We start from the raw sequence: 57,671 nt of genomic DNA on the forward strand, positions 1-57,671 counted from the left end.
CTAATAAATCCCCCCCCCTTCTTAATAATTAAATTTGTAACGCGTGTGTACGCGCGCGAGAGGAAATCACATGCAAACGTATATAAAGCAAGCAAGCATCCGGAAGATATTTCCGAATGCTTGCTTACTTTTGAGCCTCTTGTCGGATTCGAACCAACGACCCCGAGATTACAAATCACGTGCTCTGGCCAACTGAGCTAAAGAGGCGGGTGGGTAAGCTTACTACATCGCGCCGCTACAACCGACTACCTTTGCTGCGATCAAGCCCTGGAGGATTTGAAGGGAGCTAGCCGTATAGGACTTACCCATTTTGCGGTTGCAAAGGTAGACATTTTTATCTATCCTGCAATAGCTAATGCTTACTTTTTTGTATCAATAAGAAGTAAGACTCTACATTTCAACTGATTAAAGTTTAAAAAAAAGATTCAGAATGTAATAAAAAACACTTTATTAACTTTAACTAAGAGATTTTCTATACGAATAGATATTATTTGTACCTTTGTGCTCTATTTATTAACAAAGATGACAGCAAACAGAAGCTATTTACAGAAATACGCGATGCACTTTGGCACGTACATGGGAGCCTATTGGATATTGAAGTTCATTTTATTTCCATTAGGATTTCACATACCTTTCTTTTCACTACTATTCGTAATACTCACGTTGGCTGTGCCCTTCATCGGGTATTATTACACAAAAATGTACCGCGATAAGATATGCGGAGGACGCATCCGTTTCTCACACGCTGTTGTCTTTTCCATATTCATGTATATGTTCGCTTCCCTGCTGGTCGCAGTAGCGCATTATGTGTACTTCCAATTCATCGATCATGGCTTTATCATCAATTCGTATATCACACTATGGAATGAGCTAATGACTACGACTCCCGCCCTGATGGAAAATAAAGAAATTATAAAAGAAACAATAGATACGGTTCGTTCACTCTCTGCAATCGACATTACCATGCAGATTTTGTCTTGGGATGTTTTTTGGGGAAGTATCTTATCCATACCTACCGCGCTGATGGTGATGAAAAACACCAAACCGGTGAGTAACAAACCGTCTCAGCCATAATTTATCATTCAACATTTCTATAAAAAAGATGAATATATCAGTAGTAGTCCCCTTGTTTAACGAAGAAGAATCACTCCCTGAATTATATGCGTGGATTGAGCGAGTAATGAACGCCCACCAACTTTCTTTTGAGGTAATCTTCGTTAACGACGGAAGCACAGACCATTCGTGGCAAGTTATCGAAAAGTTGAAAGCTCAATCACCCTATGTCAAAGGGATCAAGTTTCGCCGTAACTATGGCAAATCACCAGCTCTCTTCTGTGGATTCGAAGAAGCTCAAGGAGAGGTTGTCATCACCATGGATGCCGACTTACAGGACAGCCCGGAAGAAATCCCGGAACTCTATCAAATGATAACCGAAGAGGGATACGACCTGGTGTCGGGATGGAAACAGAAAAGATACGACCCGCTATCGAAAACTCTCCCCACCAAACTATTCAATGCAACAGCTCGTAAGGTGTCGGGCATAAAGAATCTGCACGACTTCAACTGCGGGCTCAAAGCCTATCGGCTGGAAGTGGTAAAAAATATCGAAGTATATGGTGAAATGCACCGATATATCCCCTACTTGGCCAAAAACGCCGGTTTCAAAAAGATTGGCGAGAAGATCGTCCAACATCAGGCACGCAAATATGGAACGACCAAATTTGGTCTGAGCCGTTTTTTCAACGGATACCTCGATCTATTGTCGCTCTGGTTCCTCTCACGCTTCGGCATTAAACCGATGCACTTCTTTGGCCTACTCGGATCATTGATGTTTATCCTAGGCTTAATCTCAGTTATTGTGGTAGGAGCGAACAAGATGTACGCCGTGTATAGCGGTCATACGTATCGGCTGGTTACGGAATCTCCCTATTTCTATTTATCACTGACAGCTATGATTATCGGTACGCAGTTATTTTTGGCCGGTTTTCTGGGCGAATTGATCTCGCGCAACGCTCCGGAACGTAATAATTACCAGATAGAAAAGAAAATCTGAGAGTTTGATAAATGTTTTAACTAAATTAATTATGAAGAATCTAGTTCGTTTATTCCTAATATTGCTCATTACGGGTGGTGCTATCAGCATCGGCAGTTCCTGTTCTGACGACAGCAATTGTTCGATGGCCGGACGCCCGATGATGTACTGCACAATCTCCACCATCGACCCGGACACAAGAGTAGTACGCAACGACACACTCGACTCGCTGACTATCACAGCCTTGGGAACAGACTCCATCATTCTGAACAATGAAAAGAAGGTACATAAACTGATGTTACCTCTGCGATACACCAGCGATTCTACAGTTTTGATATTCAAATATGATCCGGTACGCCAACCTAGACATACCGATACCTTGTACATCATTCATAAGAACACACCCTATTTCCAATCCATGGACTGTGGCTATTTGATGAAACAAAACATTGTAAAGACTCATATCGGTAAGCATGGCAGCAATTTACAGGCAGAAAAGCTGGATTCCATTTATATAAAAAATAAAGAAGCCAATAGTAATGAAATACAGAATTTGCAAATATTCTATGTATACCGCGACCGCACACCTGCTGAAGATTAGCAGCCTGCTCTTGCTTCTTTGCTTTGGACTTCCGCTGTTGGCGCAGCAAAAACGACCGGCGCCAACACCAAAGAGAGACCAGAAAAAGAAAGAAGCCGTTGTCGACACAATTCCTTTTTACAACGGAACGTATGTCGGCTTGGACCTGTATGGCATGGGGAGCAAGCTATTGGGAGGCGACTTCATGAGTACGGAAGTCAGCGTTGCCGTGAATCTGAAGAACCGTTTCATCCCAACGATCGAACTAGGTATGGGTGGCACGGATGAATGGAACGAGACGGGTGTACACTACAAGAGTAAAGCTGCTCCTTATTTCCGCATCGGTGTAGACTATAACACGATGGCCAAGAAAGTAGAAAAGAACAGTTATTTATATGTTGGTCTGCGCTATGGACTTACTTCTTTCAAATATGATGTGTCAACTATGCCGGCAGAAGACCCGCTTTGGGGAGACGGTATCGGCAATCCAAGTCTGGGAGATGATGTATGGGGAGGCAGCGTCCCTTTCAACCATCAGGGAATGAAAGGTTCCATGCAGTGGTTCGAACTTGTATTCGGAGTTAAAGTCCGCATCTACAAAAACTTCAACATGGGCTGGACCTTGCGAATGAAATACAAAACCAGCGCATCCATCGGAGAATATGGCGATCCTTGGTATGTACCGGGCTACGGTAAATATAAATCAAACAATATGGGGATTACGTATTCCCTAATCTATAAACTACCTCTGTAACAATGACAGGATTGGAGATTTGGCTTCTTGCAATAGGCTTAGCGATGGATTGCCTCGCTGTTTCCATTGCAAGTGGCATCATGCTGAAACGTATCGAGTGGAGATCCATGCTTACGATGGCTTTCGCTTTTGGTTTTTTCCAGGCGCTGATGCCTTTTGCCGGTTGGATGGGTGCAAATACCTTCAGCCACCTTATTGAAAGCGTAGACCACTGGATTGCTTTCGCCATTCTTTCTTTTTTAGGCGTACGAATGATTCTCGAAGCGTTTAAAGATGAAGAGTTCAAGAACGAATTTAATCCCTCCAGCCTCAAAGTTGTACTTGCCATGGCAGTAGCAACAAGCATAGACGCCCTAGCAGTAGGCGTCTCTTTTGCTTTTTTGGGGATCAAAAATTATGCTACTATCCTCTCTCCGATCGCAATCATCGGCCTAGTATCGTTTACAGTTTCCATACTGGGACTGATATTCGGTGCGCGTTGTGGATGCGGATGCGCCCGGAAGTTAAAAGTTGAGCTGTGGGGCGGAATTATTCTAATCATCATCGGAACAAAGATATTGATCGAACACCTATTTTTTCAACCATAAAGCAGTTTGCGTATGAAGTCAAAGAAAAGTTTTTTATGGCTCGCTTTTCTCTTGCTAGCAACCATCTGGATTTTAGCAAAAAGGAATAACCAACCGCCTTACCAACAAGCCAACGGATTGATTTTCGGAACGGTATATACCATAACTTACCAGCACAACGGTGACTTAAAGCCGGAAATCGAAGAAGAACTGAAACGATTTGACTTTTCGCTGTCGCCTTTCAACGACAGCTCGGTTATTAGCCGGGTAAACCGAAACGAAGTAATTGTAACAGATAGCTTCTTCCAACGATGTTTCAACCGCTCCATGGAAGTATCGAGAGAGACAGACGGAGCTTTCGACATCACGATTGCGCCTCTTGCCAATGCCTGGGGATTTGGATTCAAGAAAGGGGCTTTCCCCGACTCAAAGATGGTTGACAGTCTGCTTCAAATCACCGGATACGAAAAAGTCCGTATGGTGGATGGACAGGTTATCAAACAAGATCCCCGCATTATGCTTAGTTGCAGCGCTATAGCCAAGGGATATTCGGTGGACGTAATCGCTCACCTGCTGGAGCGTAAAGGTGTACAAAACTTCATGGTCAACATTGGAGGGGAGGTCGTGGTCAAAGGTAAAAATCCGGAAAAACAGTTATGGCATATCGGAGTCAACAAACCTGTTGACGACTCCCTGGCTCTAAAACAAGACTTACAAGCTATACTTACTTTATCGGATGTAGGGATGGCTACATCAGGCAATTACCGTAACTATTACTATAAAGATGGCAAGAAATATGCGCATACCATTGATCCGAAGACGGGTTATCCGGTACAGCACAGCATTCTCTCGGCAACAGTCATTGCCAAAGATTGCATGACGGCGGACGCATTCGCCACCGCCTTTATGGTGATGGGGCTAGAGAAAGCGGAAGTTTATTGCAAAGCGCATCCGACAATTGACGTATTCTTTATCTATAGCGACGAAAAAGGAGAACTTAAAACGTTTGCAACCGAAGGGGTACAAAAGCGTATGTTAAACCAATGATGGAATCTGTGCCAAAGTTCCGTCATTTCATAAATACAAAATAGACAGCGGCTATCAGGCAAACGAATGCAGCCAAATGATTCCAATGAAGCGATTCTCCTTTGAATAGTACAGTGCTGAACACTGTAAAAATCAACAAGGTGATAACTTCTTGGATTACTTTCAGTTGCATCAACGTAAAGGGGCCACCATTTCCCTGAAAGCCCATCCGATTGGCCGGCACCTGGCAGGCGTACTCGGCCAGAGCAATAAACCAGGAAAACAAAATAACGCCATAGAGAGGCCAGTTGTTTATCACCTTCATCTCCTGCAATTTGAGATGTCCGTACCAGGCAAAAGTCATAAAAACGTTGGATACGATCAATAAAAAGATAGTATAGGTTCCTTTCATAATACAACAAATAATTTTATTTGAATTCAGTTATCTGACTTGGCAACGATTCGGTCTGTACATTCGCCATACTTCCCCAAAGACTATAACGCGCTTCCGGATTCATCGACTCCAACTGACGCAAAACGCCCTTCATATCGCTACGGCTCGATTGCGATTCATAAGGGCAGTTCTTCACTTGTTTCCGATAGCCGCGTAGTGCAGCCAGCTCCAAAAGATCAGCCTCATGCACCAAACACATGGGGCGTATAATCACCATATCGAATTTATTCATGACCAACCGGGGCGGCATCGTACTAAAAGCTCCCTGATAGGTGATGTTCATCAGCAAAGTCTCCAGAATATCATCCATGTGATGACCCAAAGCAATCTTGTTACAGTCTTGTTCCTTAGCAACAGTGAACAGAGCCTTTCGCCGGTTCCACGAACAAAGAAAACAAGGCGACTTGCGGGTGTCGGTCGAAGACTCGAACGAGGTTTTGAATAGGACAAAGGGGATTCCAAATGCCTCGCAATGAGTACGCAAATAGTCGGTATCGCTCTGATAAGGTATGTTCTCCATCACGATATGCGCAGCCACTACTGTAAATCGAGGTTTATGCTGCTGCATTCGCCGACCCAGCAACTCAACCAATGCCAACGAATCTTTTCCTCCCGAAAGTCCGATCAGGATTCTATCTCCTTCTGCAATCAGTCCGTATTGCATTACTCCCTTACCAAACCGCTTCTGAATGCGGCGGGTACACTTCTCTTCTTCCTTATATTGTGCCATAAATTTAAAATCGGCTGCAAAAGTAAACGAAAAGATTGATTTAAAGAAGAATTAACATATATAGAAGTTGTGAAAAAGGGTTTATTTGCAATTAATTTGTATTTTTGAACAATAGAATTTGAATGTGCAAGTAAAGACATATATGAAGAAAAAGTATATTTTGTTTTTTTTATGTAGCTTTCTCCTATCGGGCTTTCTGCCCAAACACTGGAACAGGCTAGAACTATGTTTTCCAAAGGCCAATATCAAGAGGCCAAACCTATATTTAAAAAACAGGTTCAATCTCAACCCGGCAATGCGAATTATAGTTTCTGGTATGGGGTATGTTGCCAGCAGACAGGCGAATCGGATGAAGCGGTCAAGTATCTGGAAGTAGCGGTTAAGAAACGCGTAGCAGGCGCACAGCTTTACCTGGGACAAGCCTATAATGATACGTATCGTTATGAAGATGCAGTGGGTTGCTACGAGGAATACATAGCCGAACTCAGCCGGAGAAAGAGACCGACCGAGGAGGTTGAGAAGTTATTGGAAAAAAGTAAAGCTAACCTCCGGATGGTGAAAGGCGTGGAGGAAGTATGTGTAATAGACTCGTTCGTAGTCAATAAGAATGATTTTCTCAGTACTTACAAACTAAGCGAGGAATCGGGTAGCCTGTTTAGCTACAACGCCTATTTTCAAACCGAAGGTAAGCACCCCGGTTCGGTATATGAAACCGAAATTGGAAATAAAATCTATTACGGCGAAGCGAATGCAGGGGGAAAGTTGAGGATTATGTCCAGCAACAAACAACTGAATGAGTGGAGTGCAGGACGCCCTTTACCGGAGAACATCAATGCAGCGGGCAATGTCAACTATCCGTATGTATTGACGGATGGAGTCACCATTTACTACGCTACAGACAGTGAAGGCTTGGGTGGATATGATATTTTCGTAACCCGTTACAATACAAATACCGATACGTATCTTACGCCGGAGAATGTAGGAATGCCATTTAACTCGCCTTTCAATGACTATATGTATGTAATCGACGAGTATAACAATTTAGGATGGTTCGCTTCCGATCGCTATCAACCGAAGGGAAAGTATGTGTTTACGTATTTATCCCGAACAGTTCGAAGCAAACTTATAACTATGAAGCCATCGATCCGCAGAAAATGATTCGATTAGCTAAATTGCATGCCCTGCGGGAGACTTGGAAGAATAAGAATGAGGTGGCCGAAGCTCAACAGCGTTTGGCGGAAGCTATCAATCACAAACCGCAAGAGCGTAAGAGTGTAGACTTTGAATTTGTGATTGACGATCGTACCACTTACAACTTCTTACAAGACTTCAAATCCAAGGAAGCTAGACTATTATTCCAGAAATACCAACAGAACCGGAAAGACTTTGAACAACAAAAAGACCGACTGGAAGAGTTACGCAACTCATACATCAAGGCCAATAAAGCCGAAAAAGACCGAATCGCTCCTACTATCTTAGAAATCGAAAAACAGATGCTACAAATGAATGAGAATCTGGATACTCTCGAAATAAATGTACGTAACTTAGAGAAAACAAATTCAAAATAACCAAACGATTATGGATATATTGATTATCACAGTACTGATCATTGCCGCTGTTATCCTCTTTCTGGTGGAACTCTTCATCATTCCGGGTATTAGCCTGGCAGGTATCTCAGCACTAGCTTGCATTATATATGCTAATTATTATGCCTTTGCCAACTTGGGAACAGGTGCCGGTTTTATCACACTGACCATATCGGTAGTCACATGTATAGGCTCGCTCGTCTGGTTTATGCGTTCAAAGATGTTGGACGATCTTGCCCTGAAAAAGAATCTAGAATCCACGGTAGACAACAGTGCCGAAAGGCGAGTGAAAGTAGGCGATACTGGCATCAGCACCACACGTCTGGCACAAATAGGATATGCCGAAATAGATGGCAACATTGTGGAGGTGAGGTCAATTGAAGGCTTTCTCGACGAGAAAACTCCGATTATCGTTACCCGCATCAGCAACGGAACAATCCTCGTAGAAAAAATAAAACAATAATATTTACTTAATATAAACTATAAATGGATATATCTATGTATTTACCTATTATTCTGATAGTTGGAGGTATTATCTTCTTGATATTATTCTTCCATTACGTGCCGTTCTTCCTATGGTTGTCGGCCAAAGTATCAGGAGTGAACATCTCACTGGTGCAGTTATTTCTGATGCGCATCCGTAATGTGCCTCCCTACATCATCGTTCCGGGCTTGATCGAAGCTCATAAAGCTGGCTTGAAAGATGTCAACCGTGATGAAATGGAAGCTCACTATCTGGCTGGAGGACATGTAGAACGAGTGGTGCACGCACTGGTATCAGCATCTAAGGCAAATATCGAACTGTCATTCCAGATGGCTACAGCTATCGACTTGGCGGGACGTGATGTATTTGAAGCTGTCCAAATGTCTGTTAACCCGAAGGTTATCGACACACCTCCGGTTACCGCCGTAGCTAAAGATGGTATTCAGTTAATCGCCAAGGCTCGTGTAACTGTACGTGCCAGCATCCGCCAATTAGTGGGTGGTGCAGGCGAAGACACTATTCTGGCTCGTGTAGGCGAAGGTATCGTATCTTCCATCGGTTCTTCAGTGAATCATAAGTCTGTACTCGAGAATCCGGATTCCATCTCTAAACTGGTACTTCGCAAAGGATTGGATGCCGGAACAGCTTTTGAAATTCTATCCATCGATATCGCTGATATTGATATAGGTAAGAATATCGGTGCTACCTTGCAGATCGATCAGGCAAATGCGGATAAGAACATTGCTCAGGCTAAGGCTGAAGAGCGTCGTGCGATGGCCGTTGCTACCGAGCAGGAAATGAAAGCGAAGGCACAGGAAGCTCGCGCCAAAGTAATCGAAGCGGAAGCAGAAGTTCCTAAAGCGATGGCTGAAGCATTCCGTAACGGTAATTTAGGTATCATGGACTATTATCGGATGAAGAATATAGAAGCTGATACTTCCATGCGCGAAACAATTGCTAAACCTGCCGGTAATACAAGCAATCAGCCGCTAAGCAAATAAAGCCTCTCGCATAAAGGGACAAAGTTACGCTTGCTAACGAAAAACTTTTGAAGGGTTTTATTTGTTAGCATAGAAGATAACTTTAATAAAAACATAAATCAAAGTCCTCTTCACGCCCCTCTCCTAGCGAGAGGGTTGGGAAGAGGCTAAACATTAACATGAAAAAATATTTCCCATCCTCAGAACTTATTATCAATGAAGACGGATCGGTGTTTCATCTTCATGTAAAACCCGAGTGGCTTGCCGATAAAGTAATTCTTGTAGGCGACCCCGGACGTGTGGCACTTGTAGCTTCTCATTTCGAAAACAAAGAGTGCGAAGTGGAAAGCCGTGAGTTTAAAACCATTACCGGCACATACAAGGGAAAGCGAATCACAGTCGTTTCTACCGGAATAGGTTGCGATAACATCGATATTGTGATGAATGAGTTGGATGCTCTGGCCAATATCGACTTCAACACCCGTGAAGAGAAAGAAGAGTTCCGCCAACTGGAACTGGTACGTATCGGTACTTGCGGTGGTCTCCAACCCAATACGCCTGTTGGTACATTCGTTTGCTCACAGAAGTCCATGGGCTTCGATGGCTTATTGAATTTCTATGCCGGACGTAATTCGGTCTGCGACCTACCTTTCGAACGGGCTTTCCTTAACCACATGGGATGGTCGGGCAATATGTGTGCCCCTGCTCCCTACGTTATTGATGCCAGCGAGGAACTGATCGACCGCATTGCCCAAAAGGACATGGTACGTGGTGTTACGATTGCCGCAGGTGGTTTCTTCGGACCGCAAGGCCGGGAACTTCGTGTTCCGTTAGCCGATCCCAAACAAAATGAAAAGATTGAAGCATTCGAGTACAATGGTCACCGAATAACCAACTTTGAAATGGAAAGTTCGGCACTCGCAGGCCTTAGCCGACTCATGGGACACAAAGCAATGACAGTTTGTATGGTCATAGCCAACCGACTCATTAAAGAGGCGAATACCGGATATAAGAACACCATCGACACACTTATCAAAACAGTGCTCGATCGGATCTAAGCTTATGCTCCTGTTAAAATAATCAATAGGCTCCTGTCAGCACAATCTGCGACAGGGGCTTTTATTTTGTAGAAAGATATGTGAATAAAACAAACTACCTGTCCGCACGTTTCTCTTTTTCGACAGGAAAGCGTTATCTTTGCCAATCAAAAAGAACATCAAGATGAATCAAGATACAATTTGTGCCATTGCAACAGCCCAGGGCGGTGCTATCGGAACCATTCGTGTTTCCGGTCCGGAAGCTATATCCATAACCTCTCGCATCTTCAAACCCGCTCGGGAAAGCAAGTCACTCAGCGAGCAAAAGCCCTACACACTAACGTTCGGCCGTATCTATGACGAAGAAGAAATCATCGACGAAGTATTGGTAAGCCTCTTTCGGGCTCCGCACTCCTATACCGGAGAAGACAGCACGGAAATCGCTTGTCACGGCTCATCTTACATCCTTCAGCAAGTGATGCAACTACTCATCAAGCATGGTTGTCGCATGGCACAACCAGGTGAGTACACCCAACGCGCCTTTTTAAACGGCAAGATGGATCTAAGTCAGGCAGAAGCCGTTGCCGACCTCATTGCCTCAACTTCTGCCGCTACTCATCGATTAGCAATAAGTCAGATGCGTGGAGGTTTCAGCAAAGAGCTGACCGAGTTACGCAACAAACTCCTAAACTTTACATCCATGATCGAGCTGGAGCTTGACTTCAGCGAAGAAGATGTCGAGTTTGCCGACCGTTCCGCCTTACGCAAGCTAGCTGATGAAATAGAGCGAGTTATTTCCCGCCTTGTCCATTCATTTAGTATAGGCAATGCCATTAAGAACGGAGTACCCGTAGCCATCATCGGTGAAACCAACGCAGGCAAATCCACCCTTCTAAACGTGCTATTAAACGAAGATAAAGCTATTGTCAGCGACATACACGGCACAACGCGTGATGTAATCGAAGATACGATCAACCTAGGCGGCATCACCTTCCGTTTCATTGATACGGCAGGCATCAGGGAGACCGACGACACCATCGAGAGCCTCGGTATCGAACGTACCTTCCAGAAACTAGATCAGGCAGAGATTGTACTTTGGATGATCGATGCTTCCGAAGCCTCTTCCCAAGTCTCTCAACTTGCCGGTAAGATACTCCCCCGTTGTGTAGGCAAACACCTGATCGCCGTATTCAATAAGTCCGACCTCATAGAAACGTCCCAATGTCAATCAATTGAACATCTTTTTGCACAAGAGTTTCCTCAGGAGCATACCGATCTAATCTTCATCTCAGCCAAGCAAAAGGTACAAACCGACGAGCTAGAGCAAAAGTTGATCAGTGCCGCTCATCTTCCCACAGTGACTCAGAACGACATCATCGTTACCAACGTACGTCATTACGAAGCACTCACCAAAGCGCTCGAAGCCATACACCGTGTACAGTCCGGACTCGACTCCCATATATCCGGTGATTTCCTTTCACAAGATATTCGCGAATGTATCTTCTTCATCTCCGATATTGCCGGCGAAGTAACGAACGATATGGTGCTTCAAAATATCTTCGAGCATTTTTGCATCGGGAAATAATGGCTTAGAATTAACAGTAAACAACTGTAATCAATTAGCAAGAAGTCTCTCATTTTGAGGGACTTTCTTTGTTTTAACACTTACCCATCACTTTTTGTTAGTACCCGTTTTTCATCCTATTTTCGTACCGTATTTCTACCGCGAAACAATTTTGCGGTGAAGCCAAATGTCACAATGACGCATTAGTTGACATGTGTTGACAATGGTCTACGTAGGTTGACAAAAAGGAGGCGAAATTAAAACGAATAATAGTATGGAAGTGAAGCGAACTTGTAAATGGTGTGGCAAAGTATTTATTGCCCAAAAGACGACTACCCAATATTGTAGTCTTCAATGCGCACAACGTGGATATAAACAACGTGTCCGCGAGAAAAGAGATGAACTAAAAAAGAGTCAAGAACTCTTACGTCCTACTGCTTCCCTAGAGGGTCAAGACTACTTAACCTTTTCCAAAGTAGCAAGTTTGATGGGAACCAGTAGGCAATACATCTACAAATTGGTAAAGCAAGGCAAACTGCGCGCATCCAGATTGAGTGAAAGGATGTCTTTCATTCGCAGGGCGGACATTGAGCTAATGCTAAAATCTAAGCCATACGAGCGCATTATGCCTAAAGAAGAGATAAACATTGCTGAATACTACACAGCCGAGGAGATTTCAGAAAAGTATAAAGTCAATGCTAAATGGGTCTGGACTTTTACCAGACAGAACAAGATACCAAAAATGCGTATTCGGAAGTTAAATTACTACAGCAAGAAGCATATTGATACAGCTTTTGCAAAATACGAAGTTGATACAGAACTATCTGAATGGTATACTCCGGAAGAGATTGTTGAAAAATATGGTATGGCCCGCATTGCTATTCGAAGCCAAGTTTACCGGAATAATATTCCCTCCAAAAAAGAACATGGGAAGATATTCTATTCTAAATACCATTTCGATTTATCTAAATCGGAAGGTCTACGGAAAGAGGTATATTACTATACCGTCCAAGAGGCTATGGCAAAATTTCATTTGACAAGAGATGCCGTTTATGGAACTCTACGTTTCCATGGCATTGAGAGAGTAAAAATCGGGAAGTTCGTTAAGTTTCTCAAAGTTGATTTTGACAAGATCATGGGCGAAGTTCAAAAGAGATAAAGCCTATTTGAAATGATATAGAACTTACTTCCAAATGACTATTTTCAGCAAAACATCATTCAAAACCTTTGCAATAACTATCAAGTACTAACTATAAAAATCAAGAAATCATGTTCGAATGTAAAACCGTAACACTTAGAACTCGTCCCATCAAACATGGGCAATTGTCTTTCTATCTGGACTATTATCCAGGCTACAGAGATAAGGAAACAATGAAAGTAATCCGTCATGAATCTTTAGGCATTTACATCTATGAGAAACCGAAGAATCGCAGGGAACGTGAATTTAACGAACAAATGACCGAAAAGGCAGAGGCTATTCGTTGTCGCCGATTCGATGCAATAGTCAACGAGCGATATGACTTTCTCGACAAGAGTAAACTTAAAGGTGACTTTTTAGAATACTATCGTCACCAGCTACGTAAGCATGACCAGAAGTGGAAATTTGTCTATACCCACTTCAGTAATTTTGTGGGTGGTAAATGTATCTTTGAGGAAATAGACATCGACCTTTGCAATAAATTCCGAGAATACCTGCTTACCGCCAAAAAGCTGAAGAGCAACAAAGATAGGATTTCCCAAAATTCCGCTGCCGGTTATTGGTCCACATTTCGGGGATTTCTACAAGACTTGTATCGTGCCAAACTGATACGCAATAACATTAACGACTTCTTGGATAAAATAGAAACAGAAGATATTGACAAGGATTTCCTTACCCAACAAGAATTATGCAAATTGGCTGAAACGCCATGCGATATACCCGTTTTAAAAACCGCTTCGCTATTTGCGTGTCTTACCAGTCTGCGTATCAGTGATATTTTGGCTTTACGATGGGAAAATATTCAGGACTACTATGATGGTGGCAAGTTTGTGAAGCTTATCACGCAGAAAACGAAATCCATTGATACTATCCCTATCAGCAAGGAAGCATTGGAACTAATCGGTAACACTGGTGAAGGGATTATTTTCAAAGGACTTAAACGTAGTATGACACAAGCGCCAATGAAGAAATGGATAAAGTCTGCTGGAATTACCAAAAACATTACGTTCCATAGCTACCGTAGAACTTTTGCGACTTTACAAGCAGCAGCCGGAACGGATATTATCACCATAGCCAGTATTATGACACACAAAAGTATTTCTACCACGCAACTTTATACAAAAACCGTTGATGCCAACAAGCGTAAAGCCTCTTCGAAGATTACGCTCAAACGAAAAGAAGAGTAGTGAATATTAAACAGCTTTAATAGGTGTTTTGAGTATGATTTAAGGTCTGATTTATAGGAAATCTTTTAATTAGTATAAAGATTCTGTTGTTATCGAGAAGTAATAAGCAATAATTGGAAGTATGCAGATAATTTTGTCTGACCATTTTACAATCCAGTTACTTACAATTATGAATATTAAGACAATAGAGCTCGTACTACTCTGGCTCATGCCGGGCATTATATTTTTAGCGATCGCTTCTTTAGTAGCTTATCAAATAGGCACTGATTTCAACAATCATTGGATAGTGGAATCAGTTGCCTTTTTTGTTGTGTTCGTACTGCTACAGACTCTTTATGGACTGTTACAAGCCATATTGTTAGAGATTTTCTTTTCGAAAGCAAACCATTTGTCTATTCCTGTCGACAATATTACATCTAACGTAACCTTACCTACCAATAGCACTGTCAGTACCTGTCTAGATAAATCAACCTTAATACAAAATGAAAAACGAAAGAAAGCAGAATTGGATAAACAACGAAGAACCCAGATTCTTGTGGAATATGCCAATGTCGTTTTAAGTTATCACATGAATAAAAATCATTTGGAAACCATTCTGAAAAATGTCGAGCTATTTACCACATCACCCGAAGTTGATTTTACTTCTGCTGAGACCGATGGCTCTCTTGGAACTGCCGATCTTCGGCACTTTGCATGGAACATTGGTAAGAGATTGGGCTATGACCGGATGACACAAGCCAAATTCATCAAACAATGTTTTCCAAAGGAATTTATGAACTGCGAACTGCCTACTATCATCCGTAACCTGTCGGATGAGGTCACATCCATTATAAAAATAGACAAACCGGACAAAGGAAGCTATGACTTTCATTGGAAAGCAATAGGACTTGTCAATCCGTTGGACATAACATCTAAAAACCTTTCAAAGGAGGCTGTCTGAACTTACTTGGAAATGATTCCATACTTATTCTAATCCTCTGAAATCAGCATAAGGTCATTGGATTCCTTTGCAGCGCTTACAAAAAATAAAATTTATGAAGAACGAATTAACATTCAACGACCTTCCAATGGTTGTAAAGGAACTCTGCAACAAGGTTGAGAGTCTAGAAGAGACGCTACTAAAACAAGTAACAAGCCGACCTGTTCCTGTGTATGAAAATTACCACACTCCAATGACTTCAGAAGAAGCTCGCGAGTATTTAAAGATGCCGAAATCTACTTTTTACTTCAAAGTAGGTAATGGTGAAATACCAGCCATCAAGCAAGGTAAACGCTACTACCTCTACAAAGACGAACTGGATCATTGGCTGGAAACCGGAAGAAAGAATGCTCCTGCACTCTCTGTCGAAGAGATGAATGCCGCAATCTTGGCTTCTCACAAACGGAAACCTAACTCTACAAACTATTGATGTGTATGGAATACGGAAGAGAGAGGAGCCCGATAAAACGAGAAGAGGCCTGGCAGCTGTGGCAACAGTCCATTCTTAGCATTACGGGTAATTATGAAAAGGCTCCCGAAGTATTCAAGATTGACGATACAGTAATCGGCACATTAGGTAATTTCAGTGCATCTATTGGCAAAGCTAAAAGCAAAAAGACATTCAATGTATCAGCAATTGTAGCTGCCGCCTTAAAAAATGGTAAGGTACTGAATTATTCAGCCTCGTTTCCTTCCGACAAATCGACTATCATCTATATAGATACAGAGCAAAGCCCCTATCACTGCCTGAAAGTGATGAAACGAATATTTCAATTGGCAGGGCTCTCTACAGAAGCCAACCATCCCTGTTTTAAGTTTCTAGCATTACGCAAAAACACACCGGAAGAACGAATAGCCATCATAAATGAAGCAATTTATGGAACAGATAATGTAGGTTTAGTTGTCATAGACGGCATTAGAGATTTAGTTTACGACATAAACGGTCCAAGCGAATCAACCTACATTATTTCCAAGCTCATGCAATGGACTGATGAAAAACAGATTCATCTTCATACCATCCTCCATCAGAATAAAGGAGATGAGAATGCACGAGGGCATATTGGCACGGAACTAAGCAACAAGGCGGAAACCATTCTCCAAGTAGAGAAAGACAAGGCGGACTCAAACATCAGTAAAGTCGAAGCAGTTCACATTCGAGCAATGGATTTCAAACCGTTTGCTTTCCGCATCAACGAGCAGGCGTTACCTGAAATTGTAGAGGACTATGTAGTGGAGGAATCGAAACCTGGTCGTCCGCCCAAAGAACCATTCGACCCATATAAGGAGATTAAGGTAGAGCAGCATGAGAAGGCTTTAAGGTTTGTATTTGCGAAGAAGGGAGTTTATGGCTATGAAGAATTACAAGAAGCTTTGGTTGAAGCATACAATGAAGTGGGCTGCCCTATCGGTCGTAATAAAGTCACCAAGGTTATCACATTCCTCAGGAATAAGCGAATGATTCTACAAGAAAATGGTAAGAAGTATTCACTCAATCCAGACAGGCATTACTAATGCTCAATCACTTTACTTTATTCTCAATGCCTATATATTGAGATTATTTAAAACACTATCTTTAAATATGGATGGAGTTCTCAATTTGGGAACTTCATCCATAGGCTTTTTAAGCTAACTATATACACAGCTTGCTGCCACTTTAGTGCCTTTTCCCATTGCAAATTTTGCAAATGGGGTATTAGGCTACCCCACTGATAAATCAGTGTGCCATTGGGCAAGCCCAATATGTTTCACTTGACCGTCTGAAATGTCATTCCCCATTACACTACTTAATATGATAATTGTACCTTAACGCCATATTTACAAAGGATGTATTAATAAAATTCTAAAAACAAAAATAATATGATCTACGGGTACATTAGAGTAAGCAGCGACAAACAAACTGTCGAGAATCAACGCTTTGAGATTAACAACTTCTGCGAACGTGAAAATATGAATATTGATGGCTGGATAGAAGAAACTATCAGTGGTACTAAATCGTATAATAAACGAGAACTCGGCAAACTGCTTAACAAAGTACAGAAGGACGACCTTATCATTTGTGCCGAACTTTCACGCCTTGGGCGTAATCTTTTCATGATTATGGAAATTCTTAATATTTGCATGACCAAAGAGTGCCGTGTGTGGACCATAAAAGATAACTATCGATTGGGAGAAGACATTCAAAGTAAAGTTTTAGCTTTTGCTTTTGGCCTATCGGCAGAAATAGAACGTAATCTTATCAGTCAAAGAACTAAAGAAGCTTTGGCAAGAAAAAAAGCCAATGGTATTGTATTAGGAAGGCCAAAAGGGAAAAGAACTTCACCTGAAAAACATAAACTATTCCCCAAAAAGACACTCATTATCGGACTGCTTAAAGAAAAAATATCCAAGCGGCAAATTGCTAAAATTTGTAAGGTAAACAGAAACACGCTAGCACGTTATATCGCAGAAGTAATTGAAGTCGAAAAATGAGCCGTTTTAGTACGCTCGTCCTCCGATTGACAGTTGGCAAGAATCTCATCACGCTTTTCTGTGGAAATTATGAATGCTTCATTATAACCCGTGAGCACTCCGCGATAGATGTTTATATCCCAATCTTTAAGTGGAGTTCCAACCGCTTCAATCTTCTGCTTGATGCTCTGTTCAATGGGAGACAATATCACCCACGGGGCAGAGCCTGCAAAATCGCACTCCACGCCTTGTTGCTGCACGAAAACGCTCAAATTCTTTATGCTATTTTTAGCCTGCTTATTTGTGACTGCGCAAATTGTTTTGTACTCATTTTTTGATTTGCTAAACAATAATATATTGCTATCTACAGTTGCATTCTCGAAAATTTTCACACCAGAAAAATCTATCAGTAATTTTGGATCTGTCTTTTTAGCAAAGAAAGCTCGAGTTTTTTCTCCATACCCAGCACGCATCCATTTATTAGAAGTAATATAACACAAATGACCATTCGGTTTCAGCAATTGCCAACCACGTTCGTAAAAAAGACAATAAATGTCACCAGTACGAGCAAATACCTCGAAGTTGCTGTTTTCATAAAGAGCTGCAATCTCGCCTCCATTATTCTGTAACTGTATATATGGCGGATTGCCAATGACAATATCAAAACCATTGCAATCATTCGGTTGATTGAAAACATCACTAAAATAAGTATGCCAAAGGAAGAACTTATCATTAGGTATATTAAGATTATCAACAGCTTCAACAACAGATGGAATATAGCCTGAGCAAATTTTGATATGCTCTTTTACAGCATATTCAATATTCTTCCTAATCTTTGCTTTTGCAGAATGATCGCTTTCACTAAAATATTGCTTTAAGTAAAGTTGAATATTTCTCTTTGTATCAGTTTCGTCAAACATTAGTGATACTTGTCCTCTATTTTTCTTCGCTATGGTTTGCGCACTTTCTGTCAATGTAGAAAGGTCGTACCCCATAAAGCTTTCAAGCAAAGAATTCCCCTGCATAATCTTATAATCCAGATTTGGCAATGAGTGTGGGATTTCTTCTTCGACTATCAGCGACAGCCAAAAGCGTAGACGCGCAATGTCTACCGCACCTCGCTCTATATCTACACCGTATATATTGTGTTGAATGATATGACGTTTTATGTCTGCCGCATCACCAAAACATTCTATTGCACCACGACACAAGAACAGCTCTTTGAGCAAGCCCATGGGGAACGCACCTGAACCAATGGCCGGGTCGCATATCTTCACATTTTTCAACCTATTATCCAGCATCATAGCTAGTTCAGAATCAGCTCCACCAATTTCTGCTACATCGTATGTATTCACAAATTTGTCGATAGCAGTCTTAGTTTGTTCATCCGTTATATCTGTTTGCAGATAAGCAGTGAGCGATTGACGACACATATACTGTACAATCTCTTTCGGCGTGTAGAAGGCTCCTTTATCTTTGTTATCCTCCAACAAGTTCTCAAAGATACGTCCCAGCATCTCTGGGTCTACACCCACTTGTGCGTCATTAGGGTCATTTTCGTCTATAGTAAAATTATACTGATAGAAAAACTCAAATAAATCTGCAAAATACTTTGCTGGGAATTGTGATGTAGGCTCATCAAGCAAATCACGTTCGAACAGACCGCCATTGAGATAAGGGATCTTCACCACTGAACCATATTCAAAAGAGACACCTGTATCAAACAAGTATTTGTTGTCTTTGCGATCACTGTCAAGCGCATCAGTAAAGAGAGGCTCTAATACTTCGTCAAGAAAGTTTGCTTTTTGTTCATTACTTGACTTTTCAAACAGATGTTTCATGAAGTTAGTATCTCCCTCACCCCATTGTTTGTTTTTAGGTACTCCCATCCAACCTTTCTTTTGCAAGAAATGCAAGAACACTATGCGCCCCAGTAGTTTCTTTACATAGTCACGGATAGGCTTTTCCTCACGATCTCTGATTATCTCGTCAGCCATTCCGCTTTTGTCGAAAGAAGTATCAATAAAGTCCTGGCGCATTCCGTTTGAATCGTCACACATATAGTCTACAAAACGCTGGTAATGTTGCTTGTATTTTCCAAAGAATTCCTTAGACAGAGCTTCCACATCAAATGCAGCCTCTATATCTTTCAATTCTATGTCGCCATGCTTTTGCAGAAGTTTTCCAAAATTCTCTGACGCAGTGCGACATGATTGATTAGGACCAAGCAAGAACGTATAACGTTTAGAATCGGTAGTTTCATCGTTGCTTCCACGTTTACTGCAAAATGTAAAACGCCAGTCCCAACTCAGTGTATCCTCATAATGGAATATCATAAATGCACTAGAATAAGTATTCATTATACGTCGTACCAACTGCTGAATAGCTACGCGATTACGCACCATCTGCACATGACCAGTAACAGTTATATCATAAATGTCTATAGGGTTAAACTCCACCTGTATAGTACCTACACGGCATACTGACGTTATACCCGTACTCGCTGCTACAGCTGCCAGTTCTGAATTCTCTTCGAGCAACGAAGCATTGAAGCCGTCATCGAAGTTGTCTTGCCCAAAAATAGGAAACACCACTTCTTGCAGAAATGATTCGCCACCCTGATATGGCTTCTGAAAATATTCTTTGAATTCCATAGTTGATATTGTTTTTTGTTATTTACTCAGTGCCATATATGTTATGGCTTTACCATAACGCATCTGTACATTAGCTACTATTTTTTGTATTTCTTGATTCAACACATTGTCAAATTCTTCTTGGCTAAATTCAAAGAGTGTGCCACCGCTTTGAGTACGAAGATCATCAAGTGCAATTATCTTTTTGATGATGTCATAATTGCCTTTATTCACTAACATGAATGCAGATGATAAAAGGCTACGCGACTCCTTAGACATCGTGATAGTGTCTTTCATTTTAATGATTATCTCTTTGGCTTTTGTAGCCTTTTGCGAATTCTTTGCATGAATATTCATCTTAGCCAGTGCTTGATTTACGGATAATTCGGCTTTTGATTTACGTTGTTCCCAGTCTGCTGGAAGACTGACTGATGGCACATCATCATCGGTACGGAATGCTTTGTAAGCGTCGATACCGGAAAGAATACTACTTTTAAGTTCAGCATCCACTTTTACAAATAGTCCGGAAGTCTGCTTATTGCGAACAAGGAAATAGCTACTTCCATCTGTTGGTGCAATTGCTAATTCCAGTCCATCTCCCATTGCCGCTATTTGTTCAAAGCGTTCAGGATGAGTACGTTTATATTCTTTCAGTTCAAATACGTATTTTTCCATTGGAGACTCCTCGCCATTTATCTGCTTATTTAAATCATAATGCATTACTTCCTCATTCCCAGTGAATATCTGACTGTCTTCACCAAACAAAGTATGGAATGATTGTAGCTTGGTATAAGCCTTTTGTACGAGCCTTATTTGTTCATCACCTTGCAAACTCGGCATAAAATTATAGACATACACATGTGATGCAATGGAACCAATGCGGTTCACGCGCCCTATACGCTGCATCAGCCGAGTGGAATTCCAAGGAGTATCATAGTTCAGTACACAATTAGCACGATGTAAATTTACACCTTCTGCCAAAACCTCAGTAGTCACGATTACCTGATAATCATTACTCCATTCACCCTTATAATTGGCATCAAAGTTCTCAGCAATAATCTTTTCGTTCTCATCTCTGTTTTTTGCAGTTATTACAAGTACCTTCAGAGAGTTATCAGTGGTTTCTATAGCAAGTTTTATAGCCTTCACTGTATCTATCGCCTCACTAAATATAACCAATTTTTGTGCTATATTGCGTTGTTTATCAAAGAGTGTACTTCGTAACTGCTTTTTGAATTCTTCCAGTTTCGGATCGTTACTGTAAGCATTCCATCGTTTACAGAGAAATTCTATTAGCTGTAAATCTTTACGCAACAATTCTATATACTCTTGCATAAAATCATCACGAGTAAGTTCACGGTTACGTTCCTTCTCATTTTTACCTTTTTTATTAAGTTTCTCTATACGGGAGCGTATATCATTGGCGCATTCGGAAAATGAATACAACTTGCCAGTACGTTCATAGTCCTTTTCTCGATCAAGTTCCTCATTTACGTTAATGTCAGGACACACAAAAATGGTATTATGTTCCCACATATCGATCATATTTTGAGTATAGCGACGCAAATTCTCAAGTGAAGATTTGAATGCAGAGAAACTGCTTTCTATTCTTTTCACCAAATTAATCTGCATAATTTTAGCCAACTGTTGTGAGAAACGGTCTGCATCCATATTTTTCCCCTTATACAGAGCCTTCACTTCGGGAGACTTGATGAATTCTATAGCACGATAACGGTAGTAGCATAGATAATTACTGTTATCGAAGCGAAAATCTTCGGTAGGTGCAATCAGATTCATTGTATCAGCAAAAAGTTTTGCTAATCCACTCTCCATCTGATATTCAATGGAGTGAGGGCCACTAATCTTTGGAAAAATGATTCCTTGTTTACCGATGTCATCCTTATAATATTTCTGCACATCAGTACGTGTACGGCGCACCAAAACATCTTGAAGCACACAGTCACGTATCTCACCTGATAAACGTTTAAGTTCCGCTCTGCATTCTTCGGGAGTCATATCATCGTTAGGCATATCACCATCATTCATTTGTCCAGATGATTTTATCACTTGTACGAATCGACGGTTAATGTCGGAAAAGAAACCTTCAAGGTTTCCACCATTAGCCTTTTTCAAGGTGCTATCGGCGTGGTTTCGCTCAAACAAATATATCTGGTTTTGTATATCAGATGGACGATTGTTTTGTGGTGTAGCTGAGAGCAATCCTATATATGGATAAGCACCTGTACTAGCTCCTATCTGTGTTATCAAATCATCCAGTGCTTTATACATTGCAGTACTACTATTGCGAAACTTGTGACTTTCATCTATGATGATTAAACCATAATCTTTATACTCGAAAGCAGAAGAAAAATCACTGGAATCAATATCGTCAAAATCAACTTCATCCATATAATCAACAAGCTTGCCTATACTTCCTGTTGTAATGTAATCGATAGCCGAATCCATTTTATCTGCTTTGTCTGCGTCAAACAGTTTTACAGTTTCTTTCCATCCTGACTGAATGGCAGGAGGAGTTATAATGAGTACCTTACGCTCACGACCATCATCATCAGGCATTCCCAGAAAATGTTTTATTATAAGCGTACCTACAATGGTCTTACCTAATCCCACAACATCTGCCAACATAAAACCACCGTGTTCTTTCATGATGAAGAAACACTGTTTCACCGCTTCTATCTGATAAGCCAACGGATCAAAGCTTTTGGGAAGATAGCTCTCTATCAACTGCTGCTGGTTCATATCAACAATGCTACCGAACTTATATTGTAGGAGCTTAATGTACAATTCATAAGGTGTCAACTTTACGACCTCTTTCGCAGCCTCTTCTGCTTTCATTGTTACAGGTGAGCCTCTCAATATTTCTTCAAGGAATGTTTTATTCCAAGGCATTGATAAATTCCATTTCTCATCAAACCAACATTTATGTCCCTTTGTATATGAATACTCATTCGGTACGGCTGTGACTCGACTCGTATCAGTTTCCAAATAATTCAATTCCGAATTGCCTTCTAACCCCTTTTGAGTAAAATTACTACTGCCAATAATGCCTACAGCATAATTCTGTCCGCAAAAAACATAACATTTTGCATGAAAGAATTGAGCATCACCATCTTCATTCTTTTTGTAAATACGGATTTGAAATCTGCTTTCATCCTCCTTTTCCTTACAATATTTTTGAAGCAAGCACACAACCTCTACATATTTGTCAATCACTTCAAGTTGTTGTATATCCCTCTTGATATAATCTTGTGGAAATTTCGCATCTTTACAAATAGGATTAGCCAATTGATTTTGACGCACAATTGGATCAGCCCCTATCAATAGCTGAAAAGTTGCCCCCTCTTTTTCTAGAAAATCTTTCAACTCACTATAAATCAAAAAAGTGCCAGGAATATCCCAATATCCTGTTGCTATTTTTATAGCCTTACAATTGGCATTGGTTATACACTCTTTGATAGTGTTGACTAACCTCAAGCATTCATCTGAATTATCAATAAGAGTATTTGTCATAACATTTTCGCTTCGTTAGGTTTTACATATTCACTAAGAATGAAACATTCTTTCAAGTTCCTTCATTTGTGCTATGAGAGATTCAAACGTAGGAGCTTCTCCATAAATCATCGTAAGACGCATATCGTTATAGTCTTGTTCCCAAATATCCACCAAAGATTTGTTTGGAATAAGACAGATACGTCTACGGATGTCAGGGGTATAATCAACACCATTCACATGAGTAAAGCATTCACGATGATGGTGAATGGTCGCCCATAATTCATCATTAGAAACAGCATTTAATGCTATTTCAGTTTTCATCATCATTGCCAAGTCATAAAGATGACGCGACTTTCTATTGGCATCACTCATGGAGGTTGCGAGAATAACTCATGTAACAAGAAAGCCTTTTCCAAAAATGTCTTTTCAGCAAGAGCTGTCGGTATTGCTACCGACTGAATGATTGTTTCAATCGGAAGATATTGCTCTACAATACTCTTTACTTCTACTTTAGAGGTCGGTTCTAATAAAGAACGGGAGCCAATTTCCAACTTGACTTCTGAATGTAAGTATGGTAGTTCGGTTTCGAATAAAGAATAGTAACGAATATGTATGACACGTGGTTCTGGGTGGGTATTGTCACCCTCCCCGTCAGGATCAACTTCTATCGATAACCATTTATCCAAACCTTTTTCCATGATTGCTGATTTCAAAGATTGGCACAATTCATCACGAACAAATATGGATGAACACTTCCTGAGACGTTTGATTTGCTTCTTTGTCAAATCACCTTTAAATCCCCAGATAGACGGATCTATAGCCAAATCTATATCTTCGGAAAAGCGTTGAATAACGTTCCACACTTTACTCAAGGAAGTACCGCCTTTAAACACCAAATGTTCTGCCATGGGCAAAGAGAATATAATTTGAAGCATCGCTGTTACCCACAGGTCTTTTTCGATGGCTTGCACTGGAAGCCCAGTTCTATTGGCAGCTTGCGTAATGACCATTATTTGTTGGTCAGTGGTAAGCGAAAAGTAGTTATTCATAGGCATTTTTTATGATAGTTCTTATCCAAGCAGGCATCAATGATGCATCCGCCATCACTTTTTCTTTTGATTCTTTCGCTAATATCTGTTTAAGTTGGGTTATCTGCGGCTCTGTTATCTTACCTTGCCCCAGTTCTTTTAAGGCAAAGGTAACAAGCATCGCCAATTTATTCGTAAAAGCTAAATTCTTGGGCGATGTAAATCGGAATTGAATGGATTTGCCATTTCCAATATTTATCTTCCGCCTTGTTCCATCAGTCAGATAAACAAAATTCATGGGTATTTGAGTGGAAAGCCCCAACTTATTGAGCGCATGAATTCCCGTAGGTACTATTCTCGCCTTATCACGCCGAGCAATACTATCGGCTATTTCTTCGATGGAAGGATAAAGTACCCCCAATCCCATTATTTTATCTTGCTTAGGATAATAATAGATACCTCTTGCCAAACGAAGAATCAGGCCTTTTTCAGTCAATCGTTCTAAGGCTTTGCCTATGCTCTTGGGTTCGCCAAAGTCAATAAAATCATTTGGGAAAAAGATATATCCTTCTCCTTCGATTCCTATCACTTCCATAATTTTATCCTCGATACTTACCATACTACTCGTTTTGTCGCAAAAATATGTTATTTTTACGACTTACAATTATTTCTTGAAGTATTTTTGCTACTAATCTAAATTATTAGTCATTCTACTCTATATTGTGACCTCAGATTCCCCATTCTAATAAAATCGGCTCTACTTTATTGTCGTACTCTATATATGAAGAACAGAAGGGGGATTTGTGATTGTAACATTCAAGAGGCCCGCAAAGGATTCAAGTACAGCGCAAGTTGAAGTTAACTTTTCACCAGCTTTTCACTAACTTATCATACCAAATTAAAGTGTTGATAATGTAATTCAAAAAACACAGAAAAAGCTATTTCTGGACTTCAAAAAACGATTAACTTGTCACCAAAGAGCAGGCGCTTATTCAAGGAACAATATATTGATCAAGCATTGGAACAAGGACTGATTACAATGACGCATCCCGAATCTCCACGTCACCCTCAACAAAAATATAAGTTGACGGAGAAAGGAATTATCGTCTTAAACACTATATCTGAAGAGAGTGTCTAACTCATTCATTTTGTCGCAAAAGTAACACATTTTTTTCGACTAACACAAAAAAAGCATGTTCACTTTACTTTATTGTCGTATTCTATGAATACGTTATAATAAAGTAAAGGTAGGGAAGAAAGACAAAGAATTGTTTCTTTCCCCTACCTTTAAAACCAAAGTCTTTCGAAGCATAAATATATGCGTGATAACATCGACTACCTAAGCGATATTAGTGGAGAGATACCAATCCATTAATGAAAGATAAAAACGTTAAAAGTGAACGTTTTAACACACTGGAACAAGGGCATTTTCTAACTTCCTATCTTTTAAAGGCTAAATCAGTGAGTACTAATTGTCTATGCATGCTGCATCGGGAAATAAAGGAGTCCATAGCGATGTAACAACATCAACCATCCAACATCAGCGAAGTCGGTCTTGTGACCGGGTAGTTTTTGAGAGGACCGGTACTTTATCGGGGGCTTACATTTAATAAGGATATCCAGTAAACAAAAGAAGGATTTCCACTGCAAATTATAACATCTTTGAATACACAAATTAATTCATAGAACTATAGTGTTTCTTTCATGGGACTATAGTTCTTTGAAAGAAACACTATAGTCAATCTTTCGTAGGACTATAGTCCTACGAATAAATTCAGGCAAAGCAGCCCATTGTTTTTTGAATAACTAGAAAATAACTATAACATGAGTATCCATTACGATTATCACAACAGAAGTAATCCACTCAAGAGAGAAAAGCAACAGCCGCTTCACGCCCGCATCATTCCATTAGGGATTATTGTCACCAAGGAATTTATCATAAGCATTCGGAAAAAAATCTTCGCAACTAAATGGGGCAATTCAGCAATATAAAAATCATCCCAACTAGAACCAACAATTGCTTTCAGTGGGTTCGATTTTTACAAAAGTTACCAGAAAAGCTTCCAAATTAGCGAACAGGGGAAACTCTACCAAGCCATTCTATCTACTTCCCTGGCTCACTTTCTTGGTTTGAAAGAGGCGAAGAAAGGCCGTGCATCCTACTTTGGGTTATTCAGTAAATAGAATAAAATAAGAGATGCCTTTCTGAGACATCTTTTACTATTAAATGATATTAATTTTTATCCCAAAGGAAAGCTTGAATTATTATTATGGGACTATCCCATATTTTGTGTAAACGTTAAAACTTACAGGTAATCGGATTAGGGTTTATACCTTAATTCGATTTTCAAATATAGTCAAAAACTGGTTAAATATCATTCCCCAGTTCCAAATTGGTTTATACCATTTCTTCTCAATCTCTGCTATAGCTAGGTAGACTGACTTCTTCAACGCATCATCATTAGGGAAAGAAAGTTTGTTTTTGGTGTATTTTCTAATTTTACCATTCAGATTTTCAATCAAATTGGTGGTATAAATTATCTTCCTGATTTCTACAGGAAAATCATAAAAGGAGGTTAATTCGTCCCAATTGTTTCTCCATGACCGGATAGCATAAGGATATTTAGCTCCCCATTTTTTCTCGAAGAGGTCAAGTTCTGCACCAGCAGCTTCTTTAGTGGGAGCATTGTAGATATTCTTCAGATCTGCAGAGAACTCCTTTTTTTCCTTCCATACCACATAGCGACAAGAGTTCCTGATTTGATGAACTACACAAATTTGTGTAGTAGACTCAGGGAAGACGCTTTTTATAGTATCCGTAAATCCGTTCAGATTATCGGTTACAGTTATGAGAATATCTTCTACTCCACGAGCTCTTAAATCTGTTAGAACACCCATCCAGAAGGAAGCACTTTCGGCTTTACCAACCCACATACCCAGAACTTCTTTCAAACCGTCCTTATTTAAACCCACACATAGGTAAACTGTTTTATTAATCACTTTACCATTCTCACGGACTTTGAAAACAATCCCGTCCATCCAGACAATCATATAAAGACTCTCTAAAGGACGATTTTGCCATTCTAAAGCAGCCTGAGAAACCTTGCTCGTAATCACAGAGATGGCAGAAGTAGAGAGGCTAATCTTATAAATCTCAGCCATCTCAGACTCAATGTCAGACACACTCATACCCTTGGCGTATAAGGAGATAACCAGTCGCTCAATTGACATGCCACGACTTTGGTGTTTAGGTATAATCACAGGGGCAAAGCTACCTTCACGATCACGGGGAATATCAATCACAGACTCACCGTGTTCCCTCTGGATCTTCTTGGGATATTTACCGTTACGGGAATTACCACTATTATTACCAGAAGCAGCATGCTTCTCATAGCCCAGGTGAACATCAAGCTCACCTTCAAGCATTTGTTCGTACAAACGGGAATGAAGGTCACGAAGGAAACCATCAACATCGTCAGCGTTCTTGAACTGACTAACGAATTCTTTACTTAAAAATTCTTTGGGAATGTCCATAATAAAACTTTTATCAAAGTTATACATAAATAAAAAACTGCAAATCATATAACCTGCAGTTTTACATTTACACAATATTATGGACAGTGCCAAAAGTTAGTTCGAAAATTTTCCGGCTCTAACCTTTTTGTGATTTATGTTAAAAAGGTATTTCTGTTAAGTTCTGAAAGTCTTGTCCATTTCTGAGAATTTGAGTTATTTTCCCGTTGCTTCCCTTTATTAATATATTACGAGGAGTTATTCTTATTAACTCTCCAAGTTCTACATGTTCGCTGTTTCTATCTATATATAAGACGTCTCCAACATCAACATTCTCGCCATTAGGAAGACGAATAGAAGTATACTTGGTATTATTTGATATAAGTTCAAATTTATTACTCAACTCTTCTATTGCATTTAATATCATACTTGAATCTTGTGATAAAGTAACTTTTTCAGGGAGAGTAGCAGGTTTTTCAATAGACAATAACTGTAACAACGAATTTACATCTTTATCATCAGCTTCAAATGTTTCAGTTATACATTTGGCTATTTCAGGGACAGTTTTCTTTACTTCATCAATTCTTAAATTTTCATTGTAAGTTAAAGTTCTGATACCAGATATATCAAATGGCATAGTCGTTTTTATATCTTTAATAAGAATTGTTTTCTTGTTAAAAGCCTGCCTAAATCCTAACTCATAAAATACATTTGGATTTCTCGAACTCAAGTCACATATAGCCATATCACATTCAAGTATCTTTTGAAGGATATCAACCATTATCATGTTTGCCTTTGATGTATCATCTGCACGGATAGGTTCAAACCCTGCTTGTTCACATCCTGGTTTTATTAAATGTTCATATACTCTATTGAAGTGTCCTTTATCGTATCCTTCTGTATCACTAATAGGCATAATAACAAAACACTTTTTCCTTTCCTGTTCCATAACGTTGAACCATTTTATTTATTGGCAAATATAGCTGTTTTAGAAAACAAAGCCAATATATACAGCTATTAATTCATAAGATAGATACAGATTATCCACTATCACGTTATATATTCAATATTAATCATTAAAATTACTGAGTATGAAATTAGATGAAAATATTTTGAGGACTTGTAATGAACTGTAATTGTACGGCTCTCATTCTTAGCATTATGGAGAGTGCCTTATATTCCTCGTGAATGATGTACACCTTAAAACTCGTGAATGTCGATTTAACAAAGTATGTGATACACAGAACATCACCATTCTTTTATTGAATGTCAGTCAAAATTTTGCTTATGGTATGACAAGACAAACCCTACTTGAACGTACCCAATCTATCCAAAAGGAGGATTTCAAATTTGGGATTGACGATTATATGTAGATTACAAAAGTGGATTTAAACAGATGAGATTATGGAAAGAGACAAAATTCCATTCACAAATAGTTGCTAATAATGAAATTAAAAACTATCGCAAACAGCATAAAATTTCAGAGAAAGAAGCCTTATTGAAGAATCCACCAAAGTTTCATAAAAAAAGCGATCAAAACTATTCATCAGATTTTTCATTCTTAGAATTTAAAATCTGAGGTTTTGGTATTTCTTGCAAATATATTACAAATTTTCCTTTGCATTTAGAGCATTGAACATACGTACCTATTAATTGGATGACTTCTTGTTCCTTTTGACATATTGGACAATACCAATATAAAGGTTTCTTTTCTTCTTCCATAATATAAATCTTTTAAAATTGGCTCTAAGATAGGGGAATAATTATATTTGCGAAAGCCTTTCAGCCAAAACATTGTTGAAAATTTAAGGAAGTGCCTTATACTCGTTGAAATCGCCAAATTATCAAAGAAGTATATACAAGGCGCAGAAGATAACTCATATCAAGTGGAGTGCCTTCTGTGCGCATATACAGGTATTTGGCGATATCTAACAAGTATTCACAGGAAGAGCAGCCCACTTTTTTATAACGTAATTTGCACATCACTTCGCATAGAGAAAAAGTTATATCTATTGCAGTCATAATTCAAAATACACTTTCCACAGAATACTCTCAATGCAAGCAAACGGCATATTTCGCACAATACCTTTCCAAGAAACAGACAATACGATAAATAAGGTCTTAAGTCAGGGACAGAGATTTCTTTATGTAAACAAAGTACTCTATTATTCTTACGAAATAAACAGATGCTTTTCTGAGACACCTCTTACTATTAAATGATATTATTTTTCTTATCCAGAAAGAAGGATTCGAGCTATTTATTTTCGTTATCCTTTTCTTTATTGTATTTCTCTCTTTCTATTTTCAAAAGTTCTTCAAATAGCTTCACGGCTTGATCCATTGAAAAATGATTGATATTCTCTAGGTTCGAAATAGTGCCGATATTGGTAGCAGTAGCATTTGAGTTTTCGTAAAAGTTATTTGTATAATATAAAACATTATCCTCGGTAAACTTCTTCAGTCCCTCTTCTGTAACTCCAAGAGCATCAGCGACCTTCACAATACGATCATCCTCAAGCTTTTCTATTTGCTCCATTTTAGAAACTGCTTGTTTTGTTATACCTAACAAATTACCTAAGTCAGTTTGAGTCATTCCTCGCAAACGCCGTATTCTCTCTATCTTTCGCCCCATGTGCAGAGCATTGGTATAAGTTTCAGGTTTCATAATAATGGTTTTCTGTTAAATTACATCTATTCTGTTTTATTCGCATTTTTCAAAATTTCAACTTTTTCCCTTTCGCTCTGCAATAGACGCTCATACAGCTCTACAATTTTATCAATAGGATTAATTTGTTGTGTGCCAGCATATACAGTTGTTGTTGCTCCTGGAGAAATCGTAGCATCTTTATAACTATTGATATTATAAATAGCCCTCTCCACATCAAAGTCTTTAATGACTTCAGCTGATACGCCTAAGACAGTAGCAATCTGCGTTAGCAGTCCATCTTCTATCTCGTCTTGCCTCTCTATCTTTGAAATCTCTTGCTGACTAACACCTAGATCTGTTGCTAGTGCTTCTTGCTTCATACCTAAATAAACACGAATCTTCTGCAAATTGCGCCCGACGTGCCTACGGTTTGTCTTCTCTTTTATTTCAACATCCATATCATTGTTTTTATGTGGTACGTTTGACAAAGATAGTAAGAATCAACTTAATTCAAATAAAAGTCAACTTTATTTTTTTCCGTACAAAAGACGTGTTGTCTATTTTTGTCTAATCAATTCAATTGAGCTGATTATCGATCGCGACGTCACATTAAATACAACAGTAAACATTTGATTACTCAGTTAACAAGTAATCACCTTCAACCCATAAAAACCTACACAGCCTATGAGATAAAAGATAGTTATCAAAATCAATACATAGTTTTATGTAACTATTCAAGAAGTTTATTAATAACCTTATTATTTAAACCAACAACATGAATTCATATTCAGATAAAAACAACATGGGGCGGAATGCTGCCCTTAAAACAATTTATGCGCTGAGATTTTGCCTCTGCTTATTAATTGCAGGCACTATCTCGGCATTCAGCACCACACAGGCTTACAGCCAACAAGCTAAGAGTATCTCGGGCGTGGTAAGAAATACTCAAGGAGAGTCGATTATTGGAGCCAATATTATTGAGAAAGGGACAAAGAACGGAGCGATTACGGATCTAGACGGAACGTTCAAGCTGAATGTATCACCAAAAGCTGTCGTCTTGGTATCTTATATAGGATATGTGGAGCAGGAAATCAGCATAGGAAATAAGAACAGGCTGGAAATCATATTGGCAGAAGATACTAAACTGATTGACGAAGTGGTGGTAATAGGTTACGGATCAGTGAAAAAGCGAGACTTGACGGGAGCTGTAACTTCAATTAAAAGTGCAGATGTACTGGCCGCTCCAACCAATAATGTGATGGAAGCTCTGCAAGGAAAGATTCCCGGTATGGATATCACGAAAACATCGGGACAAGTAGGTGGGGATGTTAGCATCTTGTTACGCGGCTCGCGATCCATATACGGAAGTAATGAACCTCTATTCATTATAGACGGAATTCCCGGTAGTTATAACCAAATCAGCCCGTCCGACATTGAAAGCGTTGACGTATTGAAAGATGCCTCGTCTACTGCTATCTACGGTTCGGCAGGTGCGAATGGTGTCGTAATCATCACAACGAAAAGAGGGAAAGAGGGCAAAGCTACTGTCAACTTTGACGCATATTACGGATTCAGTGGCTCACCGAATTATAAACATGGAATGACCGGTGATGAATGGGTTACCTACCAGAAAGAAGCGTATCGTTATAAAAATGGCGATTACCCTTCGGACATCTCAGCATTATTGGGTAATCAGGACTTTACTGATGCATACAATGCCGGCAAGTGGATTGACTGGGTAGACCAAGTATCGGGGCAGACAGCTACAACCCAGAAGTATAGCCTTTCGGTCAGCAGTGGAACCGAAAAGACAAAAGTGTTTGCTTCTACATCTTATAATCGCGAAGAAGGACTACTCAGCAATGAGAAGTTAGATAAATACTCGCTACGGCTTAATCTCGATCAGCAGCTTTCTCCATGGGCTAAGTTAGGCTTTACATCCAATCTGGTCTATCAGGACCTGGATGCCGGAGTGAAGAATACATTTACTCGCGCCCTCTCTTCTTTTCCATTGGGAGATGCTTATGCAAAAGACGGAACTGTTAACCATGAATACATCACGGGGCAATATTCACCAATGGGTGATTTCATAAAAGACCAATATGTAGATAATCGACGATCCACTTACTTAAATGTAAACGGTTACATCGAGCTGACTCCTATTAAAGATATTACTTTTACTAGCCGGATCAATGGGACATTAAACCACTCCCGCCAAGGTCAATACTGGGGAGACCAATGCAATGCCAACCGTCCAAGTTACGCCGGTTCGCCTCATGCTTCTATTACAAACAACAATAGTTGGAGTTATACGTGGGAAAACATTCTGGCATACAACACAACGATAGCCAAGGCGCATAATCTGGGAGGTTCGTTAATTACATCATGGAATAAGAATCAATCCGAGAGTAGTATGGCCGCCGCTAGCGGACAAATGGTGGATCGCTGGTCATTCTGGCGACTGGCTTCGGGAACTTCACAGCACGTAGAATCGGATTTCGCACAAACACAAAAGATGTCTTTTGCTTTCCGCCTCAACTATTCGTACAAAGGCAAGTATCTATTCAATTTCTCCAACCGTTGGGATGGTGTTTCGCAATTCTCTACCGGCCACCAATGGGATTCTTTTCCGGCGGGAGCTTGGCATGGAGAATATCCGATGAACCGTTTATGGAGAACGCTCAAAGTTGGCTGGATAATTTAAAACTAAGAATCAGCTACGGGATTACAGGTAATGCCGGAGGGACGAGTGCGTATAGCACAACTACACAAGCCTATGTATATACGGCAAACGGAATCTCTATAAATGGGAAGATTGTTCCATTCACACAATACACAGGAACTTACGGTAGTTCGGATCTTGGATGGGAAAAGTCGTATAACTGGAATATAGGTTTGGATTTCGGGATACTGAACAATCGGATCGATGGGTCGATAGAATGGTTCAAAACGAAGACAGACGGTTTGTTGTTTAAACGCATATTACCAATCAGCAGTGGATTAACCGGATGGGGATCACCTTTATCAATCTGGCAGAATATAGCCGAAACAAGCAATCAAGGTGTAGAAGCAATCTTCAACTCACGCAACATACAACGGAAGGATTTTACATGGAGCACTACCCTATCTGTCACCTGGAGTAAAGAAAAGATAGAAAGTCTGCCCGATGGCGATTTAATATCCGAGAATCTCTTCGTCGGACAACCGATCAATGCTATTTACGGATATAAGTATCAGGGACTCTGGGGAAGTGACACTCCACAGGAGACGTTGGATGCCTATGGGGTAAGTCCCGGATTTATCAAGATTGAAACATTGGATAAAAATGGGGATGGCGGAGTACATAAATACAACACGGATGACAGACAGATTCTGGGACATACAAATCCGGATTGGATTATCGGTTTGAACAACAGCTTTACGTATAAGAATCTGGATTTATCGGTGTTTGCCATGGCACGCTACGGACAAACAATCAATAGTGACCTGATCGGTTATTATACCGCTGAACAGAGTGTAACCAAAAATCAGTTGGCAGGAATCGATTACTGGACAGAGAATAATCAGGGAGCCTACTTCCCACGCCCGGGAACAGGTACAGAACAAGGCACTGTATATCCATCACTGAGAGTGCGCGACGGGTCTTTTATTAAAATAAAGAACATAACGCTGGGGTATACTCTCCCCACTAAGATATCTCGCAAAGCGTTGATGGAGAAATGTCGCATTTATGCCACCGCGTACAATCCCTTCATCTATGTAAAAGACAAACAGCTGAAAGGTACCGACCCGGAAATGAACGGTTCCGATGCTTTTCCCACTTACAAACAGTTTGTGTTTGGTGTTAATCTGACATTTTAATTTAAAAGAAACAGAATGAAAAGTTTATATAAGAAAATAGCCTGTTGCTTTCTCCTATCAGCCGCATTGCTTATGCAATCTTGCTCGCTGGAAGAAAGCAATCCCGCCGGTTTTAACAAAGAAAATCTGGCGACTTCTACCGAAGGATATGAAACGTTGATCAATCAGTGTTATTTTGCTTTGGAAAGATACTTCTATGGTGCCTCTGACTGGATGTCTTTGACGGAAGGAGATACAGATCTCTGGACATACAAAGCCAATCAATCGACAAGTTACACGGAATGGTTCTGGTTTTTTGCCGGTACATCGCCAAACACTACTTATACGAATAACTGGTGGAATGGAACGTATGACGGAATCGGCTCGTGCAATGAAGCAATTGCGTTGGGAGATCTTCCACCCTATCCGACAGAGGAGGAACGGAACTCTCGAATAGCCGAAGCACGCTTTCTGAGAGCTATTTATTATTTCAATGCCGTAGAGCAATTCGGAGGAGTAACTATGCTTACCAAACCTGAAACGACAGTTAATTTCTCTCCCACACGTACCGATCCGATGACCATTTATAAAGAAGTGATTTTACCGGATTTGAGATTCGCCGCCGAATGGTTGACGGTAGGGACACATGCAACAACCACTACACCCACTAAAAAAGCTGCTCTCGGTTTTCTGGCAAAGGCTTGTCTGCAAACTTATGAGTATGAAAGTACCGAATACCTGCAAGAGGCATTGGACACGGCTCTCAAACTTATAACCGATAGCGAATCGGGAGGAGGAAAGTACAACACCTATATGTATCCTTCGTATAGCGAAGTGTTCGAGGAAAGTAATAATTGGGAAAACAAAGAGGCTCTCTGGAAACACCGTTGGTATGCGGGAACAGACGGACATGGATCGAGTAACGGCAATTATAAACTGAACCGGAATGATGAATGCTTCCTCTGTGATATCAATAAATTCGGAGCTCGAGAAGATAATCAGGAAACACGCCTTACTTGGGAGGGCTGTGTTAGCGGCAACTTCATGCCTACGCAACATTTATTGAGTTTGTATGTACAGAATGACGGGACATTAGATCCTCGCTTTCATCAGTCTTTCACAACACAGTGGGATGCGAACAAGAACTACAGTTGGGACGAAAGTGCCGTGCATATGTACGACAAGCATGAATCGGTAATAGGTAAGGCCGTGAATAAGGGTGATTTGGCTATCCGATTCATAATGCCTCAGGACGAAGATTATGAATCGGAGAAGCAAAACGAGCACAACTCCGGTTATCTGTTGGTTGATTATAAACAAGTATACAATAACGAAAAGAAGCACGTAAGCATGAACTACTCATATACAAATACCGTTGGGAATTATAAAGACGATGGCACAAACGAGAACCTGTTCCGTTACTATTATCCGGCATTAAATAAGCATAACAGCAGTCGATATTATGTAGCGAATGCTTCTAAGAAAAGGAATGGTAATTTGAATGCCACGTTTATGATGCGCATGTCGGAAGTGTATCTGATTGCCGCAGAAGCCGACATCTACGTGAATGGAGGAGCTAATGCACTAAAGTATATCAATAAGGTTCGCACCCGCGCGGAGGCAAATCCACTAACAGGTAGCGTAACCATCCGCGACGTATTGGATGAGAGAGGGCGTGAGTTATGCGGTGAGTATTGTCGTTTCTATGATTTAAAACGAACCGGAATGTTTAAGAACTCCGACTATCTAACGAATACGCATCCTGACTTAGCACGTTTTTTCAATCCTAATTATGCCTTGCGCCCCATATCGACAACCTTCACAGCCACTATTATTAACGGCAGTGAATATCAGAATCCGGGCTACTAAATAATAAACTAGTTGCTGTCCAGGAGGATCGGACAGCAACTAGTTGTTATAGCTGTTGCTTACTGCGTCAAATCACAGCAAGGTATGCAATTCCATATCTGAGCTAATCTAATTATTTCTATACTCTTTCGGCGAGACACCAACCAATCTCTTGAAGTATTTGCCGAAGAAGGACTGATTCGCAAAATTAAATTCGTCGCCGATTTGCTGAATTGTCATGTTAGTAGATTTCAAAAGAGCTTTCGCCTCCAATATAATGTACCGGTCAATCCACTCTCCTGCCGATATGCCACTAGCTTGTTTAACAACCGAAGACATATATTTCGGTGTAAGGCATAGTTTATCTGCATAAAAGTCCAGCCCACGTTGCTCTTTGTAGTTAGTCCTGACAAGCTTAAGAAAGTCTTCCAAAAGCATCTCGCTCCTATTGGTCGGTTTTTCAGATAGATTGTGCAAAGAAGGACCAATACCGTAGAAGAATGCTATTGTCAGATGCTTGGCTATTTCAAACCGATTTATATTAGACACAGCTCTTATGACACGCTGCAACATTGTATAATAGCTTAACATCGCATCCATTTCTCTTTCGTTAAGCGGAGTGTAGGGCTGTTTTGTCACAGAGAGGTAAGCCGAGAAGTTCTCTTTGATTTCCAGACTGGAAAGAAATTGTTTGGACATAACAATTACATAACCATCAAAATCTTCGCTGACATATTCATATTCGAGAATCTGTTCGGGCAGCATAAGGATCATACAAGGAGCTTCGGCCGTATACGGTTTTAGATTTATCTTGCCTCTTGTCACCCCCTTCGTACAAATAAGGGCAGAAAGCACATTGATCTTAAAAGGGTAATTCGGCAGCGGAGATAAGAAAGGCTTATCTAAAAGGAAGACATCATCTCCGATATGGTCCACGCCGGCTAACTCTTCCACTTGCTTTTTCCAATCGAACTTCTTAATAACATTTGCCATACTGAACATATTTATCCAACAAATATAGATCAATAAGTCCTATTATTAAAGCCCAATAAGAGTAAACGGCTAAGATTTTATCCGTTTGACCTTTTTTAGCCCTAATGAGGCCAATACCTTTGCGCCATCATAAACAGAAGAATTAAAAGATGAAAAAGATCACATTTCTATTGATAATCGTATGGATGAGTCAGGCATCAACCCTGATAGCTCAAGTATCAAAACCTGATACACTCGTTCAGGAAATTAGAAGTTATGTAGCCCGCAACTTCTCCCAAGCCCGTACATTCAATTTATATTGGGAAACAGGTCCTTCTCACGATTATACGCTCAAACGGAACGGGCAGGAGATCGAAAACGGAAAGATGCGAGATATGCACACGATCAAGTTTAGTGTGAATGTTCCGATACTCTTACTCAAGAATTTTTCGCTATACACAAACGGGCAAGCTAACTTTTACAAGTTTGAAGCACGTAATAACGCCACAGGAGAAATCTCGTCCTTATATTCTGAAAATGAGGGAGCCTACAATTACTATAAAGGAGGACTAAGCGCAACCTATCGCACGAAAATTGCAGGGAAACCACTTATTCTAAACGCAAACATATCGGGTGACGGATGGAATGAAGGCTTTGAGAAAATAGAAGGATCATTCTCGGCCATCGTAATGTTAAAGAACACGTCGACAAGCCGCTTCAGCATCGGACTATATGGTATGACTCTCTACAATCAAGTACCTGCACTACCAATTATTTCTTATTGGCACCAATTCAACCCTCAACTGAGTGTCGACATTACTTTGCCAAGCCAAGTGCATTTGCGCTACCAGTTCAACAGCAATCACCGCCTTTCTTTAGGCGCACAAATGGAAAGCGAACGTTTCTACATAAAGCCAGCTATAGAAGACTTATCGCAAACGTATCTCCACAGTACAGCAACCATCAAACCGGAAATAGTCTATGAATTTATCATCAACAAACATTTCTACCTGATTGCCCGTGGAGGAGGATCAGCCTTACTTCAAAGCGGCTTATATAAAACCAATCGAAAAGGTATAGATGGCGACCCTTTAGTCGAGTTTAACCGCTCCATACAACCGTTCTTCAATCTAGGATTCTCATACAATCTGTTCAAATGATCAATTAGCTTCAATAGTGTATGAGAGAGTTCTCTAAATAGTAGAAAGACCAAAGGCTTACCGAAACGATGCATAAGCACAGTCTGAACTGCGCCCTTGCTAAAATAATTATTATGAAATTTGGCGATATTGATTAGTTCTATTATCTTGCGTCGGATTTCAGAATCACGTGCATAATCGTAATGAAGTCTTTTATAACATAATACTAAATCAAAGAAGTATGTCTTTAATTAGAGTTCTTCTCTCTATCATCTTCCCTCCCCTTGCCGTATTTGACAAAGGTTGCGGTTCAATAATCATCGTGCTTATTCTCACGTTAGCCGGATGGATTCCGGGTGTAATCGCCGCATTAATTATATTGAATAACACGAACAAGTAACTCGTCATCCCAATGGCTCTCTATAATGTTCGTTTCATAAACTGAAACCATCGGAAGAGTAATAAGCTATCGCAGAAATCACTATATTTGCAGCATGAAACATTTATCTCTCATATTAGCTATGGGCGTATTACTACTATCAGTAATGCCTTGTTGCCTTGAAGATAAATGTCTGTCTACCCACATAAGCGCTTTGAGTACGGGAGACGACGACGCATGTAATAGTTGTGATGACTGTGCCGATAACGGCTACGATTGCTGTTCGCCCTTTCTGCATTGCAATACGTGCACCGGATTTCCGGAAGCTCGTTTCTATAATCCCATAACAGTAATAGTAGGTTCAGTATCTGATTGCATTACAGCCTATGTAGTGAAAGGTAATCTCCCTGCTTTCATCTCTTCAATCTGGCAGCCGCCACAAGCATAAACACCTATTCCTTTACAGACCAAACAGGATCTGTATTTTGTTACGATGATGCATGCTTTGCATTGTCGCAACCTTTATGCTATTTCTTATGGAAGATTTAAAACATTGATCAGAATGAAAATGAAATATATACTGACGCTATTCTTAGCCTTCAGCGGCTCTGTTATTCTTGCACAAAACACGCTGAGAGTCAAATTAATAGATTGCGAGACAGGAGAGCCGCTAATCGGTGCGAATGTGGTACTGCAAAATACCTCAAACGGAACATCCTCTAATACGGAAGGTTTAGCGATACTTGCTAATATGCCCAATGGCAAACAGAAAGTTCAAATTACTTATACGGGGTATGAGAAGACAATTAAGCAGTTCGTATTCCCGCTGGAATCGGATGAGCCTATTGTTATCAAAGTCGAGCCTAACGAAGAGGCATTGCAGGAAGTAGTGATAGCTTCCACACGAGGTACCCGGACCTTTAAAGATATTCCAAGCCGTATTGAGTTTATAAATGACGAAGAGTTAGGCGAGAAGGGAGTCATGAAACCCGGCGATATCCGCATGCTTCTCAATGAAAGCACAGGTATTATGACGCAACAGACATCAGCGATATCGGGCAACTCGTCCATTCGTATTCAGGGTTTGGACGGTAGATATACCCAGATTTTAAAAGACGGTTTCCCCGTATTCTCGGGTGCGGCAAGCGGATTAGGCTTGTTGCAGACTCCACCTCTCGACTTAAAGCAAGTTGAAATAATAAAAGGCTCATCTTCCACGTTATACGGTGGAGGTGCCATTGCGGGGCTGGTAAACCTTATTTCGAAAACGCCCGAAGAAAAGAGGGACTTTTCGATACATCTGAATGGTACCACCGGCAAGGGACTTGACGTGAACAGTTTCTTCGGTCAGAAGTTCCAGAAGATAGGTACTACCGTGTTTGCATCTTACAACCGGAATTGGGCATACGACCCGTCGGATGTGGGCTTTACCGCAATTCCTAAGTTCGATCGGTTTGTACTCAATCCGAAGTTATTCGTATACCTGTCCGACCAGACCGATTTTAATATCGGTATAAACTCGATGATCGAAAACCGTCTGGGTGGTGATATGAAGTATGTAGAAGGTAAAGCTGACGAGGCGCATTCGTATTTTGAGCGCAATAAGACACAGAGACATTCAAGCCAAATGACATTTGAACATCGCTTTGATGAACATAACAAATTGGATGTGAAGAACAGTCTAACTTACTTCAGCCGTAAGATCGAGATTCCCGAATTCAAGTTTGACGGCAAACAGTTCTCGTCTTTCTCGGAAGTATCGTATACACATACGCAAGAGCGAACAGAATGGGTAACGGGTGCGAATGTCTGGACAGATAAGTTTACCGAAAAGAAGCTGACCGATTTCCCGCTTCGTAACTACAACATGACCACGCTCGGGCTGTTTGTACAAAACAACACTAAAGTAACCGATTGGATGAATCTCGAAAGTGGATTGCGAACCGACTACATCATCGATTATGGGGTAGCAGTATTACCCCGCATATCGTCTCTCTTCAAGATAACAGATCAATTCTCGTCTCGCGTCGGTGGCGGATTCGGTTATAAAGCGCCTACCATCTTCTCGGAGGATAGCGAACGCAGACAGTTCCAAAACGTGTTACCCATTAATGACAACCAGAACAAGCTGGAGAAAAGCTATGGAGCGAATATCGACTTCACCTACAAAACCGGTTTGTTCAACGATCAGATCTTCCTGAGCATAAACCAATTGTTCTTTTATACCTACCTGAAAAACCCGCTTGAGCTGCAAGCTGCGGATAACGACCGTTGGCAGTTTACTAACATCGACGGTCATGTGGACAGTAAAGGCGCTGAGACGAATATGAAGTTAACCTACAAGGACTTCGGCTTCTTCCTCGGATACACCTATACAGACGCAAAGGTTACGGACAATGGTAAAACTTATCAGAAGACACTAACCCCGAAGCACAAGATCAATTCAGTCTTGATGTATGAGGTAGAAGACAAATGGAAGATCGGACTGGAAGCCTATTACACGGCGAAGCAGAACTTGAATGATGGGCAGACAGGCAAGAGTTATCTTATTTGCGGACTAATGGTGCAGCGGATTTGGGAGAAGTTCTCTCTATACACAAACTTCGAGAACTTTACCGACCGAAGACAAACCCGGTTCGATACCATTCATACGGGATCGATGACCAAACCCGAGTTTCGGGATATTTACGCGCCACTGGACGGCTTTGTACTAAATGCCGGTATCATCATCAAACTGTAGAAAGAGAATGATCTCTTTTAATGTATAAAACAGATCGTTTCATCCGGGTGAGGGATTCGCCTCATCCGGACGAAACGATTTATCACTCTTCTCCTTTATGTTTCCGTTTACGGGTATAAAGTTTCTTCGACTGATGCACACGGCTAACGGAATGAAATCCCGGGCCAAGCAGTTCTTGCTCACCAAGTCGGTTACCCTTTCTGGCAGCCTTTATATAATCATCCATCGACAGGCTTTTCTGGTTTTGTTTCTTACGTACTTTCATCGTTCTTCTTTCTAATCGGATATCCAAATACTCTCTTTTATTTTGCCTAGCAAAGATAATAGAAGAATAGATAACAGACAAGTTTCTCACCACACGGTCTATCTTTCGAGCGTTGGGGTAAGCAAGCGATAACAAAGCATGCAACAGCAATCAGGCTGCCACACTAGGCAAGTTGCAACATCGTACGCACCTTTTCTCTTTCGCCTACCACCCAGACCAAATCATTCAGTTCGAAGGTTGTGTCCTTACTTAAAGAGATTAATTCATCATTACGTTCGATGGCTACCACCAGACTGTTGAATTTCTCACCAATCTGCGAAGCAATGACTGTTTTTCCCAGGAAGGGGAAACTATCATCCACCGTAAACGAATGGAGATCGACCTCTTTAGACGATTCTGTCTTTTGCTGTCCGGCAGGAACCACTTCCATTTGTTCACGGAACCGGGCCAACTGATCGTCCGTACCCACAGCCACCACTTGATCTTGCGGATAGAAGCATTCGTCCCCGCTCGGTATCTGAATCTTCACATCTCCACGGATGATCTTGACAATGTTAATCCCAAACTTCTCACGCAGAGCAAGTGTAGACAACGGTTTGCCGACCAATTGCGAATAAGGTGAAACCTCAATGGGAAGCAGGTGAATATCTTTTTCACTAAACTCATCGTGGAAACTCGACTTTAACGGCGAACGTTTTCTCATGGCCGTCTCCCGTTCATTCAGGTTAGTCAGGAAATGAGATTCAATCTTAGAGTACTGATTCAGATTGCTCCGGAAAAGCAAAATGAATATCAGAACAGCCACCGCGATTATAATCCCCACCCCATAATTCAACTGGAGATAGTAGATCAGGACGGCAGATACAAACACAATGGCAATCGTGATACGCGACAAAACCAAAGCGACCAAACGACCGCGGTTATACTTACTATCCTTCCAAAGACTCATAAACAGATTGGGCGAATTGTATTTGTTGGATATCAACGCCCACAAGAAAGGCGCCATTAGCAGCAGCGTTCCTACGCTGACTCCCACCCTTCCCCAGAAAGAGATAGAATCGACCCTGTTTTGAATCATCGGATAGACAACGTGAATAGAAAGCAGCAAGATAGCGGTCAGCAATACCGTATAGATTACTCCCTTCCCGAGATGAGCCTTAAATAGCTTCTTCCAGTCGCTATCGTGATTCACCGTTTTCTTTCCCGAAGTATAACTTGCCAGAAAATCTTTCGCCCGAGGCGGAAGAACCTTATAAAGCCATTCGCTGAACGGTTCCGCCAAGCGAATAAAGTAAGGAGTCGTAAACGTGGTGATAACCGATACCGCTACGATAATCGGATACACATAATCGTCGAGTACCTTTAAAGAGACACCTAACGCAGCGATAATAAAGGCGAACTCACCAATCTGCGCCAAGCTGAAGCCGGACTTAATAGAAGTCTTCAACGGCTGCCCGGACAGCAAAACCCCAAACGTGGAGAAAGTCGCCTTACCGAATATAGTGACCAACGTGATAATGATGATCGGCCAGGAATAGTCTATCAACACAGCCGGATTAACCAACATACCGACCGACACAAAGAAGATCGCACCAAATAAATCCTTAACAGGCTGAATGATGTGTTCGATATGTTCCGCCTCTACGGTTTCGGCCAGAATAGAACCCATAATGAACGCTCCCAGAGCAGCCGAGAAGCCTGTTTTAGTTGCCAGAACGACCATTCCCAAACAAAGTCCCAAAGCAATGATAAGCAAAGTCTCATTATTCATCAGCTTCCTCGTTTTCTTCAGGAAAGCCGGTATTAAAAATATTCCGATCAGGAACCAGAGAATAAGGAAGAACCCCACTTTCAGGATGCTCATAAACAACTCCTCGCCTACAAACTCCTGACTAACTGCCATCGTAGAGAGAAGAACCATCATCAAGATGGCAATTAAATCCTCGACTACCAGCGTACCGAACACAATGGTCGTAAAGTGTTGTTTCCTTAGTCCTAAATCATCGAACGCCTTAATGATGATCGTTGTAGACGACATCGACAGCATTCCTCCAAGGAAGATCGAGTCCATCACCGACCAAGAGAGTAAACGCCCCACCAGAAAACCGACAATCAACATGGTGATGACCTCGGTTATAGCCGTTATAAAGGCGGAAGAGCTACATTGACCAATTTCTTAAAACTAAATTCCAGTCCGAGGGCAAAGAGTAGAAAGACAACTCCGATTTCGGCCCAGATGTTGACACTCTCCATGTCTACCACCGTCGGGAAGATGTTGATATAAGGTCCGGCCAGTAGTCCGGCTACAATATACCCCAGCACCAGGGGCTGTTTTAACCATTTAAAAATTAAAGTTATTACTCCTGCCGATATCAAAATCAGCGCAAGATCTGTTATAAGAGTTGGTAAATGAGACATGCAATTTATGTTTATTAGTAATTGGGAATACACAAAGATAGGAAACCACCCTTGGAGAACTAATTTAACTTATTATTAAATAAAGTTTTTTATTATTTATTTAATGCTTTTCTTCCCTCTTTTGTTCAAAATAGAACTTTTAATAAAGTTTACACTTCGGTTTATTACATTTATCAGCCTATTTCTTTGTACTTCTTAAACTTCAGCTTATTTTTGTTGTATCCTAAATAAAAGAAAAAACTATGCTTTCAGATTTCAATTATCAATCCGTGCCTTATGGCTTTAGTCATTGCCTCAACGGACAATGCAAACACGCAACCGAGTGTCTGCACTATCAAGTAGCACTCCATGTACCTACCGAATGCCGGTCTTTCACACTGATCAATCCGGCCTACACAACTTCGGACAACGGAGACTGCCCGTGCTTCACTTCCGACCAACCCCTGCGTTTTGCCCGGGGAATTACTCATTTACTGGATAACATGACTCACAGCAACGCCCTCGCGGTGAAGCAAAAGATGCTTGCCCACTTCGGGAGGAACACATTCTACCGTATCAACCGGAAAGAGCGTGCCATCAGTCCGAGCGAACAGCAGTACATCCGTCAGATATTCAAAGACAAAGGCCTCGACACAGAGCCTGTATACGATGAATACATCAAAGGATATGACTGGTAAGCTCCGGGGAAAGGAGTTGTTTCATCAGCATGAAACTTTTTTCTCCTAGTGATGAGAATTTTTTCTCACCGGCATGAAACTTTTTTCTCACCCCTATGAAACAAAAGAAACTCCCGCATCTAACAGAAGACAACTCCGGTTGTATCAGTCAAAAACTCCCTAGTTCACACCAACTTCATTCGTAACCATGAAAAGATTCATCAATAACAAATCAATGTTCGTCTCGCTACTTTGCCTTCTCCTACCCATAGGGCTACACGCCCGCCATTCCGAACTCAACACCCGACTTGCGCAAGCTATCGAAGGAAGAAAGCAGAAGTCGGCATCGCTGTAATCATCGACGGGAAAGATACAATCGCCCTGAATAACGAAACGCGCTACCCAACCATGAGCGTATACAAGTTTCATCAGGCATTGGCACTGGCTAACTATATGGAACAGCGGAATCTGCCCTTTGAAACGATACTGGGCATTACCCAATCGGATTTGAAGCCCGACACATACAGTCCGCTACGTGACCAATACCCCAACGGCGGAATCAACATGAGCGTTGCCGAATTATTGAAGTACACACTCCAGCAGAGCGACAACAATGCCTGCGATATTCTCTTCCGCTATCAAGGCGGTACGGGAGCGGTGAACCGTTACATCCATTCGCTGGGTATTACCGATTGCCTGATTAGTGCTACCGAAGAGGAGATGCACCAAGATCTCGAACGATGTTACCAGAACTGGACAACTCCCGTTGCCGCCGCCGGATTGGTGGATCTGTTTCTCCGCAAACCGTTGTTCGGAGCGGCTTACAAAGACTTTATCTACCAGACGATGGTGGAGTGTCAGACCGGAAAAGACCGTTTGCCGGCTCCGTTGACTGACAAAGGAGTCATTATCGGACATAAAACAGGGACCGGCGGTCTCAATGCCCAAGGACAACTGATCGGTACGAACGACATCGGTTTCATTCTGCTGCCCAACGGACACCGGTACAGCATCGCCGTCTTGATAAAAGACTCCGAAGAGAATCCGCAGGCAACGAGCGGCCTTATCGGAGAGATTTCACGCATCGTATACGAATATGTATTGAAACTCACCTCTGCACCGACTCAACTCTAACATTCGGACGTACGAACCAAAGAGTTTGTTTTTGCATTTTGTAGAAGTAATTCTTTGGTAAGAGATTATTAATCCTTATTTTTATCGAAAATATAGACTATACGCCGCATAACTACTCCCCGAAAGTCAAGTTATGCCGCAAGTAATGTATAGAACGAACGCTTTAGAAATACTAAACCAGCATGCAGAAACGATTCAACCTACAACCGGGAGCCATTGCCGACCTCCCTCGGATGCAACAAACGTTTGAAGCCAGTGTGCGTCAGATGTGCAACCGGGATTATACGGAAGCGCAACTCGATGCCTGGATCGGACGGGCAACTCCGTCTCGTTGGGAAGAATTGCTGACCGGTGACTTGCAGTTTCTCCTTGCCGAAGAAGAAGCAACCAAAGCCTTGGCCGGATTCACGTCAATCAATACCCAAGGATATCTGCACAGCATGTTCGTTCATCCCGATTATCAACGTCAGGGAGTAGCCACGCTCCTACTCAACGCCGCCGAAGCGTTTGCCCGTAAGCATGATGCGCCTTCCGTGCATTCGGAGGTGAGTCTGACCGCCCAACCGTTTTTTACGGCAAAGGGCTATCACATTATAAAAGAACAAACCGTAAACATCCATCCCGAGAGCCTTCAAAATGCCGTGATGGAAAAGCAACTCTAACAAATTCATTATGAGATTACATCACATTGCTATATGGACTTTCCGTCTGGAAGAGATGAAAGAATTCTATGTTCGTTACTTTCACGGAGAAAGTAACGAGAAGTATATCAATCCCCGTAAGAAGTTCGAATCGTACTTCATCTCTTTCGAGAATGGAATATCCATCGAATTGATGAGCCGTGCCGACGTGCAAAACACGCCGATAGAAGAGAACAGACTCGGCCTGACTCATTTTGCCTTTACGTTCTCCAGTCCGGAGCAGGTTCTGCAATTCACCGAACAGATGCGTTCCGCAGGTTACCCCATAGTAGGCGAGCCACGGACATCGGGCGACGGCTATTTTGAAAGCGTTGTCCTCGATCCCGACGGCAATCGCATCGAATGTGTCTATTCGCCGGTCACGATACCGAACAAAGAGATAGACACCGAACGCCTCTTATTGCGTCCGTTTCGCGATAGTGACGCAGAAGCTTTCTTCGCTTGCTGCCGGAATCCGAAGTTAGGAGATAATGCCGGATGGAAACCGCACGAGACTTTGGAAGAGTCGCGGGAGATTCTTCATTCCGTATTCATTGGGTACAACGCTTGGGCTATCATTCTAAAAGAGACAGACGAACTGGTGGGTTGTGTCGGACTTGTTCCGGACCCGAAACGGGAGAATCCACAGGTGAATATGTTGGGGTATTGGCTCAACGAACCCTATTGGGGCAAAGGATATATGAGTGAAGCCGTGCAAGCTGTCAGCCGATACGGCTTCGAGGAATTGGGTCTCAGCCTCATCACCGCCAATTGTTACCCTCACAACGAACGTTCGCAACATGTGTTGAAACGGAACGGTTTCCTATACGAAGGAGTTCTCCGACAGGCGGAAATCACGTATGACGGACACATCTACGATCATCAGTGTTATTATCTTCTGCCGGTAACCCAACCGACTGCGGAAGATCATGAAGAGATACTTCAATTGTGGGAAGCGTCTGTACGCCATACGCATCATTTCCTGACCGAAGAGGATATTCAGTTCTACAAACCGCTGATACAAAACCAATATCTGAAGTCGGTCGACCTCTATGTTTGCAAAGATATTCACGGACGGATAGCCGCTTTTATGGGGCTTAGTGACGAACTCATTGAAATGTTGTTTGTACATCCCGACCAGCAAACCCAAGGGTACGGCAAGCGGTTGGTAGAGTATGCGGGCAAAGAGAAGTCGATCCGTCAGGTGGACGTCAACGAGCAGAATGAGAAAGCGCTTCAATTCTATCTTCACCTCGGATTCCATGTTGTCGGAAGAGACGACACGGACGGTGCAGGTAAACCATTTCCGATTTTACACCTCAAACGATAAGCAACTAGCAACTACCCGACTATGGATCTGCGAACCAAACTGTCCGAACGCATACATATCAAAGATATTCTGGTAACTCTTCATCAGGTGCAAGAGAATACGCTACTGCGTGAAGAGCTTTACCGGCTTATCTTCGATAAAGAAGATACCATCTCTTATCAGGCTTTGTGGATGTGCACGCATTTCCGGGAAGCGGAAATAGCCTGGCTTTCCGGGAAGCAGAACGAACTGATTGACGCGGCACTCGTTTGCTCACATACGGGGAAACGGCGGTTGATCTTGAGTTTGATTTATCAACAGCCCGCAAGTGATCCTCCGCGAGTGGATTTTCTGGACTTTTGCATGGAGCACATGATGTCTCGGGAAGAACCTCCCGCCATACAAGCGCTCTGCATCAAGTTGTGTTATGAATTAACACGTAACATTCCCGAACTCCAACAGGAGTTGCGCCTCCTGTTGGAAATGCTGGAGCCGGACATGGTATCTCCTGCTCAAGCTCCGCATTGAGAAACACCTTGAAAGCGATAAAAGTAGAAACTTCTAAAAGAAAAGAACAGATGATTATCATACAACAAGAAACATACACCTTGCGTACTTGGGAACCAGCAGACGCACCTTCCCTTGCCCAACAACTCAACAACAAAAAGCTCTGGGATAACTGTCGGGATGGGTTGCCTTTTCCGTATTCACAAGAGGATGGCGACTTTTTCATTCAACTGGTTAAGCAAAAAGATGGTGTACACGATTTCTGTATCGAGGTTGAAGGAAAAGCGGTCGGGAATATCGGGTTTGTACCCGGCAATGACGTCGAACGATTCAGCGCCGAAGTGGGTTATATACTCGGAGAATCGTATTGGAACCGGGGGATCATGACCGATGCGTTACGGGAAGCCATCAGCTACTATTTCGAAACGACTGACATCGTCAGGCTCTTCGCGTTCATATTCGAATACAATCCCGCCTCGATGAGAGTGTTGGAGAAAGTCGGTTTCTCAAAGGTCGGAATCATGCATCGGGCTGTTTATAAGAATGATCAGTTCTGGGACGGACATTACTACGAACTACTCAAATAGCCTGTTGCCCGAAAGTAGGAGTTGCCTAAAACCCAGCCCTGCCCCTTTTAAGCCTTACAGCCTATAAAAATGAATCGCAAAGAGGCCTTCATAAACCTCCGGCTCCATTCCACGTTCCTTGTGAACAGGGGTAATTCATTCCGTAAACGTCTAAGCCGTATACCAATAGCAAGGGCTGTCCCCATTTGGCGGACAGCCCCTATTTATCTCATAATCTGTAAGTGCTGATTATATGTCAACAGAGTAATCGATGGTTTTCATCCGGCAAATCCCCGGTAATTATTCAAAATAATATAAGAATACGGCGATGCCGTCAAGTGCTTTCTTTGGTTGGTCTTTTATCTCAATAGCAAACTTGATCTCAGCTTTTGCCACACCGCGCAGGTTTGTCAGCGAGTGAAGAGAAGCTACCAGCCGAATACTTTGTCCGGACAATACAGCCTGTCCGAATTTCATCTTATCGATACCGTAGTTAATCATCATCTTCAAGTTGTTCACTTCAATAATTTGGTTCCACAGGTAAGGAAGCATAGACAGAGTCAGGTAACCATGCGCAATCGTGCTCTGGTAAGGGGTGTCTGTCTTGGCGCGTTCTACATCTACATGAATCCATTGATGGTCCAGTGTTGCGTCGGCAAACAAATTAATGCGTTCCTGCGAAAGCTCTACGTAGTCGGATACACCAATCTGTTGTCCAACCATTTTCTCAAATTCTTCGTATGATTGATAATAACTTTATTCATCGTTCCACTATTTTATGGGGGTTATACATCTAATGGGGAGCAAAAATAGAGAAAAAAACAAGATGTCCCCATTTTACTCAACAAAATAAAGGTATCTTACCCTTTTCCCGCTAACTCCGGGTGCGAAGAAGGGGCAAGTTTCAGAGATTTACCCTATTTTTGCATCACAATCAATCCGTGTCTAATTCATGTTGCATTTATTAAAAGAGCCCGTTCCACAGATTCCGCTACCGGAGAAGTTTACATATCCTTTTCACTATACGCCGCATCCGCTTTGCGTGGAGGCTGCTGAAGAGGTAAAAGCCTACATCGCCAAGCAGGAAGAATGGAAGGAAGAACTGGCTTCAGGCAAAATGTTCGGTGTATTGATTGTGCAAACGCCGCAAAGTCCCACAGGTATCGGCTATCTGGCAGCGTTCTCCGGCAACCTCGCCGGGAAGAATTTACATCCTTTCTTCGTTCCGCCCATCTATGACCTGCTACAGCCCGACGGTTTCTTTCGGGTAGAGGAGGAACAGATTTCCGCTATAAACAGTCGCATTACCGCCTTGGAGCATACCGAGCGGTATCTCGAACTTAACAATCAGCTCAAAGCCGCAACCAAGCAGGCTTGCCAGGAACTTGCGAGTGCTAAAGCGGAACTTAAAGAAGCGAAAGAGAACCGGGAACTCCGACGTCGCTCCGACGAACAGCTTTCCGAAGAAGAACAGGCAGCCCTCATCCGGGAAAGTCAATTCCAGAAAGCGGAGTTCAAACGGCTGGAACGTGCATGGAAGCAACAGATTGAAACACTTGAAACCGAACTTAGTAAATATCGGACGGAGATAAGCGCACTGAAAAAAGAACGCAAAACTCGTTCGGCCGCTTTGCAACAGAAGTTGTTCGAACAATTTCGGATGCTGAACGCCAAGGGAGAAGTGAACGATCTCTGTTCCATCTTCGAGCGGACTGTTCATAAAACTCCTCCAAGCGGAGCGGGCGAATGTGCGCTACCCAAACTCTTACAATATGCTTTTCTTCACCAACTCAAACCGTTGGCTATGGCGGAGTTCTGGTGGGGCGACTCTCCAAAGAACGAAATACGCACGCATGGTTACTACTACCCTTCCTGTAAAGGTAAGTGCGAACCGATCTTGCAACATATGCTTCAAGGGCTGGAAGTAGATGCGAATCCGCTCTCCGAAAATATACATAAGGACACGGATATAGAGATTGTTTTTGAAGATGAATGGTTGGTGGTTATTAATAAACCGCCCGGTATGCTATCCGTTCCGGGCAAAGAAGATCAGATCGACTCGGTCTACCAAAGACTAAGGGAACAATATCCACTAGCTACCGGCCCCATGATTGTTCACCGATTGGATATGGCGACTTCCGGTTTGTTACTTATAGCCAAGAGCAAGGAGGTGCATCAGGAGTTACAGGCGCAGTTTGAAAATCGAAGTATAAAGAAACGTTATGTAGCTTTGCTCGATGGAAAGATAAGCCGAGTCGGAAAGAGTGGAAAGATTGAGTTGCCCATTTGCCCCAATCCGCTTGATCGGCCCCGGCAAATGGTTAGCGAGGTTTACGGTAAACCGGCCGTTACCGAATATCGTATACTGGAAACTTCTGCGGAGCGAACCCGCATCGCTTTTTATCCGCTAACGGGGCGTACACACCAACTACGCGTACATGCCGCCCATTCACAAGGATTAGCCTGCCCCATCGTAGGAGACGAACTTTACGGTCGAAGAGCGGATCGGCTTTATCTGCATGCCGAGTTTCTGGAGTTCCGTCATCCGGTTCACAAGCATCTCGTCTGCGTGCAAAAGGAAGCGGACTTCTGAGTAAAATGAGTTAGCTTACCAAGCAATCGTTCTTTTAAGGAAAGCGAATCAAAAGCTGTCGGTATGCTGTCAACCGTTTATCGCTGCATCAGCCTTTTGGGAGAGCCATGCCAGGAGCACCCTAAGCAATAGACATCTGTCAGGTCGAAGCCTTCTGTAGAAGCCTCGGGATCTTTAGCCACGACTTCACCATTCTCTAAAACATAAACCAAGAGCCGGTCGCCTTGCTCATTCTTAACGTACATAGCAGCTATTTTACACTGCGGACATAATAACTTTCTCATCACTTAATTCACCTGTATTCGTAATAATCGGCGTCAAAGATACTGTTTCATTCCGGATTTATCCACAATCTTCTTATCTTTGTGCCCGTCAGAAACTAAAGATGAAGAAATCGCGCCTAGCACAAGAAAAGGAAACGGTAGAGTTGATGATCCGCCTCTATTGCCGGAAAAAGGAAAAGAATAAAACTCTTTGCCCCGATTGCGAAGAACTGCTTCTTTACGCTCAGACACGCCTCGACCGTTGTCCGTTTGGAGCTGGGAAACACGCCTGCCAGCAATGCCCCGTACATTGTTATAAGCCTGCCATGCGAGAACGAATGCGACAAGTGATGCGCTTCTCCGGTCCCCGAATGCTACTTTATGCTCCCTGGAAAGCCATCTGCCACCTATTCCACCGATGAGAACTGAAAACCGGTTGCGGTTTTCAAAGTAAGGCATGCTGCACAGCCTCTTGAATTAAGCGTCCGGCGGACTCTATCCCGATAGCATCACTGTGAATCGCAAGGTGGTAGTTCTTCACATTCCCCCAAGTCTCTCCCGTATAATATTTATAATGAAGCGCTCTTGCCCGATTGATTCGTTTGAGTTCAGCCCCCGCTTGTTCGGTTGGTACACCATAGGCATGGGTGATACGCTGCATCATGTGCTCCGTGTCGGAATGAATGAAAACGTTGAAACAAAGAGGATAATCCCGCAGAATATAATCGGCACAGCGTCCGACAATAACGCACGGTCCTTGCGAAGCGATTCGGCGAACGACCCGGCTTTGTGCTACGAACAGGCGATCGGAAGGTGACAGACGTCCTTCGATTGGAGCGGTAAAGTCCTGCATGATCAATCCCCACAGCAAATTATTGGAGATATTTTGTTCATGTTCTTCCACATAGTTGGCAGCCAGTCCACTCTCTGCCGCTTCCAACTCGATCAACTCCTTATCATAAAAAGGAATACCCAAATCGCTCGCTATCTGCTGCCCAATCGCTCGTCCTCCACTCCCATACTCACGGGCAATGGTGATAATGATTCCGGTATTAGCAACGGCAACGCTTTCTTCACCATCAACCTCTCGCGGAGAAAGACGACTCAACAACTGTCCCACGAAAGCAAACTTACGGTTGAAGAAACGGGCGAAAAGCCCCACAACCAACGCGGCAATGACAGTCCCCTCACGTACTCCGACAATACTTCCGAGTAGAATCAAGGATACCGCACACGCCAAAAGTGCCAAAGAGGTATCAAAGCAGATCTTCACTACGCCGAACTCTTTACCCGTACGCAAAGAGATAGCCTGTACAAAGGCCTCACCGGAAAGCATCACCACATTGGCGATGACTTCCATACTGATTCCCAACCCTAGCACCATGCACCCCGCAAGCAAGGACAAGATCTGCATACTGTAGGTTCCGGGAACAAAACCTCCCAGAAGAGCCATGGACCAATCGATAAATATACTGAAAAGAACGGAAACGGGAAGTTGCAGCAGTTGCTGCTTCTGAAAATCTTTCTTCAGAAACCACATCTGTCCGGCAATCAACAGCATGTTCAACAGGAAGGTAAACTGCCCTAAAGTGACCGGATACTTCAAACTCAATGTATAAGGAAGACTCGATATAGGAGACGAACCTAAGTTGGCTTTAATAATCAAACTAATACCGAATGCGTTCACAAACAACCCGGCAATGAAAAGCAGATAACGAGCTGTTGTTTCTTTCTTTGTCATACTTCTTTTTATCTTATGTATAGGCTATCTCGATAGCACGTTGCAAAGGTACGGCTTCCTTCTCCCGATCTCCCGTTCAAAAGTCGAAGCAGATTGTTCAAAATGTGGCATTTCTTTGCGGCGAAGCGGCATTAATACTATCTTTGTCCTACCAAATCAGCCAAGCATTCACATTTCCACAGCCAAGCATCGATTATCATGAACGACGAATATCACTTGAATTTCTATCAGAAAGGCCAACTACCCGCCTACCCCTACCGGATGGAAACCGGTGAGTTCGTGTTTTGCCGGCAAGGAGAAGGCAGTCTTTACATCAACCAACAACGATTCACGCTCTCTATGGGTAGCGTGATCCTTGTCTTTCCGGATCAGATCGTGCTTTACGCCGACGTCAGCAACGATATTGAGCTAACTACCTTTTCTTTTTCTCGTCAGTTTCGCCATGAGATATTCTATTCACTCCCATCGGACAAGGTCTCTTTCCTGCGTGAGCATAACTATAGTTTATTTGAAGAGAAAGCGTGGAACGGAATACTCAATTATTTAGCTATACTGGAACAGAAATGTGCCGAGTCGTCAAACGTTTACCAACGCGAGCTCATAGTCTACTGCTGCCGGATGCTTTTCTACGAGATCTGCAATCAGACGGAACATCTCTATCGGCAGAGTCAAGCCAACCATCTCCGTTGGCGGATAAAAGATCAGTTCATCGCATTGGTCATTCAATCTTTCCGAGAAGAACGATCGGTCGATTACTATGCCGATAAACTCTGTATAACTCCCCGGCATCTAAGCAAAACGATTCGGCAAACCATCGGTTGCACAGCTAAGGAGTGGATCGGCGATTACGTGATACTCGAAATCAAAGTTATTCTAAACTCCACGGCCTATTCCATTCAGGAAATAGCCAATCAACTTAACTTCCCCGACCAATCGTACTTAGGCCGCTATTTTAAACATCACACCGGAGTGTCACCTACCACTTACCGCGAAATGAACCGGCTGGAAGCCTCGCCTACAAAATAGTGGAGTTCTTTATTCAGCCTATCAAAGTTTTATCTATCTTTGCCCGAGTCGCATAAGACTATGGAGTTGTATGACGCTAACTATACGCCAAACTAATCGCCGGACGAAATGAAACGAGCTATTATAATAGGAGCCACTTCCGGCATTGGTCAGGAAGTAGCCAAGATTCTTTTAAAAGAGGGTTGGAAAATAGGAATTGCCGGGAGACGCGAAGCAGCTCTTGAAGCTTTTCAACGTACGGCTCCCAATCAGATAGAGATTCAAGCACTCGATGTGACTCAAGAAGACGCCGCCGAAAAGTTGCATACGCTCATCGAACGACTGGGCGGAATGGAGCTATTCTTGCTTAGTTCCGGTATCGGATTCCAAAACATGAACTTACGGGAAGATATTGAATTGAATACAGTACGTACCAACGTGGAAGGTTTTACGCGTGTGGTGGACTGTGCCTTCTCCTATTTCAAAGAGAAAGGTGGCGGACATCTGGCGGTTATCAGTTCCATTGCCGGAACTAAAGGGCTGGGAGTCGCTCCGGCTTATTCGGCTACCAAACGTTTTCAGAACACCTACATCGATGCGCTCGAACAACTAGCCTATATGCAGAAGTTGGCGATTCACTTCACAGATATACGCCCGGGGTTCGTAGCAACCGATTTATTGAACGACGGCAAACATTATCCCATGCTCATGCGAGCGGACAAAGTGGCTTACGACATCGTACGTGCGCTGAAGCGTAAAAAACGGATTGCTGTTATCGACACTCGATATCGGGTATTGGTGTTCTTCTGGGGAATGATTCCCCGATGGATATGGAAGCGAATGCCGGTGAAGACTCCGGGAAAGACATAAAGAAGCCATGCGATGAACGCAATTGAGGACTTTATTTATTCAGTAATACAAATAGGATATGAAACAAAAGAATTGTCAAAGTTGTGCGATGCCGATAGACAGCTCCACATTTGGTAAAGAAGCAGACGGCAGTCTGAACGAAGACTATTGTCACTATTGCTATGCGAACGGACGTTTTACGTTGGAATGTACCATGGACGAAATGATTCTGCACAATGTAGAATACCTCGATGAGTTCAATAAAGATTCAGAGATAAAATATACCCGGGAAGAAGCGATTGAAGCGATGAGAAAGTTCTTTCCACAGCTAAAGCGGTGGCAACAGTAAAAAAAACTCTTCTAACTTTCTGGCAACCTTGAAAGCTGCTCCTCTCAAAGAGAGGATACAGCTTATGGTATGTATGCTTATTCGGCAGCAGTGTTCATTTCAGGGTGCCGCTCAAGCCACGTCACCGCATAAGAGCAGGTTGCTTTCGGTATCATACCGTTAGCTATTGCATACGCATAAGCGGCTTTGACCAAAGCAGAAGCAATCCCTCGCCCCTCAATGGGTTTGGGAACAATGGTGTGAATAATATCGAAGTAGTTTCCCAACAAGCGGTATTGTACAAAAGCTGTACGACCGTCGACTTCTGTCTTGAACATATTTTGTTCGGGCTGATGAATGATCTTGTAATCCATAATATTCCATTTTATCGTTATTGAATCCACTGCAAACGTGTCGTATCGTACCCACGTCGATCAGCGATAGCTACTAATTTAGTTTTCACCTCTTCGGGCAACTGAGGGGTCCGACTCAATATCCAAAGATACTTATCCGAACTGCTTCCCACAAGAACATACGCATAATTCTCTCGATCCAACTCCATTATATAATAATCCGAGTAGAAGTTCAGAAAGAAAGAGACTTTCAGTTTACCCGGTTGTGCCGGATCGGGTATTTTGGCATGTCCCACCGCTGTTTTGCAGATGTCATAAGGAGTATGCGGCTTATATCCTTTATTCTCCACCCGAATACTCCCGTCGGAACGCAGGCTGTACGTAGCGGTTACGCCCATCAACCCTCGCTCAAATCGATGATCGAAGCGGGCTATTTCATACCACCTCCCCATATATCGCTGCAAATCAAGTTCGTCAATGGTGGAATTATCCAGGCCTTGAAAAAGATCGTTCAGGCTAGCGACTGAGAAATCAAACCCCGCTTCCAGCAAACGAGTCGGACGAACACGCTGCCCCGAAGTCAGGAAAGAAGAAGCTTCCCCGTAAATCAATCGGAAGACAGCCTGAGGCGCAATCAGAGTCATCCAAGCACCATACGCTTTTCCTAAAGCACGGGCAAAGTCATATTGCGTAACTTGTTGCGGAGCAACTAGGTTGAATACGCCCTGCAAAGCTTCGTTCTCGATAAACAATAACATAGCCCGGCAAAGATCCCGAATATCAATCCAGGGAAATACCTGTGTGCCCGGCCCTATAGCCACAGAAGCTTTGGTCATTTTCAGCGGACGGATCATTTGCCGCATGGCTCCTCCATCGGGCGAAAGTACTACCCCAAAGCGGGTAATAACAAGCCGTGTAGAGGACGGACAGCGTTTGGCTTCCTTTTCCCAGGCATAACAAAGATCGGATAAAAAGCCTTCCCCACGGGTTTGCGTATATTCATCCACCTCGCCAATGGTTGGATAATACCTACGGCAGAAGCGGAAATCAACAGTTTGGGTTTACGCGTAAGTGAACTCAACGCCCGATTAAGCCGATTGGTTACTCCAATACGACTCTCGAACAATTGTCTTTTGTACGCTGCTGT

48 protein-coding genes, 1 tRNA gene and 7 pseudogenes (1 of these 56 running past the window's edge) are annotated in these 57,671 nt (G+C 42.1%); 35 read left to right on the forward strand and 21 right to left on the reverse strand.

All coding sequences use genetic code 11. From position 1 onward, the window contains the following. Window positions 1-133: 133 nt before the first annotated feature. Window positions 134-207 (reverse strand) — tRNA-Thr (locus JCM10512_RS14520). 315 nt (window positions 208-522) lie between these two features. Between JCM10512_RS14520 and JCM10512_RS14525 the strand changes: the two genes are divergently transcribed. The 6 genes from JCM10512_RS14525 to JCM10512_RS14550 are packed head-to-tail and all read left to right on the forward strand — an operon-like array spanning window position 523 to window position 4,979. After that, complete coding sequence (locus JCM10512_RS14525; protein ID WP_081741341.1) at window positions 523-1,074, forward strand: DUF4199 domain-containing protein; 552 nt, start codon at window positions 523-525, stop codon at window positions 1,072-1,074. Window positions 1,075-1,102: 28 nt separating this feature from the next. Further along, the gene (locus JCM10512_RS14530; RefSeq protein WP_044164222.1) at window positions 1,103-2,053 is read left to right on the forward strand and encodes a glycosyltransferase family 2 protein; all 951 of its coding nucleotides are present in this window, start codon (window positions 1,103-1,105) and stop codon (window positions 2,051-2,053) included. Between the two features lie 31 nt (window positions 2,054-2,084). Next, complete coding sequence (locus tag JCM10512_RS14535; protein WP_044164224.1) at window positions 2,085-2,633, forward strand: DUF6452 family protein; 549 nt, start codon at window positions 2,085-2,087, stop codon at window positions 2,631-2,633. Next, window positions 2,572-3,366 carry a DUF6048 family protein gene (locus JCM10512_RS14540; protein ID WP_044164226.1) on the forward strand — a complete coding sequence of 265 codons (795 nt, stop codon included), beginning with the start codon at window positions 2,572-2,574 and terminating at the stop codon, window positions 3,364-3,366. Before JCM10512_RS14535 ends, JCM10512_RS14540 begins: the two co-directional genes overlap by 62 nt. A gap of 2 nt (window positions 3,367-3,368) precedes the next feature. After that, window positions 3,369-3,953 (forward strand): manganese efflux pump MntP, encoded by a 585-nt coding sequence (locus JCM10512_RS14545; RefSeq protein WP_044164229.1) that lies wholly within the window; start codon window positions 3,369-3,371, stop codon window positions 3,951-3,953. A 12-nt stretch (window positions 3,954-3,965) separates the two neighbouring features. Beyond that, complete coding sequence (locus tag JCM10512_RS14550) at window positions 3,966-4,979, forward strand: FAD:protein FMN transferase (RefSeq protein WP_044164231.1); 1,014 nt, start codon at window positions 3,966-3,968, stop codon at window positions 4,977-4,979. A gap of 22 nt (window positions 4,980-5,001) precedes the next feature. Here JCM10512_RS14550 and JCM10512_RS14555 read toward each other — a convergent pair whose 3' ends face one another. Both JCM10512_RS14555 and JCM10512_RS14560 read right to left on the reverse strand, forming a co-directional pair. Next, window positions 5,002-5,370, reverse strand: coding sequence for a DMT family protein (locus JCM10512_RS14555; RefSeq protein WP_044164233.1), 369 nt, complete (start codon window positions 5,368-5,370; stop codon window positions 5,002-5,004). Between the two features lie 16 nt (window positions 5,371-5,386). Then, a complete protein-coding gene (locus tag JCM10512_RS14560; protein WP_044164235.1) occupies window positions 5,387-6,142 on the reverse strand; it encodes a tRNA 2-thiocytidine biosynthesis TtcA family protein in 756 nt (251 codons plus the stop codon). A gap of 142 nt (window positions 6,143-6,284) precedes the next feature. Between JCM10512_RS14560 and JCM10512_RS14565 the strand changes: the two are divergent. The 11 genes and pseudogenes from JCM10512_RS14565 (at window position 6,285) to JCM10512_RS14615 (ending at window position 17,626) form a co-directional block, all read left to right on the forward strand. Then, window positions 6,285-7,710, forward strand: a pseudogene (locus JCM10512_RS14565) (tetratricopeptide repeat protein). Between the two features lie 10 nt (window positions 7,711-7,720). After that, entirely contained in the window at window positions 7,721-8,191 is a 471-nt protein-coding gene (locus JCM10512_RS14570; RefSeq protein WP_044164237.1) for an NfeD family protein, read from the forward strand. A gap of 23 nt (window positions 8,192-8,214) precedes the next feature. After that, a complete protein-coding gene (gene floA / locus JCM10512_RS14575; protein WP_044164239.1) occupies window positions 8,215-9,213 on the forward strand; it encodes a flotillin-like protein FloA in 999 nt (332 codons plus the stop codon). Window positions 9,214-9,371: 158 nt separating this feature from the next. Beyond that, the gene (locus JCM10512_RS14580) at window positions 9,372-10,250 is read left to right on the forward strand and encodes a nucleoside phosphorylase (RefSeq protein ID WP_044164241.1); all 879 of its coding nucleotides are present in this window, start codon (window positions 9,372-9,374) and stop codon (window positions 10,248-10,250) included. Window positions 10,251-10,413: 163 nt separating this feature from the next. Beyond that, window positions 10,414-11,814, forward strand: a complete 1,401-nt coding sequence (gene mnmE / locus JCM10512_RS14585; protein WP_044164360.1) for a tRNA uridine-5-carboxymethylaminomethyl(34) synthesis GTPase MnmE — start codon at window positions 10,414-10,416, stop codon at window positions 11,812-11,814. A gap of 253 nt (window positions 11,815-12,067) precedes the next feature. Continuing rightward, on the forward strand, window positions 12,068-12,952 hold the full coding sequence (locus JCM10512_RS14590) for a helix-turn-helix domain-containing protein (RefSeq protein WP_044164243.1): 885 nt from the start codon (window positions 12,068-12,070) through the stop codon (window positions 12,950-12,952). Window positions 12,953-13,062: 110 nt separating this feature from the next. Further along, window positions 13,063-14,178 (forward strand): site-specific integrase, encoded by a 1,116-nt coding sequence (locus JCM10512_RS14595; RefSeq protein WP_044164245.1) that lies wholly within the window; start codon window positions 13,063-13,065, stop codon window positions 14,176-14,178. Between the two features lie 169 nt (window positions 14,179-14,347). Beyond that, on the forward strand, window positions 14,348-15,118 hold the full coding sequence (locus tag JCM10512_RS21505) for a hypothetical protein (RefSeq protein ID WP_148298418.1): 771 nt from the start codon (window positions 14,348-14,350) through the stop codon (window positions 15,116-15,118). A 94-nt stretch (window positions 15,119-15,212) separates the two neighbouring features. After that, a complete protein-coding gene (locus JCM10512_RS14605; RefSeq protein ID WP_044164247.1) occupies window positions 15,213-15,587 on the forward strand; it encodes a helix-turn-helix domain-containing protein in 375 nt (124 codons plus the stop codon). Further along, on the forward strand, window positions 15,587-16,669 hold the full coding sequence (locus tag JCM10512_RS14610; RefSeq protein ID WP_044164249.1) for a mobilization protein: 1,083 nt from the start codon (window positions 15,587-15,589) through the stop codon (window positions 16,667-16,669). Before JCM10512_RS14605 ends, JCM10512_RS14610 begins: the two co-directional genes overlap by 1 nt. A 345-nt stretch (window positions 16,670-17,014) precedes the next feature. Next, on the forward strand, window positions 17,015-17,626 hold the full coding sequence (locus JCM10512_RS14615) for a master DNA invertase Mpi family serine-type recombinase (RefSeq protein ID WP_044164251.1): 612 nt from the start codon (window positions 17,015-17,017) through the stop codon (window positions 17,624-17,626). Here the strand turns inward: JCM10512_RS14615 and JCM10512_RS24165 are convergent. Genes JCM10512_RS24165 through JCM10512_RS14635 form a run of 5 tightly spaced genes read right to left on the reverse strand, consistent with a single transcriptional unit; the run spans window position 17,593 to window position 25,398 of the window. Then, window positions 17,593-20,259: an Eco57I restriction-modification methylase domain-containing protein gene (locus tag JCM10512_RS24165; RefSeq protein ID WP_052517240.1), complete on the reverse strand. Its 2,667-nt coding sequence runs from the start codon at window positions 20,257-20,259 to the stop codon at window positions 17,593-17,595. The genes JCM10512_RS14615 and JCM10512_RS24165 overlap by 34 nt on opposite strands. Window positions 20,260-20,277: 18 nt before the next feature. Continuing rightward, window positions 20,278-23,769 carry a helicase-related protein gene (locus JCM10512_RS14625; RefSeq protein ID WP_044164253.1) on the reverse strand — a complete coding sequence of 1,164 codons (3,492 nt, stop codon included), beginning with the start codon at window positions 23,767-23,769 and terminating at the stop codon, window positions 20,278-20,280. A gap of 33 nt (window positions 23,770-23,802) precedes the next feature. After that, window positions 23,803-24,123, reverse strand: a complete 321-nt coding sequence (locus JCM10512_RS24900; RefSeq protein ID WP_369346479.1) for a nucleotidyl transferase AbiEii/AbiGii toxin family protein — start codon at window positions 24,121-24,123, stop codon at window positions 23,803-23,805. Next, a complete protein-coding gene (locus JCM10512_RS14630) occupies window positions 24,120-24,800 on the reverse strand; it encodes a nucleotidyl transferase AbiEii/AbiGii toxin family protein (RefSeq protein ID WP_369346480.1) in 681 nt (226 codons plus the stop codon). The genes JCM10512_RS24900 and JCM10512_RS14630 overlap by 4 nt, the downstream gene beginning before the upstream one ends. Next, complete coding sequence (locus tag JCM10512_RS14635) at window positions 24,793-25,398, reverse strand: DUF6088 family protein (RefSeq protein WP_044164255.1); 606 nt, start codon at window positions 25,396-25,398, stop codon at window positions 24,793-24,795. The genes JCM10512_RS14630 and JCM10512_RS14635 overlap by 8 nt, the downstream gene beginning before the upstream one ends. A 321-nt stretch (window positions 25,399-25,719) precedes the next feature. Here JCM10512_RS14635 and JCM10512_RS24905 point away from each other — a divergent pair, with 321 nt between their 5' ends. Further along, complete coding sequence (locus tag JCM10512_RS24905; RefSeq protein WP_369346483.1) at window positions 25,720-25,917, forward strand: Fic family protein; 198 nt, start codon at window positions 25,720-25,722, stop codon at window positions 25,915-25,917. A 1,190-nt stretch (window positions 25,918-27,107) separates the two neighbouring features. On the opposite strand, the gene JCM10512_RS14640 is transcribed toward JCM10512_RS24905, so the two are convergent. The 5 genes from JCM10512_RS14640 to JCM10512_RS14660 all read right to left on the reverse strand — a co-directional run bounded on the left by JCM10512_RS14640 (window position 27,108) and on the right by JCM10512_RS14660 (window position 31,397). Next, window positions 27,108-28,313 (reverse strand): IS256 family transposase, encoded by a 1,206-nt coding sequence (locus JCM10512_RS14640; RefSeq protein ID WP_044164366.1) that lies wholly within the window; start codon window positions 28,311-28,313, stop codon window positions 27,108-27,110. Between the two features lie 139 nt (window positions 28,314-28,452). After that, window positions 28,453-29,241, reverse strand: a complete 789-nt coding sequence (locus tag JCM10512_RS14645) for a hypothetical protein (RefSeq protein WP_244437215.1) — start codon at window positions 29,239-29,241, stop codon at window positions 28,453-28,455. A gap of 590 nt (window positions 29,242-29,831) precedes the next feature. Continuing rightward, the gene (locus JCM10512_RS14650; protein ID WP_044164257.1) at window positions 29,832-30,014 is read right to left on the reverse strand and encodes a hypothetical protein; all 183 of its coding nucleotides are present in this window, start codon (window positions 30,012-30,014) and stop codon (window positions 29,832-29,834) included. 532 nt (window positions 30,015-30,546) lie between these two features. After that, on the reverse strand, window positions 30,547-30,957 hold the full coding sequence (locus JCM10512_RS14655) for a helix-turn-helix domain-containing protein (protein WP_044164259.1): 411 nt from the start codon (window positions 30,955-30,957) through the stop codon (window positions 30,547-30,549). Between the two features lie 26 nt (window positions 30,958-30,983). Next, window positions 30,984-31,397 (reverse strand): helix-turn-helix domain-containing protein, encoded by a 414-nt coding sequence (locus JCM10512_RS14660; RefSeq protein WP_044164261.1) that lies wholly within the window; start codon window positions 31,395-31,397, stop codon window positions 30,984-30,986. 317 nt (window positions 31,398-31,714) lie between these two features. Between JCM10512_RS14660 and JCM10512_RS14665 the strand changes: the two are divergent. Both JCM10512_RS14665 and JCM10512_RS14670 read left to right on the forward strand, forming a co-directional pair. Continuing rightward, window positions 31,715-34,800: pseudogene (locus tag JCM10512_RS14665) on the forward strand (SusC/RagA family TonB-linked outer membrane protein). A gap of 15 nt (window positions 34,801-34,815) precedes the next feature. Beyond that, complete coding sequence (locus JCM10512_RS14670) at window positions 34,816-36,648, forward strand: RagB/SusD family nutrient uptake outer membrane protein (protein ID WP_044164264.1); 1,833 nt, start codon at window positions 34,816-34,818, stop codon at window positions 36,646-36,648. A gap of 108 nt (window positions 36,649-36,756) precedes the next feature. On the opposite strand, the gene JCM10512_RS14675 is transcribed toward JCM10512_RS14670, so the two are convergent. Further along, window positions 36,757-37,620: a helix-turn-helix domain-containing protein gene (locus JCM10512_RS14675; protein WP_044164370.1), complete on the reverse strand. Its 864-nt coding sequence runs from the start codon at window positions 37,618-37,620 to the stop codon at window positions 36,757-36,759. 149 nt (window positions 37,621-37,769) lie between these two features. On the opposite strand from JCM10512_RS14675, the gene JCM10512_RS14680 reads away from it, so the two are divergent. The 4 genes from JCM10512_RS14680 (at window position 37,770) to JCM10512_RS14690 (ending at window position 41,857) form a co-directional block, all read left to right on the forward strand. After that, window positions 37,770-38,759 (forward strand): DUF6268 family outer membrane beta-barrel protein, encoded by a 990-nt coding sequence (locus JCM10512_RS14680; RefSeq protein WP_044164266.1) that lies wholly within the window; start codon window positions 37,770-37,772, stop codon window positions 38,757-38,759. 220 nt (window positions 38,760-38,979) lie between these two features. Continuing rightward, window positions 38,980-39,138 (forward strand): YqaE/Pmp3 family membrane protein, encoded by a 159-nt coding sequence (locus tag JCM10512_RS22085; protein WP_081741344.1) that lies wholly within the window; start codon window positions 38,980-38,982, stop codon window positions 39,136-39,138. A gap of 94 nt (window positions 39,139-39,232) precedes the next feature. Beyond that, on the forward strand, window positions 39,233-39,565 hold the full coding sequence (locus tag JCM10512_RS14685) for a hypothetical protein (RefSeq protein ID WP_044164269.1): 333 nt from the start codon (window positions 39,233-39,235) through the stop codon (window positions 39,563-39,565). 114 nt (window positions 39,566-39,679) lie between these two features. Then, complete coding sequence (locus tag JCM10512_RS14690) at window positions 39,680-41,857, forward strand: TonB-dependent receptor (RefSeq protein WP_044164372.1); 2,178 nt, start codon at window positions 39,680-39,682, stop codon at window positions 41,855-41,857. A gap of 82 nt (window positions 41,858-41,939) precedes the next feature. Here JCM10512_RS14690 and JCM10512_RS14695 read toward each other — a convergent pair whose 3' ends face one another. Further along, window positions 41,940-42,149 carry a hypothetical protein gene (locus JCM10512_RS14695; protein ID WP_244437216.1) on the reverse strand — a complete coding sequence of 70 codons (210 nt, stop codon included), beginning with the start codon at window positions 42,147-42,149 and terminating at the stop codon, window positions 41,940-41,942. A 136-nt stretch (window positions 42,150-42,285) separates the two neighbouring features. Further along, window positions 42,286-44,540 (reverse strand): annotated as a pseudogene (locus JCM10512_RS14700) (monovalent cation:proton antiporter family protein). Between the two features lie 242 nt (window positions 44,541-44,782). On the opposite strand from JCM10512_RS14700, the gene JCM10512_RS14705 reads away from it, so the two are divergent. The 6 genes and pseudogenes from JCM10512_RS14705 to JCM10512_RS14730 all read left to right on the forward strand — a co-directional run bounded on the left by JCM10512_RS14705 (window position 44,783) and on the right by JCM10512_RS14730 (window position 49,413). Next, a complete protein-coding gene (locus JCM10512_RS14705; protein ID WP_044164273.1) occupies window positions 44,783-45,217 on the forward strand; it encodes a DUF6078 family protein in 435 nt (144 codons plus the stop codon). Window positions 45,218-45,404: 187 nt separating this feature from the next. After that, a pseudogene (bla, locus tag JCM10512_RS14710) lies at window positions 45,405-46,330 on the forward strand (class A beta-lactamase, subclass A2). A 182-nt stretch (window positions 46,331-46,512) separates the two neighbouring features. Then, entirely contained in the window at window positions 46,513-46,992 is a 480-nt protein-coding gene (locus JCM10512_RS14715) for a GNAT family N-acetyltransferase (protein WP_044164275.1), read from the forward strand. A gap of 10 nt (window positions 46,993-47,002) precedes the next feature. Continuing rightward, window positions 47,003-48,340, forward strand: coding sequence for a GNAT family N-acetyltransferase (locus JCM10512_RS14720; RefSeq protein WP_044164280.1), 1,338 nt, complete (start codon window positions 47,003-47,005; stop codon window positions 48,338-48,340). A gap of 21 nt (window positions 48,341-48,361) precedes the next feature. Beyond that, window positions 48,362-48,885 (forward strand): annotated as a pseudogene (locus JCM10512_RS14725) (HEAT-like fold family protein); the annotation flags it as partial. Between the two features lie 12 nt (window positions 48,886-48,897). Then, on the forward strand, window positions 48,898-49,413 hold the full coding sequence (locus JCM10512_RS14730) for a GNAT family N-acetyltransferase (RefSeq protein ID WP_044164375.1): 516 nt from the start codon (window positions 48,898-48,900) through the stop codon (window positions 49,411-49,413). 279 nt (window positions 49,414-49,692) lie between these two features. On the opposite strand, the pseudogene JCM10512_RS14735 reads toward JCM10512_RS14730, so the two are convergent. After that, window positions 49,693-50,156 (reverse strand): annotated as a pseudogene (locus JCM10512_RS14735) (MaoC family dehydratase). A 188-nt stretch (window positions 50,157-50,344) separates the two neighbouring features. Between JCM10512_RS14735 and JCM10512_RS14740 the strand changes: the two are divergent. Next, window positions 50,345-51,985 carry an RluA family pseudouridine synthase gene (locus tag JCM10512_RS14740; RefSeq protein ID WP_044164286.1) on the forward strand — a complete coding sequence of 547 codons (1,641 nt, stop codon included), beginning with the start codon at window positions 50,345-50,347 and terminating at the stop codon, window positions 51,983-51,985. A gap of 77 nt (window positions 51,986-52,062) precedes the next feature. Here JCM10512_RS14740 and JCM10512_RS14745 read toward each other — a convergent pair whose 3' ends face one another. After that, a complete protein-coding gene (locus tag JCM10512_RS14745) occupies window positions 52,063-52,269 on the reverse strand; it encodes a hypothetical protein (RefSeq protein WP_044164288.1) in 207 nt (68 codons plus the stop codon). Between the two features lie 101 nt (window positions 52,270-52,370). Here JCM10512_RS14745 and JCM10512_RS22090 point away from each other — a divergent pair, with 101 nt between their 5' ends. Then, window positions 52,371-52,670 (forward strand): nitrous oxide-stimulated promoter family protein, encoded by a 300-nt coding sequence (locus JCM10512_RS22090; protein ID WP_081741347.1) that lies wholly within the window; start codon window positions 52,371-52,373, stop codon window positions 52,668-52,670. A gap of 23 nt (window positions 52,671-52,693) precedes the next feature. On the opposite strand, the gene JCM10512_RS14755 is transcribed toward JCM10512_RS22090, so the two are convergent. Next, complete coding sequence (locus tag JCM10512_RS14755) at window positions 52,694-53,989, reverse strand: cytidylate kinase family protein (RefSeq protein WP_044164292.1); 1,296 nt, start codon at window positions 53,987-53,989, stop codon at window positions 52,694-52,696. Window positions 53,990-54,187: 198 nt separating this feature from the next. On the opposite strand from JCM10512_RS14755, the gene JCM10512_RS14760 reads away from it, so the two are divergent. From JCM10512_RS14760 to JCM10512_RS14770, 3 genes are all read left to right on the forward strand, one after another. Continuing rightward, window positions 54,188-55,015: an AraC family transcriptional regulator gene (locus JCM10512_RS14760; protein ID WP_044164294.1), complete on the forward strand. Its 828-nt coding sequence runs from the start codon at window positions 54,188-54,190 to the stop codon at window positions 55,013-55,015. A 108-nt stretch (window positions 55,016-55,123) separates the two neighbouring features. Further along, the gene (locus JCM10512_RS14765) at window positions 55,124-55,864 is read left to right on the forward strand and encodes an SDR family NAD(P)-dependent oxidoreductase (RefSeq protein ID WP_044164295.1); all 741 of its coding nucleotides are present in this window, start codon (window positions 55,124-55,126) and stop codon (window positions 55,862-55,864) included. A 58-nt stretch (window positions 55,865-55,922) separates the two neighbouring features. After that, on the forward strand, window positions 55,923-56,192 hold the full coding sequence (locus JCM10512_RS14770; RefSeq protein WP_044164297.1) for a zinc ribbon domain-containing protein: 270 nt from the start codon (window positions 55,923-55,925) through the stop codon (window positions 56,190-56,192). A 77-nt stretch (window positions 56,193-56,269) separates the two neighbouring features. Here the strand turns inward: JCM10512_RS14770 and JCM10512_RS14775 are convergent, their stop codons facing one another. After that, window positions 56,270-56,545, reverse strand: coding sequence for a GNAT family N-acetyltransferase (locus JCM10512_RS14775; protein WP_044164299.1), 276 nt, complete (start codon window positions 56,543-56,545; stop codon window positions 56,270-56,272). Between the two features lie 17 nt (window positions 56,546-56,562). After that, window positions 56,563-57,671: pseudogene (locus JCM10512_RS14780) on the reverse strand (TIGR01777 family oxidoreductase) (it continues 198 nt past the right edge of the window).

The organism is Bacteroides reticulotermitis JCM 10512, assembly GCF_000517545.1.
GTDB lineage: Bacteria > Bacteroidota > Bacteroidia > Bacteroidales > Bacteroidaceae > Bacteroides > Bacteroides reticulotermitis.

Coding starts and splice junctions, on each gene's coding strand:
- JCM10512_RS14560 (WP_044164235.1), bottom strand. CDS start 6,142: ATGGCACAATATAAGGAAGAAGAGAAGTGTACCCGCCGCATTCAGAAG.
- JCM10512_RS14730 (WP_044164375.1), top strand. CDS start 48,898: ATGATTATCATACAACAAGAAACATACACCTTGCGTACTTGGGAACCA.
- JCM10512_RS14650 (WP_044164257.1), bottom strand. CDS start 30,014: ATGGAAGAAGAAAAGAAACCTTTATATTGGTATTGTCCAATATGTCAA.
- JCM10512_RS14530 (WP_044164222.1), top strand. CDS start 1,103: ATGAATATATCAGTAGTAGTCCCCTTGTTTAACGAAGAAGAATCACTC.
- JCM10512_RS14635 (WP_044164255.1), bottom strand. CDS start 25,398: ATGGTAAGTATCGAGGATAAAATTATGGAAGTGATAGGAATCGAAGGA.
- JCM10512_RS14545 (WP_044164229.1), top strand. CDS start 3,369: ATGACAGGATTGGAGATTTGGCTTCTTGCAATAGGCTTAGCGATGGAT.
- JCM10512_RS14605 (WP_044164247.1), top strand. CDS start 15,213: ATGAAGAACGAATTAACATTCAACGACCTTCCAATGGTTGTAAAGGAA.
- JCM10512_RS14770 (WP_044164297.1), top strand. CDS start 55,923: ATGAAACAAAAGAATTGTCAAAGTTGTGCGATGCCGATAGACAGCTCC.
- JCM10512_RS14550 (WP_044164231.1), top strand. CDS start 3,966: ATGAAGTCAAAGAAAAGTTTTTTATGGCTCGCTTTTCTCTTGCTAGCA.
- JCM10512_RS14715 (WP_044164275.1), top strand. CDS start 46,513: ATGCAGAAACGATTCAACCTACAACCGGGAGCCATTGCCGACCTCCCT.
- floA (WP_044164239.1), top strand. CDS start 8,215: ATGGATATATCTATGTATTTACCTATTATTCTGATAGTTGGAGGTATT.
- JCM10512_RS14675 (WP_044164370.1), bottom strand. CDS start 37,620: ATGGCAAATGTTATTAAGAAGTTCGATTGGAAAAAGCAAGTGGAAGAG.
- JCM10512_RS22085 (WP_081741344.1), top strand. CDS start 38,980: ATGTCTTTAATTAGAGTTCTTCTCTCTATCATCTTCCCTCCCCTTGCC.
- JCM10512_RS14590 (WP_044164243.1), top strand. CDS start 12,068: ATGGAAGTGAAGCGAACTTGTAAATGGTGTGGCAAAGTATTTATTGCC.
- JCM10512_RS14720 (WP_044164280.1), top strand. CDS start 47,003: ATGAGATTACATCACATTGCTATATGGACTTTCCGTCTGGAAGAGATG.
- JCM10512_RS14570 (WP_044164237.1), top strand. CDS start 7,721: ATGGATATATTGATTATCACAGTACTGATCATTGCCGCTGTTATCCTC.
- JCM10512_RS14525 (WP_081741341.1), top strand. CDS start 523: ATGACAGCAAACAGAAGCTATTTACAGAAATACGCGATGCACTTTGGC.
- JCM10512_RS21505 (WP_148298418.1), top strand. CDS start 14,348: ATGAATATTAAGACAATAGAGCTCGTACTACTCTGGCTCATGCCGGGC.
- JCM10512_RS24165 (WP_052517240.1), bottom strand. CDS start 20,259: ATGGAATTCAAAGAATATTTTCAGAAGCCATATCAGGGTGGCGAATCA.
- JCM10512_RS14540 (WP_044164226.1), top strand. CDS start 2,572: ATGAAATACAGAATTTGCAAATATTCTATGTATACCGCGACCGCACAC.
- JCM10512_RS14595 (WP_044164245.1), top strand. CDS start 13,063: ATGTTCGAATGTAAAACCGTAACACTTAGAACTCGTCCCATCAAACAT.
- JCM10512_RS14580 (WP_044164241.1), top strand. CDS start 9,372: ATGAAAAAATATTTCCCATCCTCAGAACTTATTATCAATGAAGACGGA.
- mnmE (WP_044164360.1), top strand. CDS start 10,414: ATGAATCAAGATACAATTTGTGCCATTGCAACAGCCCAGGGCGGTGCT.
- JCM10512_RS14765 (WP_044164295.1), top strand. CDS start 55,124: ATGAAACGAGCTATTATAATAGGAGCCACTTCCGGCATTGGTCAGGAA.
- JCM10512_RS14640 (WP_044164366.1), bottom strand. CDS start 28,313: ATGGACATTCCCAAAGAATTTTTAAGTAAAGAATTCGTTAGTCAGTTC.
- JCM10512_RS14685 (WP_044164269.1), top strand. CDS start 39,233: ATGAAACATTTATCTCTCATATTAGCTATGGGCGTATTACTACTATCA.
- JCM10512_RS24900 (WP_369346479.1), bottom strand. CDS start 24,123: ATGAGTGATGCCAATAGAAAGTCGCGTCATCTTTATGACTTGGCAATG.
- JCM10512_RS14690 (WP_044164372.1), top strand. CDS start 39,680: ATGAAAATGAAATATATACTGACGCTATTCTTAGCCTTCAGCGGCTCT.
- JCM10512_RS14555 (WP_044164233.1), bottom strand. CDS start 5,370: ATGAAAGGAACCTATACTATCTTTTTATTGATCGTATCCAACGTTTTT.
- JCM10512_RS14610 (WP_044164249.1), top strand. CDS start 15,587: ATGTGTATGGAATACGGAAGAGAGAGGAGCCCGATAAAACGAGAAGAG.
- JCM10512_RS14625 (WP_044164253.1), bottom strand. CDS start 23,769: ATGACAAATACTCTTATTGATAATTCAGATGAATGCTTGAGGTTAGTC.
- JCM10512_RS14645 (WP_244437215.1), bottom strand. CDS start 29,241: ATGGAACAGGAAAGGAAAAAGTGTTTTGTTATTATGCCTATTAGTGAT.
- JCM10512_RS14615 (WP_044164251.1), top strand. CDS start 17,015: ATGATCTACGGGTACATTAGAGTAAGCAGCGACAAACAAACTGTCGAG.
- JCM10512_RS14755 (WP_044164292.1), bottom strand. CDS start 53,989: ATGACAAAGAAAGAAACAACAGCTCGTTATCTGCTTTTCATTGCCGGG.
- JCM10512_RS14670 (WP_044164264.1), top strand. CDS start 34,816: ATGAAAAGTTTATATAAGAAAATAGCCTGTTGCTTTCTCCTATCAGCC.
- JCM10512_RS14660 (WP_044164261.1), bottom strand. CDS start 31,397: ATGGATGTTGAAATAAAAGAGAAGACAAACCGTAGGCACGTCGGGCGC.
- JCM10512_RS14680 (WP_044164266.1), top strand. CDS start 37,770: ATGAAAAAGATCACATTTCTATTGATAATCGTATGGATGAGTCAGGCA.
- JCM10512_RS14760 (WP_044164294.1), top strand. CDS start 54,188: ATGAACGACGAATATCACTTGAATTTCTATCAGAAAGGCCAACTACCC.
- JCM10512_RS14630 (WP_369346480.1), bottom strand. CDS start 24,800: ATGAATAACTACTTTTCGCTTACCACTGACCAACAAATAATGGTCATT.
- JCM10512_RS22090 (WP_081741347.1), top strand. CDS start 52,371: ATGAAGAAATCGCGCCTAGCACAAGAAAAGGAAACGGTAGAGTTGATG.
- JCM10512_RS14535 (WP_044164224.1), top strand. CDS start 2,085: ATGAAGAATCTAGTTCGTTTATTCCTAATATTGCTCATTACGGGTGGT.
- JCM10512_RS14745 (WP_044164288.1), bottom strand. CDS start 52,269: ATGAGAAAGTTATTATGTCCGCAGTGTAAAATAGCTGCTATGTACGTT.
- JCM10512_RS14705 (WP_044164273.1), top strand. CDS start 44,783: ATGCTTTCAGATTTCAATTATCAATCCGTGCCTTATGGCTTTAGTCAT.
- JCM10512_RS14740 (WP_044164286.1), top strand. CDS start 50,345: ATGTTGCATTTATTAAAAGAGCCCGTTCCACAGATTCCGCTACCGGAG.
- JCM10512_RS14775 (WP_044164299.1), bottom strand. CDS start 56,545: ATGGATTACAAGATCATTCATCAGCCCGAACAAAATATGTTCAAGACA.
- JCM10512_RS14655 (WP_044164259.1), bottom strand. CDS start 30,957: ATGAAACCTGAAACTTATACCAATGCTCTGCACATGGGGCGAAAGATA.